Raw genomic sequence first — 57,090 nt, 5'->3', positions numbered from 1 at the left:
CGTTATAGACCTCATTATAGGCAATAGCCGACGGGGCCGCGCCCAGCGCCGAAAAGATTTTCGCCTGAATAGGAGCACCCATCACACGCATCTTGTGGCCGGACAGATCGTCCATATTGGCAATGGCACCATCCGACACAAGGTTCCGCGTGCCACCGCCCGCATAACCGATCACCTTGATGTCGGCCTTCTCGTAAAGCTCGTCTTCAAGTGGGGACAACACATCTGAGGACAGCACCGCGTTCCAGTGTTCGAGATCACGGAACAAAAACGGCATATCCATCAGAGGAATAGACGGAGAAAACACGGCCATATTTGCCGGTGCCATCACCGCATAATCCACCGCAACTCCCTGTTGAAGGAAGGTCACGAAATCGCTTTCATCGCCCAACTCGCCGTTCAGGTGCATCTCGAACTCGATATCACCGTCATAGCTTTCCGAAACCAGCCGCTCGAATTCGCGCAGTGTCTTGGTGTAGGCATGTTCCTCGTCAAACATGCTGGCCCCGCGCAGAGTGACTTCTGCGGATGCTGCTCCGAGCATTCCCACCGTCAAAGTGGCGGCAAGTCCGACAGCCTTGGCTGTGGCGCGTGTAGGTATCTTGAATTTCATGGTTTTCCTCCCTTTGAAAATCTCACAAAGAGCCGCTTGCCGTTCCTCCGCGACATTTACGGCCCCCTCACAGGTCACCCTAATATAAAAGAATACTAGTCTACCAGTTTTAATTTTCCCTTTTTTACATTTGCATACTTGTCGCAATCTGAGACTCGCGCTCACTCCGACAATGCGCCAATCACCGGATCGGGCAATCAAGACGCAGCGAGGGCATCAAACTAACCCTTCTTCGCTATGTCTCAGGGCCGCGATTATGCCGCGCAGCTCGGCCAGACCTTTAAGCCGCCCGATTGCGGGGTAGCCCGGCTGGGTCTGGCGGGTCAGGTCGTCGAGAATATTCTGGCCGTGATCGGGCCGGAACGGGATGGAGCAATCCGCCCGCCCCGCCGCACGGCGCTTGCGTTCCTCGAGCAGCACGGCGGCGACCAAACCCACCATATCCGTGCCACCGCCAAGGTGTTCGGCCTCGTGGAAACTGTTCACCTCTGCCTCGCCTTCGACCCGAACATTGCGCAAATGCAGGAAATGCACACGATCTCCAAGCCGCTCCATCATTCCCGTCAGGTCATTGTCCAACCGCGCACCGAGCGAGCCGGAGCATAGGGTGATCCCATTCGCAGGCAGGTCCACCGCCTCGACAAGGGCGCGATAGTCAGCCTCTGTCGACATGATGCGCGGCAGGCCCAGAAGCGGGAACGGCGGGTCGTCAGGATGACAGCACAGACGCAGTCCGAGGTCTTGAGCGACAGGGACAACCTCGGTCAGGAAGTCTGTCAAATTGCGGCGCAGACGATCGGGCGCGATATTGTCATAGACAGCAAGCCGTGCACGAAATTCGTCAAGGGTCAAGTGTTCGGCGGCACCGGGCAGGCCACTGACAATGTTGCGGGCCAATGCCTCACAATGGGCAGGCGTCATGGCCGCGTGGCGGCGAGCGGCCTCTTCCACAACCTCCTCAGTGAAACTTTCCGCCGCACCGGGGCGTTGCAGAATGTGAATGTCAAAGGCGGCAAAATCATAGAGATCAAACCGCATACAGGTCGCACCATTCGGCAGGCGATGCGCTAGATCGGTGCGCGTCCAGTCGATCAGCGGCATGAAATTGTAGCACACCACCTCGATACCTGCCTCAGCCAGATTTCGCAGGCTTTCTTTGTAGTTTGTTATGTGCTCTTTCCAACCGCCGCTCTGGCGCTTGATGTCTTCGGAAACGGGCAGGCTTTCAACCACCACCCATGCCAAACCCGAAGGCGTGCCATCCTGCATAAGGCCCACTTCGTCCTGACGGCGGGCGATTGCCTCCGGCGTCCAGATCTCTCCGGGCGGGATGTGATGCAGGGCGGAGACGATACCCTCGACACCGGCCTGACGGATATCATCAACCTTGATCGGATCCTCTGGCCCGAACCAGCGCCACGTTTGCCGCATCTATGTCCCCTCCCCTGCTTTCGCGTTGTCAGTCGATGTTTTTCACAGTTTGCAACTTTTCAACTGGTATGCAAGTATTCCAGATTTCAAATTTCCATGCGAAAGGACATGGATTGAGGCCGCTCACTCCGATTTCGTCCATGACAGAGGGGGCTGTCTCCTTGCAGGTTTGCGCGCGCATCCGCGACCAAATCATTCGCGGATCACTCGTGCTCGAACAAAGGTTTTCGAAAACGAAGGTCGCAAGCGCCTTTGACGTATCCCCTCAACCGGTGCGCGGCTCTTTCATCCGGCCCTGACAGGGAACCGGCTTATGACCTTGTGACAACTGGCCTTTGTGCCTGCATTCAGTTAGCCAAAGAGAAATGAACAGGATGGAGAGACACAATGAAAATCGGATTTATCGGCACGGGCACCATCTCCGAAGCGGTGATTACCGGCATGATGAGAGCCGGCCTTGATATTGATGAGATCATTGTCTCTGCACGAAGCCGGAAAACCTCGTCCGATCTTGCGGCGCGTTATGGATGTGTGAGCGTCTGTGAGGACAATCAGGACATCGTTAACCAAAGCGACCTGCTCTTCCTCGCCGTCCTGCCGCAGATTGCAGAAGAAGTCACCACCCCGCTGTCATTCCGCGCCGATCAGGAAGTCTGTAGCCTCATCGCCACGATCCCTGTCGAAAAGATCACCGCTTGGGGTGGCGAAGTGGCCCGCATCACCCGCGCCGTGCCCTTGCCGCCGGTCGTCGAGTTGAACGGCATCACCGTGCTATCCGGCCCGTCCGAGCGCGTGGAAACGATCTTCAACGCGCTGGGCGGTGCCATCGTGACAAAATCCCTGCGCGAGTTCGACGCCTACACGGTTCCCGGATCAAGCATGGGGCTGTATTTCGGCATTCAGGAACTCATCGCGGAATGGATCAAGGATCAAGGCGGCGACCGTCAGGAAGCCCGCCGCTTCATCGCCAGCCTCTTTGCCGCACTCTCGCGCACCGCAGAACAGAGCGAAGACAGCTTTTCCGTCCTGCGCTCGGAACACTCCACCCCCGGCGGTCTCAACGAACAGATGTTCCGCGTCTTTTGCGGCTCTGGCGGGAAAGATGCGCTGAACGACGCCATGAACACCGTAGCCGACCGCATAACCAAAGCACGCAGTTAACTTTTAGCGTTTGGCGGCGGGCCCGATCACTTATGTGCTCGCCGCAGACAAACCTGCGACAGCGTTATGCGTGGTAGGATTTGGTCTAAAGGGGGGGGAAGAAGTGGTGCCGGTGATAGGACTCGAACCTACGACCCCATCATTACGAATGACGTGCTCTACCAGCTGAGCTACACCGGCACTCTTGCCGAAAGCCTCGCTTCCGGCGTGAGCGGGTCTTTAGCACCCTCTGCAAAGAGTGTGTAGCCCTAATTTGCACCCTTTGCATTTTCCTCTTCGTCAAAGGGCGTCACGTCGACCAAAGTCGGAGCATTTTCCGCGTCTTCGACCTCTTCCGCCTCGTCAGTTTCCACCGGTTCCGGCATTGCGCCGACGATCATCGGGAGCATTTCGGTGCCGGATGGCATGGCCACTTCGGAGTGAGTCGGCTTGCGCCAGCTCAGGGTGTCGAACCCGCCGCACTGGTCACAGACAGGGGCCCATTCCGAGTGGATTGTCTGGCAATTGTCGCAGACCCATTGCGGGCCGCGCGGTGCGGTCAGGGCGCGGGTTAGCCAGCCACGCACGACGACATCTTCGGCCCCTTCCCCGCGCTCGATGGCCGCGAGGATGGTGAGGCTTCGTGCAGTCGGATTCATTTCGGCCAAATCGCCCAAGGCGCGGCGTGCGGCAGGGAAGTCCTCGGCGGCGATATAGAGTTCCGCCTGAAGCATTTTGCTTTCCGGATTTTCGGGATGCACCTTGGTCAGGGCCATGAAGCGTTTGATCCGTTGCGCGGGCGTTTCATCCGGCTCGATTCGCGCAAAAGCGGCGGCGAGATCGGGATGCGGTTGCGCTTCCCATGCCTTTTTGATGACGCGTGTCGCCTGACGTTTCTTACCTTCGGCCACATATTCGTCGCAGGCCATAACCGCCGCAGGGATGAGATCGGGAGACTTCTTGTTGGCCTCGATCGCAGCTTCGCGTGCTTCGATAGAAGCGCCCTCTTCGAAGACACCTTTGGCTTGAGACAGGGCCAGAACCGCGTCGCGGCGTTTGTGCACATCGCGCGGAATGGCACCGTGTTTCAGCTTGGCCGAAAGGGTCGAACGCGCGGCGGACCAGTCGCCTTTTTCGGCCTGAAGCCGCAAAAGAATGTCCTGTGTCTCAACATGTTTCGGCTTCAGCGCAAAGGCTTTCTCCGCCAGTTTGAGCGCCGTTGTCGTGTCGCCCTCGTCGAGCTTTTGCTTCATGATACCCTGAACGCCGACGAAACGGGTGCGCTCGTCCGCGACGAGTTGCTTGAAGGCGCGTTCTGCGGTGCGTTTGTCCCCATTCATCACGGCGGCCTGCGCCTTGAGAAGGTTGGTCAACTCCGGCTTCTGGAGATATTTTTCCGCCTTGGCCGCTTTCGACAAGGCCAGACGCCCGTCCCCCGTGGCCAAGGCCATCATGCCGTCGGTGACAGCTTCGATGCCCTTTTTCTCACGGTTGCGGTCGAAATAGCGCGAGATGGCTGTCTCGTCGCCCAGCAGGAATTTGACCAGAGCGACCAGCAGGCCCAAGAGTTTCAGCGCCACATAAATCGCAACGATCAATGCGACCAGCGCCAGCACCGCTTTGAATGGCGTCAGGGTGATTTCATAATTCCCAAAAGCGATCTGTGCGCCGCCTTGGGTTTCCATCAACACCGTGCCGCCATAGGCCAGTGCTGCGACAAGAACGACGAAAACAACAATTTTTACGAGAGACCAAAGCATATTTTTCGCCTTCCTTATCGACCAAGAAATTCATCAAGGGCGATCATCACATCTACCCGTTTCTGCGCCTGTGCGATCCAGTCCTGCATCTCGGCCTTGCCTGCGACCGGCAAGAGATCGAGCGTGGCAATCGCCTCGGCAAAGAGACCGTCGCGCACGGATTGTTCGGCGCGTGACAGAACGGCATCCGCGTCATCCCCCTCTTTCGGCGTGGTAGACCTCAAGCCGATCTGGGTTTGCAAGGCGGTCTGGAACCAGTTCTGTTCACCGGCTTCATACGCGGCCCGCGAAGATGCGACCAAAGCCGCACGCGCCGCGTCCGAATAGCTCTCCTGAAGGGCGGAAACGCTCGGGATTCCTCCTTCGGCGGCAAGTTTCAACGCCTCGGGAATGTCATCCCCGAATTCGGACAGCACACTGTCGAAAGGTTCACCCGCATCAACACGCGTCTGGAGGCGTGATTTCGCAGTCGCAATGCGTGCGGCGGTTTCTTCCGCAACGGCTTGTTCTTTGGATTCTTCCAGCCGTGCGATCTCGCTATCCAGCAAGTCCTGCATTTGCGCCAGTTGGCGTTCATATGCGGCGGTGGCTTCGGGCGACACAATCGCCTCGGCGACAGGGCGGGCCTCGATTTCGGTCATGCGGGCCTCAAAACCCGCGAGTTGTTCTGCAATTTCGTCCAGCTTCGCAATGTCATCGCGTGTGGCAAACTTGGTCTCAAACTCGCTCCGAAGATCGCCCAGAGCGGCGGTTTGCGCGGCGGCACTGCCTTCTGTAACGGACTTGATCTCGGCAAGCTGCCCCTCAAGCGCGGTGATCTGTTGCTCCAGTTCCTGCGTGTTCGCGCCCGGAAACGGCCAACCCTCAGGCTTCAGGAATTGCGCACCTGCATATCCCAGCGCGGCACACACCACACCGCCCAGAACCATCGGGATAAAGCCGCCGCGTTTGACCACTTGTGTCGCAGGCTGTGTTTCGGAGGTTTCCGGCGCGGCAGGTTCTACAGCTTCTTCTGCCGCTTCGGCCTCTGCCTCTTCCGACTCTGGCGCATCACTGTCATCCGCGTCCGTCTCGTCACTCGGGGTTTCATCGTCGGACACCTCTGGCGTCTCGGCGGTTTCTTCTGTCGCTTCGGGTGAAGTCAGGTCAGGCTCCGGTGTCACTGCTTCTTCTTCGGCTGCAACATCCTGGGCCTGCGTGTTTTCCGTTTCAACACTCACAGCGTCCTGAGAAGTTTTCTTGTCACCTGACACGAGACCTACCTTTCGAATCCAAAACCCATTTGCACAATCACAGCAGAAGCCTAGTCCCTGTGACCTTCCCCCTCAAGCGGCTATCTTGCCAGATGCGACGCAATGGCCCGCACCATAGCCTGCCCGTCAGGACGTTCAAGGCAGATGCCGCTAACAGGCGTAATACCCGACCAGCCATCCAGACAGGCTTGCGACAGACCGATCAGCGACACATCCCCCGCGAAGCCCTGCAGCTTTTCCGCCGCAAGTCTGGCGGATCTCGGAGAGTAGAGCGGCAAGAGGAGGTGCGACTGCGCATGAATATCCTGCCGTTCTGCCTCGCTCCATCTCCGTGGCACCTGCTCATAGGTCACGCATGATTTTGTCTCTAATCCAGCCGAACTCAAGCGATCAGAGACATTGCCGCGCGTATGTCGGCCATGAAGATGCAATGCGCGTTTTCCCTTGTGCTGCGCCAAATCAGCGACCAACGCCTCCGCATTGGGATAGACCGCACAGACCCTATGCCCACGCGCCTGAGCCGCCGCACGCGTGGCTTCGCCCACGCAGTAAACCGGCAAACCAAGAAAAGCATCTCCGGCAGGGACCGCGTGACGTGAGGTCAGCAAGAGATAGTCGAACGACATATCCGGCACGTCAAACGGCAGCGCGCAAATTTGCATCACTGGAGCGATCAGGACGTGCAGATCGGGAACACACCGCTCCAGTTCCTGTGAAAGGCGCTGCGCATCATCTTTCGGGCGCGTGATCAGAACGGTTGGGGGCAATAGCGGTCTCGGGATTGTCTGGCTCTTGTTAGAATGATACCTCCCAGACACAGGTTGAACAACGTCTGCTGATGACCGGTCATCGAATAACCGTGGGGAGACACAGGTCGTGAATGAGATTTCGGTCCTTGGTGCCGGTGCTTTTGGGACAGCTCTGGCGATTTCTCTGGCGCAATCCGGACGCAAAGTCACGCTTTGGGCGCGCTCTGCCGAGGCCGCGACCGCGATGCAAAAGCAAGGTGAAAATGCCCTGCGCCTGCCCGGCAAGCCGTTTCCCGAACCGCTCGACGTTACCTCCGATCTGGCGATGGCGACTGCAGCGCCGATCCTGTTGCTTACTGTCCCCATGCAGCAACTCGCGCATTTCGCAGAGGAAAATAAGGCCCGATTCCAGCAGAAAACACTTGTGTCCTGTTGTAAGGGCGTGGACCTGAAAACCGGACGCGGGCCGATTGCCGTGTTGGAAGACACCGTGCCCGATGCAACCGTCGCCATTCTGTCCGGCCCGTCTTTTGCGGTGGATATTGCCGACGGGCTGCCCACAGCCCTCACCCTTGCCACGCGGGACAAAGCCGTTGCGGTCGCGCTTCAGACACGGCTGAGCACCGATAACATTCGCCTCTATACCAGCCTTGATCCCGTGGGGGTGGAGTTTGGCGGTGCGCTCAAGAATGTCATTGCCATCGCCTGCGGCCTCGCCATCGGTGCCGGATTTGGTGAAAGTGCGCGGGCGGCTCTGATGACCCGAGGTTTTGCGGAAATGCAACGTCTGGCCGTCAAACAAGGGGCTGATCCCATGACCCTTGCCGGATTGTCAGGTTTTGGCGATCTTGTACTGACCTGCACCTCTGAAAAATCGCGCAACTATTCGCACGGGCTTAAACTTGGACGCGGGGCGGACATCGATCCCTCCGTGACCGTCGAAGGTGTCGCGACAGCAAAAGCCGTTGCGCATCTGTCCGCGACGCTTGGCGTTGATATGCCGATTACCAACGCTGTGACCCAAATCCTGAACGGAAACCTGTCCATTTCCGAAACTGTGGAGCTTTTGCTCTCTCGACCATTGAAAAGGGAATAACTTATGAAATTCGCGATCATTGCGACCGACAAGCCTGATAGCCTGCAAGTCCGGCTCGACACCCGTCCCGACCATGTCAACTACCTCAAAACCTGCGGAGTTGTGGAGCAGGCCGGCGCGTTGCTGAACGAGGCGGGTGACATGTACGGGTCTTTGGTTATCATCGAGGTGGAAGATAAAGTCGCTGCGCAAGAATGGGCCGCAAATGACCCCTATGCGAAGGCGGGACTTTTTGCGGATGTGCGTATCGAGGCTTGGAATCGGGTGATTGGCGGATGAATTACTGGCTTTTCAAATCAGAAGCTGAAGTGTGGTCCTGGGATCAGCAGGTCGCCAAGGGCGAAGCTGGCGAGGAATGGGACGGCGTACGCAACTATCAGGCACGCAACAACATGCGGGCCATGAAGCTCGGAGACCGCGGGTTCTTCTATCATTCCCGCAAGGAAACCGAGATTGTCGGGATCGTCGAAGTCTGTGCCGAAGCGCATCCGGACAGCAAGGCCAATGATCCCCGCTGGGAATGCGTGGACATCAAGGCCGTGCGCCCTTTCACCAAACCTGTGACCCTTGCCATGTGTAAGGAAGATCACCGCCTCAAGGATATGGTTCTGGTGAACAACAGTCGCCTGTCGGTCCAGCCCGTGACCGAAGAGGAATGGAAGATCGTTTGCGAACTTGGCGAAACCGATCCGTCCTGATTTTAAGGAAATAAAAGGAGGGTCCCGACCCCCCGGGACCCTCCACCACCCCACGTGCTCCCAAGCACCACACGCGTTCGAATATCTGGGTCCGGGCCATCCTAGTCCGTGATCTCACATTAGCGGATTGGGTGATTCCGCACAAATCAGAAGTAATTCGCATTGAAAGTGAATTGGAAACTTCTGCTTAACCCGCGCACATCAACCGGACACACAAAAGCCGCCCCCGATGAGAGAGGCGGCTTTGTCATCACGGGCCGGAATATCAGCTATAAACAGCTTCTTTGCCGAAGTGCTTGACCAGCAGATAGTAGAAAACAGCGCGGTATTTGTTGCGCTCGGATTTACCATAGGTCTCGATTGCGGAATTGATCGCATCCATCAGTTCGGGACCGTCGGCAAGGCCAAGTTTTTTGATGAGGAAGTTGTTTTTAACCGTTTCCAGTTCGCTTTCCTGAGACGATGCCACAGTGGACGCATCGTCATTGTAGATCGCGGGGCCACAGCCGATGGTCACCTTGGTCAAAAGATCCATATCCGGCTCCATGCCGCATTTGGTTTTCAGATCCTCGGCATATTTGGCGATAAGCTCGTCACGTTTTCCCATTTTATTCTCCCAACATTCAAAGGGTTACAAGGCTCAACTCAAAGCCTCGAAAGGCTTGGACAGAGCCTAGTGGGATCACGAGACAATACAAAGGGAAAATTTAACAGAAAATGCCCCCTCACGCGGGATAGGGGGCATTCTCAATCGCATGGATCAATAGCGGTAGTGTTCCGGTTTATACGGCCCATCGACTGTTACACCGATATACTCTGCTTGCTCCTTGGAAAGCTGGGTGAGTTTGACCCCAATCCGTTCAAGGTGAAGCCGCGCCACTTTCTCATCGAGATGTTTGGGCAGGATGTAGACATCATTTTCGTAATTATCGCCGTTGGTCCAAAGCTCCATTTGCGCCAGAACCTGATTGGTGAAGGAGGCGGACATCACGAAAGACGGGTGACCGGTCGCATTGCCAAGGTTCAACAGACGCCCTTGGGACAAGAGGATGATCCGGCTGCCCGAGGGCATTTCGATCATATCAACCTGATCCTTGATATTCGTCCATTTGTGGTTCTTGAGCGCAGCCACCTGAATTTCATTGTCAAAATGGCCGATATTGCCAACGATAGCCATGTCTTTCATCGCGCGCATATGCTCGATGCGGATGACATCCTTGTTGCCGGTCGTGGTGATAAAGATATCGGCGTCGCTTACCACATCTTCGAGAAGCACCACTTCAAACCCGTCCATAGCGGCCTGAAGCGCACAGATCGGATCGGCTTCGGTCACTTTGACACGCGCACCGGCACCGCGAAGCGAGGCGGCGGAGCCTTTGCCGACGTCGCCATAACCGCACACAACCGCAACCTTGCCAGCCATCATCACATCCGTTGCACGGCGGATACCGTCCACAAGAGATTCCTTACAGCCGTATTTGTTGTCGAATTTCGACTTGGTCACGGAATCATTCACGTTGATCGCAGGGAAGGGAAGCTGATCCTTTTTCACCAGATCATAGAGACGGTGCACACCGGTGGTCGTTTCCTCGGACACACCCTTGATCTGGGCGCGCATCTTGGTGAACCAGCCGGGCGTTTCCGACATGCGTTTCTTGATCTGCGCCTTGATGACCTCTTCCTCTTCGGAGGTCGGCACAGCAATAATGTCCTCACCGTCTTCGGCACGCGCGCCGAGCAGGATGTAGAGCGTCGCATCGCCGCCATCGTCAAGGATCAGGTTCGGCCCCTCGGCAAACTGGAAGGATTTGTCGAGATAATCCCAATGTTCTTCAAGGCTTTGACCCTTGATCGCAAATACCGGAATGCCGGCGGCGGCAATCGCGGCGGCGGCGTGATCCTGAGTAGAGAAGATGTTGCAGGACGCCCAGCGCACATCAGCACCCAGTTCCACAAGCGTCTCGATCAGAACAGCTGTCTGAATCGTCATGTGCAGACTGCCAACGATCCGCGAACCTTTAAGCGGTTTGCTCTCGCCGTATTCCTTGCGAAGCGCCATCAGGCCCGGCATTTCAGTTTCCGCAATATCAAGCTCTTTGCGCCCGAACTCCGCGAGAGAGATGTCTTTTACGATATAATCGGTGGCCATGGTCTGGCTCCTGCATAAACATGGTTGAGTTGGCCGCTGATTATCAGCTTGACCTCATCCTTACAACGCAGAGCTATTGATTTCAGGTTAAGGCATTTCGCAAAACACATGCAGCCGCGGAAAATTATGGAAACCTCGTGAAGGCTTGGATACGAAAGCGGCGGAAGAAAAGAGGATAACATGGCTCAACCGCGCGCGTGGCAACGAATGCTTTCAGGTCGGCGACTCGATTTGCTGGACCCGACCCCCATGGACATCGAAATCGAGGACATTGCGCACGGGCTGGCCTTTGTCGCGCGCTGGAATGGTCAGACCCACGGCGACTATGCCTATTCCGTGGCGGAACATTCCATTCTGGTCGAGGAAATCTATCGCCGTCTTTACCCCAAAGAGCCGGTCAAATGGCAGCTCGCGGCCTTGCTGCACGATGCGCCGGAATATGTGATCGGGGACATGATCTCGCCTGTGAAAGCCGCTATTGGTCCTGACTATGGTGAATTGGACGACCGGCTGACCGCTGCCATCCATATCCGTTTCGGACTGCCTGCAAAACTGCCTGCGACGGTCAAGAAAAGGATCAAAAAGGCGGATAAAGTGTCTGCGTGGTTGGAAGCAACGCAAATTGCGGGGTTTTCGGTTGAAGAAAGCAATAAATTCTTCGGCAAAATGGATTCCGCACTGATCGGAGACCTGAAGCTCCGCCTGCGCCCGCCGATGGAAACGCGCATCGCCTTTACCGAACGCCACGCGGCGCTCATGGCGGCGCTTTAAGTCGGGTTTCTTGCGTCTCGAACCAAGCCCAATAGACATAAAAAGACCCGCCGAAGCGGGCCTTTTTACAGTGTTGTCAATCAGAGACTGATGCGGCGGTTCAGCTGAAAATTCAGCTCATAACGCATTTCGCGTCTCTGACGTTGTTCGCGCTCCATCAAAGATGTGGCCGAGCGCGACGGAGCGGAGAACAGGGATTTGAGTTTGGACATGGGAGCGCCTCATACGATTTCTATCTCCCTTCTCGCACCACTTGTCGATTCTACGAAGTTCATATGGCTTTTCCTATGTAAGCTGAGCTAACATGTCCCTATGGATTGGAAAGACATGCCCACGCTCGCCTCGTTGCGCGCCTTTGAAATTGCCGCGCGTCTCGGCAGCTATTCGGCTGCGGCGCGGGCGTTGAACGTCACCCATGCGGCGATCTCGCAACATATCAGAAGCCTTGAAACCCATCTGGACGAGAAACTCTTTACCCGCGCCGCGCGTGGCATGGAGTTGACGCAGGCGGGGCACGCGCTGTCCGGGTCTCTCACGGAGGGTTTCGGCATGATTATCAGCGGTGTGCGGGCGATCACGGACGAGCGCACCCATCGGCCCGTCATCATCTCCACAACACCGACCTTTGCCGAAGTCTGGCTTATGCCGAAACTGGGCGGGTTTTGGACCGAGCATCCGGACATCTACCTGCAAGTTCAGCCCTATATGGGGTTGAGCAACCTGCGGTCCGAAGGGATCGACGTTGCGATCCGTTTCGGGGCCGGAGACTGGCCGGGGCTGGATGTCGTGCCGCTTCTGATGAGTCCCTTCGCGGTCGTGTGCAGCCCCGACTATACGGAGGCCGAGTCACTCGACGAGATGGGGGATTTGAACGAGATCTACTGGATTTTCTCCGAATTCTCGTCAGAGCAATATGCGTGGGGAAATCGCATTGGCATGGATTTCAAACAGCAGGACTTTAGAGAACTGGCGAGTAATGCGCTGACGCTCTCTGCAGTGCGTTCGGGTCTTGGCGTGTCGATCCAGTCGCGGGTGCTGGTCGAAGATGATATCGCGTCAGGACGTATGAAAGTGCTCTACGAGGGCGATCCTGAAGGCATTGGTTATTACATTGTCACCCTGCCCGGTGTGCTCTCACCTCAGGTCAAGACATTGCGCAACTGGCTTTTGCGCAATGCCGAGGATGTGACGACCGTCGAAGAAATCGAAACCGAAATCAGCGAAGAAAGCGACGCGCTTTAAGCTGCCGCGCAACAGACCTTAGCGCGGCGAACGCTTTGCCAGAATACGCTGCAACGTGCGGCGGTGCATGTTCAACCGGCGGGCGGTCTCAGAAACATTGCGGTCACAAAGCTCGTAGACGCGCTGGATATGTTCCCAACGCACCCGATCCGCCGACATCGGGTTTTCCGGCGGCGGCGGCAGTTCCTTGCCCCCGGCCACAAGCGCATTCACGATGTCATTGGCATCAGCCGGTTTTGACAGATAATCCGTCGCGCCGATCTTGACCGCAGCAACGGCGGTTGCGATGGCGCCATAGCCGGTCAGCACGACGATGCGGCTGTCCGGCCGTTTCTCGCGCAGCACTTCGACCACATCAAGGCCGTTCCCATCCTCCAGCCGCAAATCCACCACGGCATAGGCGGGCGGGCGGGCGGTGGCGATGGCTTTACCTGCCGCAACCGAACCGGCGGTCTCGACCTCAAAGCCACGTTTTTCCATAGCCCGTGCAAGACGCCGCAGAAATGGCTCATCATCATCGACGAGGAGAAGCGATTTGTCCTCACCTAAGTCAATCTTTTCATCCACGCTCATCTGAGCCCTCCTGCCAGCGGCATCTATCCTATACGTTTTGTCGGGTTTTAGAGCGCCGTCGGTGACGGGTCAAATTTTACCCTGCGGCGTCAATGAAACATGCCACCCGATCCGCCATCTGTTCCGGTGTGTCGTCACGTTTGAAAAAGTCCACAAACCCGATTTCGGGGAACACAAGATAGGTGAATGTCGAGTGATCGACGAGATAGTATTCGGGATCACCGTCCTGCTTTTTGTAATAGGTCTTGTAAGCGGTAGACGCGGCTTTCACCTGTTCCGGCGTGCCGGTCAGTCCGATCATGTCCTCATGAAACAGACTTGTAAACTCTTTCATCACCTCGGGCGTGTCGCGCTCCGGATCAATGGAGATAAAGGCCGTTTGCGCATCATAGCCGCGCTCTTCCAGAAGCCGCAAAGCATCCGCATTGCGCATGTTGTCGAGCGGGCAAACGTCCGGACAGAAAGTATAGCCGAAATACAGGATGGTCGGTTTTGTGAAAACATCCTGATCCGTGACGGTCACCCCGTCCTCATTCACAAGCTCGAAAGGGCCACCGATGGCGGCCGTTCCACCGCTTACGGCGGCGGCGCGGCATTGTGCAAAGGCATCATCACCTGTGGATTGCGTTGCATACCATGCACCTGCGCCAATCACTGCAACAAGCACAACACCTGCCGAAATGGCTATGGTTTTTACGGACATATCTATTCTCCTGATCGCTTCGCATTGATTGCGTCAAAAGCAGTGACTATCAAGGGGCTTAATGCCGCAGAAGGTCGATTACGCCCATGATAGAGAACAGAGACGACCTTGTGACCGTCGAACGCCGATCCGACTGGGTCAGATTGCGCACATTGGTTGCCCTGCGATGGATTGCCATTTTGGGCCAGATCGCCAGCATCATGGTCGCAATTCTCCTCTTCAAACTGCATCTGGAAATCGGTGCATTCGCGGTCATCATCGGCGCCTCGGTCATTCTCAACATCGTGGCCAGTTTCATTTACCCCGAAAACACACGTTTGAGTGAACGCGGAGCAACCTTGATGTTGCTCTTCGATATCACCCAGTTGACCTGCCTTTTGTATTTTTCGGGCGGCCTGACCAACCCGTTTTCCGTTCTTATCCTAGCACCCGTGTCGATTTCCGCCTCGGCTCTGCGCCCGAAATCCTCGATCCTGACCGGTTCTGTCGCCATCGCCTTCGTCACCATTCTGGCCCTCTATCATGTGCCTTTGCATCTGAACGACGGGGCCGAACTCATCATTCCGGACATTTTCCTCTTCGGAAACTGGGCCGCAATTGTCATCGGGATCATCTTTCTCGGCGTGTTTTCATGGAAGGTCACCTCCGAAATCCACACCATGTCCCAAGCCCTTCTGGCAACACAGATGGCTTTGACGCGCGAGCAGAAACTCACCGACATCGGCGGGGTCGTCGCAGCCGCCGCCCATGAGCTTGGCACACCTCTGGCCACGATCAAGCTGGTGGCCGGAGAGCTGGTCGACGAACTCAAGGATCAGGAGGTTCTTTGCGAAGATGCGCAACTGATCCACGATCAGGCGGACCGCTGTCGGGACATTCTTCATTCGATGGGGCAGGCGGGGAAAGACGATCTGCACATGCGTTTTGCCCCTCTGCAAGCCGTCATTGACGAAGCTGCCGAGCCGCATACCGGACGGGGCAAATCCGTCAGTATCGAGGTCTTGGGGTCCGAAGACGGCTCGGACCAGCCTTATGTTTACCGTAGGCCCGAAATCATCCACGGCTTGCGCAACCTCATCCAGAACGCTGTGGATTTTAGCGAAACGACGGTCTGGATCGATATTTCTTGGAGCGCCCGCCGTATTACATTGCGCATCATTGATGACGGTGCCGGTTTTCCCGCCTCGGTGATCGGTCGGATCGGTGATCCGTTCATGCGCCACCGGCGTTCCGAGCGGGAGGCCGAAAAGAGACCCGGCTACAACGGGATGGGGCTTGGCCTGTTCATTGCGAAAACGCTTTTGGAGCGCACCGGTGCGGAGATCACCTTTGCCAACGGTTCGGACCGCCATGACCAGCATCTCCATGCGGGGCGTCGCTCCGGTGCTATTGTCGAGCTAAGCTGGCAGCGCGACCGAATTAGCGTGGCTGAGGGTGAAGAGAATAAAGCCTTGGGCGAAAACGCACCGTTTGAAAGGTGAAAATGTGGCGATAAAATGTCGCTTCTTGCCACATTAACGTAGCATTAACTAAAAAGCCGGAAAGTCTTCCCATCGCGAACTCGTAGCTTTGATGGGAATCACATGTCATTCGACCTCCTGTTCACTTTTGCGGCCCTGCTTGTCGGGAGCCTCGCCGTTGCTTTTCTTGTCCTATACAGCCTCGCATGGCTTGCCGGTCGCAAAGAAAAGCAAACCACTCTCGCGCTGGAGAGTCAAGATACCGACATCGTCTTCCTGTTTGATGACGAAACCCTCGTCAATGCGACCTCGGCGGCGCAGAGCATTCTGTCGGCGGCTGTGGATGTGGGCTCTGACTGGTCGCGTTTACTCTCTGTTCTGATCACGAAATTCCCGACGCTTCAGAATGATATCTCTGATCTGGCGGAGCGGGGAAAAATCGACATTGAATCCAGAGATGGTAGCTCCGTTTTAAACTGTGAGTGGCGCAATGGTCTGGCGCGTATTTCCCTGTTCGATCAGGAATCCGACCACATCCCGCTCAATCTCGACCGTCACTCGATTGCCGCCATGGAGGATGAGTTGGAGACACTACGCGCGACAACGGAACATGTTCCGTTTCTGGTGTGGCGTGAGCTTGAAGATGGAACGATCAGTTGGGCAAACAGTGCATATATCGCGTTGGCAGATCGTCTCTCGGAGGAAGATACACCAAGCTGGCCACCCGCGTCGCTTTTTGACACACAACTACTGTCAAAGGCCGAACCGAATGAAAACCGGCGTCTCAGCCTGAAAGACGAGAGTGGAAACACGCATTGGTATGATGTCTATCGCTTCAAGCTTGGTGACAGCTTTCTCTATACCGGCAGCAATGTTGATCGCACCGTCAAAGCCGAGGAAACGCTGCGCGAATTTACCCAGACTTTGACAAAAACATTCTCGCACCTGACCATCGGTCTCGCCGTTTTCGACCGCAACCGTCAGCTTGCGCTTTTCAACCCGGCTTTAACCGACCTAACCTCGCTTCCCGCCGAATTCCTGATCACCCGCCCGACGCTGATCTCGTTTCTGGACCGCCTCCGCGACAGCCAGATGATGCCGGAACCCAAAGACTACAAGTCATGGCGGCAAGAAATGGCGGAATTGGAAACGGCAGCCGAAGATGGCACTTATGAAGAGGTTTGGACTCTGCCTGGCGGCATGACCTATCGGATCTCGGGCCGCCCGCATCCCGACGGCGCAATCGCTTTCCTGTTCGAGGATATTTCCGCAGAAATGTCACTCACCCGACGCTTCCGCTCCGAAATCGAAACGGGGCAGGCGGTTCTCGACAGCCTGTCCGAAGCGATTGCCGTCTTTTCCAGCGATGGCACATTGGTGATGGCAAATGCCGCCTACACACAGCTCTGGCGCCTTGATCAATTGGAAGGGCTTGCCGAAACAAGCATTTCGGATGCCACCCGTGTCTGGCACACAAAATGTGCGCCGACCCCGATCTGGAGCGATTTCCGTAAATTTGTCAGCCGCACAGGGGAAAGGGCTGAATGGTATGGCCAGACCCGCTTGTGGGATGGTCGCCGCTTGAACTGTCGTTTCACCCCGCTTCCTTCGGGCCAGACACTTGTCGGGTTCTCTCCGGAGGAACGCTCGAACGCACTAAGACCCGCGTTGAAAACGCAAACCCACGACACGCGATTTATCAAAATGTGACGGCACACAGCTGTGTCTTGCCCTTGTGTCCGGTGCGAAGGGGGCTAAAGTCGGACGGTATCTATCGGACGCAAAAGGCCCAACCCTGTGAACACCAAAACTCCCACGCGAGAGACAACAAGTGAGCGTGCTCAAAAACTTGATGATTTTCTGGCCCAAAGCCCTTGGTCTGGTGCTCTGTCCACAGCTTTGGCAGGAGATGCTTCGAGAAGGCGCTACCATAGGCTCACCGACTACACCGGGCGCACCGCAATCCTGATGGATGCACCGCCGGACGCAGGCGAAGATGTTCGACCTTTCCTGAAAGTCGCCGCATATCTACGTAAATCGGGCCTTTCCGCGCCAGAAATCTACGCGGCGGATGAAACACAGGGCTTTCTGATTCTCGAAGATTTCGGCCTCACGCTTTATGATCAGGTGTGCTTGCAACATCCCGAAAGCGAACCCGAACTGTATGATGCCGCTGTAGATGTTCTGATCGAATTGCATCGCGCAGAACCAATGCAAGGGCTGGACGACTATGTTCCGCTCATGACGGATCTCGCGACATCCAGTTATCGTTGGTATGCCGAACCTATTCTTAACCACGACATGTCATCTGAACGCGACGAATTGAGTTGCGCGCTCCGGCCATTGATCGACAATCTCCTCCCCGGCCGCGTCACGGTCCTGCGTGACTACCACGCGCAGAACCTCTTGTGGTTGCCCGAACGTAATGGAGCCGCCCGCGTCGGTCTGTTGGATTTCCAAGACGCCATGCTTGGACCGGCGGCCTATGACCTGATCTCCCTGACAACAGACGCCCGCCGCGATGTCTCCGAAGACATCGGAACCCGCTGCATGAACCGGTTTTGTGAAGGGCTGTCGCTTGATCCGGCAGAGTTCGCACGCGAAGCCGCCATCTGTTCCGTTCAACGCAATCTGCGTATCTTGATGATTTTCGGAAGAATGTCGCTGCACTTCGCTCGTCCGCATTATGTCGACCTGATCCCGCGCGTCTGGAGATACCTCCAACGCGATCTCGATCACCCCGATCTCCGACAGGTCGCAAAACTTATTCGCAAAAACTTTCCTGAACCCGACACACTTGCACTCAAGGCGCTCAAAGAAAAATGCGGCACAATCCCGACTCTGCAATGATCTTCTGTGCCGGACGCGGCACACGGATGAAAGCACTCACGGAACACCAACCGAAACCAATGATCAAAGTCGCAGGCCGCCCTCTGGTGGATCACGCCCTTGATCAGCTGGACGGTATTCCCCATCGTGTCGCCAATCTCCACTATCTGCCTGATATGCTCCGTGATCACCTTACATCAGCCGGATTGAAGACTGTTTTCGAGCAAACCTTGCTGGAAACCGGTGGAGGGCTGAAGAACGCTTTGCCGTATTTCAAAAGCAATGCAGTTTTCACGATGAATACCGACGCTGTTTGGAAAGGGCCTCGTGCCGCAGATGTTCTTTCCGCCGCATGGGACGCCGACAAAATGGATGCGCTCTTATTGGTTGTCGCAAAGCCCCGCGCACATGCCCACCTCGGCTCTGGTGATTTTGATCTGGAGACAGACGGACGTCTACGCCGAGGAACATCCTACATTTACACCGGGGCGCAAATCCTCAAAACCGCGCCGGTCTCAGAGATCGAAGAGACGCATTTTTCACTCAACCGCGTCTGGGAAAATTTGTTCGAGCGCGGACGTATCTATGGTGTTGAATACAGCGGACATTGGTGCGACGTCGGTCATCCGGAGGGCATCGCAATCGCCGAAGATATGTTGGAGGATCAGTAATGTTCTCGTCAGACGGAAGCCCTACACTCTTCGGCGTTCCCTGCGGCGCCCATTACCCGTCAGCGGTCAAACGCGGACTTTTAAAACGGCTGGCGTCCATGTCACCCGAAATGGTTGCGCGCACGGAAATCTATGTGAACACCTCGCGCATGAAAAAGGAACTCATGGCGTCGTTCGAAGATGGATCGACCCAATTCCTGCCGAAATTCCGTCTTTTGTCTGATCTCGGAATGGATCATGACTTCATGGACCTGCCCGTTCCGATCAGCGGCCTGCGACGCCGATTGGAACTTGCGCAGCTTGTTTCGCATTTTCTGAAGCAAGAACCTCAATTTGCCACGCGATCCTCTGTTTTCGATCTTTCGGACAGTCTGGCGCTGCTGATGGCAGAAATGCAGGACGAAGGTGTCACGCCGCAAGACATTCAAAACCTGAAAGTGCCCGATGCCTCCGGACACTGGCAAAAGTCTCTGCAATTTCTCTCCATCCTCTTCGGTTTGTTTACCGAGGACTCGACATCGGACCTGAGTCTCGAAGCGCGGATGCGTTTGGTTATTGATCGTCTCGAACGCAAATGGGAAAGCGCGCCGCCGGAGCATCCGGTTTTGGTCGTAGGCTCAACAGGGTCGCGCGGCACAACGGCACGTTTCATGACGCTCGTCGCCAAACAGCCGATGGGAGCCGTCATCCTGCCCGGCGTGGATTTCCATATGTCAGCCGATGTCTGGACACAAATTCGTAGCGAAGACCGTATTTCCGTCGAACATCCGCAAGAGCGCATGGCGCGTCTGGCACAAAACATCGGCATAGACCCCACTCAAATCCAGAGGTGGGACACGGAAACCGAGGAAAACATAGCGCGCAATCGGCTTGTATCGCTTGCCCTGCGCCCCGCGCCCATTACCGACCAATGGATGAAAGAGGGGCCCACATTCGAACAGATCAAACCCGCGACTGAGCAACTAACCCTGATTGAGGCACCGGACACGCGGCTGGAATCCAATGCGATTGCCCTCGTTCTCAGACATGCCGTGCATGAAGGAAAAAAGACGGCTCTCGTCACGCCCGACCGTGATCTCGCCAGACGGGTCACCGCACTTTTGAGCCGCTGGAATATCGTGCCCGACGACAGCGCCGGTATTCCGTTGAGCCAAACACCTCCGGGACGGCTTCTACGCCATGTTGTCGGCCTCATTGGCCGCATCCTGTCTTCCGAAGATCTGCTCGTGTTGTTGAAACATCCGCTATGTGCGCGGGGAGGGCATGACAAGACTTCGGGAGAGGATGACCGCGGCTATCATCTTTTGTGGACCCGCGAGCTAGAGGTCCATCTGCGCCGCAAAGGGATTGCCTTTCCATCACAAGACGACCTTGTGCATTGGGCGATTAAATCCGGCGAAAGCAAGGATGACAAAGAGGCTCGCCTGTCATGGGCGCACTGGGTAGCCGATATATCCGAACAGTTCCAACAGACATCGGACGGTTCCCTGAAAACCCATCTGGATCGGCTTGTTGCGCTGAGTTCGAGACTTGTCAAAGGGCCGGATGCCGGTGACGACAGCGAGCTTTGGGCCCAACATACCGGACGTGAAGCCCGACGTGTCGTAGAGGAGCTATACCGCGAGGCGGACTATGGCGGGTCTATGAGTTCCTTGGAGTTTGGCGATTTGTTCCGCGCCATTCTCGGACGCGGGATTGTGCGTGACCCCTCTCCGAAACATCCTCAGGTCATGATCTGGGGCACGCTTGAAGCCCGTGCGCTTGGGGCTGATCTGGTCATTCTGGGCGGTCTGAACGAAGGCATCTGGCCGCAATCGGTCGGGCAAGACCCGTGGTTCAACCGTGATATGAGACGCAAGGCCGGTCTTTTGTCGCCCGAACAGAACATCGGCCTTTCCGCACATGATTTCCAACAGGCCATTGCCGCCCCCGAGGTGGTTCTCGCCCGTGCCAAACGTGATGCCGAGGCGGAAACGGTTGCTTCGCGCTGGCTTATCCGCCTGACCAACCTGATGTCCGGCATGTCGGATGAAGGACGGCAAGGGTTGGAGGCCATGCGACACCGTGGTGCCGAATGGATCACCCTTGCGGAACATCTGGATCGACCCGATTTCACCTTGCCCTCCGCGCATCGCCCCAGCCCGAGACCTCCGGTCGCTGCACGGCCTCGTCAGCTTTCCGTCACGCGCATCGAAAACCTGATCCGCGACCCCTATGAAATCTATGCGAGCCGCGTGTTGCGTTTGAACAAACTGGACCCACTCAGCCGCGAACCGGACGTGCGCGAAAGAGGGACGGCACTCCATGCGATTATGGAGACCTATCTGTCGCAAACCGCCGAGGAAGACTATGAAGCCGCTTTGGCGCGGTTCCTGAATGTGGCCGAAGAGGTTCTGGAACACGAGGTTTCCTGGCCGTCCGCACGTCGGGTCTGGCTTGGTCGTGTGCGGCGGATCGCGGCCAGACTTGTCAAACGGGAGCGGGAAAGGTTTGCCCTCGGCACGCCGGTCGGGATCGAAGCAAAGGGTGCAATGCATCTGCATGAAGTCGACTTTTCCCTGACCTGCAAGGCCGACCGCATTGATCGTAAGGAAGACGACAGTTTCGTCATTTACGATTACAAATCCGGCACGCCTCCGACAGAAAAGCAAACCAAGATCTTCAACGTCCAGCTTCACCTCGAAGCGGCGATGATGGAAGAAGGCGGATTTGAAACGGTTCCGATAGGGAAAGTGTCTGAAGTGGCTTACCTTGGCTTGGACAACAAGCTGACGGAAACGGTGTTGCCGCTTGATCCGGGCGATGTGGCCGAAGTGAAAAAGAAACTGGTGCAGTTGATACGGTCCTATGACGACCCTGCGCTTGGCTATACGGCACGTCGCATGATGAAAACCGTTCGCTATGAGACCAATTTCGAACATCTGTCGAGATACGGGGAATGGTCCGACGCCGACACGCCCGTGCCGGAGGATTTGGAATGACCACGATGAACGAAGCAACCCGTCGTCAGATCATGGCCGCGCGTCCGGATATGTCCACATGGGTGTCCGCCAACGCCGGTTCGGGCAAAACCAAGGTTTTGACGGACCGTGTAGCCCGTCTTTTGCTGGATGGAACGCCCCCGCAGCATATTCTGTGTCTGACCTATACAAAGGCTGCCGCCGCAGAGATGCAGAACCGTTTGTTCAAACGGCTTGGTGATTGGGCCATGCTGCCCGATCCGGAGCTGGTCAAAGAGCTTACAGCCCTCGCGCCGGAAAAATCTCTGGATAGCGAGACATTGCGACACGCCCGCACGCTCTTTGCCCGCGCAATCGAGACGCCCGGTGGATTGAAAATCCAGACCATTCACTCGTTTTGTAGTGCCTTGCTGCGGCGTTTTCCGCTGGAAGCGGGGGTTTCGCCGCAATTCAAGGAAATGGATGATCGCCAGTCCCGCCGGATGGTCTCCGAAATTATCGAAGATATTGCCCTTGGTCCGAAATGTGATGTGATCGACGATGTCGCGCTCTATGTCAGTGATCTCGACCTGACGGATTTGGCCCTCAGCATTGTCAGCAAACGCGACCAGTTTTTCCCGCCCCGCCAAAAGGAAGACATATGGTCATGGTTCAACCTTCCCGCCGGATATGACGAAACCAGACTGTTGAAAGATGTCTTTCTGGGCGACGAAAAAGACATGCTTCTTGCATGCGCCACATTGATGGAAGCCTCCAGCGCCTCTGACCAGAAAACCGCCGCTCTTTTCCGTCACTGGGCTGGATTAGAGCCTGATTTGTCCCTTGTGGAAAATCTGTGTGACAAGCTGTTGGCAAAAGAAACGGCTAAAACCAATCCTCTGCAATCCAAATTCTATGCGCAGCACTCCAGCCTTCCGACGCGCAAACTCATAGATGCCCATCCGGGCGCGTTCGATCATCTCGAAGCCTTCATGAAACGTGTGGAAGCTGCGCGGCCTCATCTCTTCGGGCTCAAAGATGCGCGCAAGACCCTCGCTCTGCACCGCTTTGCTCAGGAACTTCTGCCGCCCTATATGGAGCGCAAAGCCGAGCTAGGCCTGTTGGATTTTGACGACATGATCCGCCGCGCGCGTGATCTTTTGTCGATCTCCAACGTGTCTCAATGGGTACTTTACCGTCTGGATGGCGGGATTGACCACATCCTTGTCGATGAAGCGCAAGATACCAGCCCCGATCAGTGGCGCGTTGTTCAGCTTCTGGCCGGTGAGTTTACCGCGGGCGAGGGGGCACGTGCCGATGTGACCCGCACGATCTTTGTCGTGGGCGATCACAAACAGTCGATCTATTCGTTCCAAGGCGCCGCTCCCGAAGCCTTTGACCAAATGAAAGAGCATTTCGGAGAGCGTTTGAAAGCGGTCGGGCAACCCCTGCAAGACCTGTCCTTGCAATATTCCTTCCGCTCTTCTCCGGCCATTCTGACTGCAACCGACACAGTTTTTGCCGCAATCGGCGGGGAAGGGGTCGGGGGCATTCCCGAACATATCGCCTTTTTCGATGACATCCCCGGTCGCGTTGACCTGTGGTCTCTGGAGACGCCGGAAGACCTGTCAAAAGAGGAAAAAGAAGAGCGGGAGAAAGAGGCAAGCCGCTGGGAAGAGCCGCTTGACGTGATCCATCCCGAAGAGCCCAATCCCCGACTGGCCAAACGGATCGCCAATTTTGTGGCCGAACAGCTTGAGCATGGCTCCCTTCCGGACAAGAACGGAAAGGGGCGGAAGATCGAGGCAGGCGACATTCTGATCCTCGTTCAGCGCCGTTCCCCCTTGTTCCGGCTTATTCTGAAAGAGCTCAAATCCCACCCCGCCAGAATTCCCGTTGCCGGTGCCGACCGCATGACGCTCAATGACGAGATGGCGGTTAAAGACCTGCGGTCCCTTCTGGCGTTTTTGTCACTGCAGGACGACGATCTGGCACTGGCTGAAACCTTGAAATCTCCGCTGTTCAATTGGTCGGAACGCGATCTGTATCAACTCGCCCATGGTCGCACCACCATCACCCTTTGGCGTGCGCTCTATGAACGGCGCAAGGAATGGCCCGAAACTTTCGAGGTTCTCGAAGACCTGCGCCAGACCGCCGATTTTCTGCGTCCTTATGACCTGATCGAGCGTGTGTTGATCCGTCATGACGGGCGGCGCAAATTCATCGCACGCCTTGGCAAAGAGGCGGAAGACGGGCTTGATGCGCTGTTACATCAGGCGCGTAACTATGAGACTACAGAAACCCCCAGCCTGACAGGGTTTATCGCATGGCTGGAATCCCAAACCATTCAGCTCAAGCGTGTTCTGGATGAAAATTCCAACCTTGTGCGTGTGATGACGGCACATGGATCAAAAGGGCTCGAAGCTCCGATCGTGATCCTGCCTGACACTTTGAAAACCCTGCGGGAAACCAAAGATGAATTTGTCTCTCCCGAACCGGATCAAATCGTCTGGAAAGGTGCAGGAGGTCAGCGATCCGACCAGACAAAAGAGACCCTGAACCGGCTCAAAATGGCTGATTTGGAGGAAGACCGGCGCCTGTTATATGTGGCGATGACCCGCGCGGAGAAATGGTTGATTGTCTCCGGTGCGGGGAAGGAAAGTGCGGGCACTTGGTATGATCTTATCAAGACAGGGTTGAACACACTGGAGACCGAGACCCTTGAGCTAGCCGGTGCTCCGGGGCAGCGATACGCATGGGGCGTTTGGCCTGATGCGCTGGAAACCCGCAAAGATGCCGCCTCACAAAATCCTGTTATGCCAGAGTGGTCTCGCACGCCGGCAGGTGTTGTTGCCCAAGACACGAACAGGATCTCCCCCTCGGACCTTGGCGGGGCAAAGGCGCTTTCCGGTGAGGACGCCGCGCTTGATAAAGATGCTGCCATGCGGCGGGGAAGCCAGCTTCACCGTTTGATCGAACTTCTGCCGGATGTCGCTGAAAACCGCCGCGAAGAGGTCGCACGGTTTATTCTGTCAAGCGGGGAGGACGCCGCTCTGGATAGCGAGGTGCCGAGCCTTCTCGAAGAGGCCTTGGGAGTCATCAACCAGACTTACGACTGGGATGTATTCGGCCCGAATTCACTCTCGGAAGTGCCCTATACATCAACTTTAAACGGGCAAACCATTCACGGCATCATTGACCGTTTGATTGTGACGCCGGACAAGGTGCAGATCGTGGATTACAAATCCAACACCGTTATTCCAGAGAGGGTTGAAGATATTCCCGAAGGTCTCCTGCGTCAGCTTGGCGCCTATGCCGCAGCCTGTCAGCGCATCTATCCGGACCGCGATATTGAGGTGGCGCTTCTCTGGACGAAAACCGCAACGCTTTACCCTGTTCCTCTCAATATCGTGATGGCGGCACTGGGTCGCGCCGCCACATCTTGACCCTACACAGTGCACGCCCTACCTTTTCACCAAGTGAAAAACTCAGGAGAAGCCCTATGGCAACCGTCAAAGTCAGCGATGACACATTTAGCACCGAAGTCCTCGAATCCGACATCCCTGTGATTGTCGATTTCTGGGCCGAATGGTGTGGTCCGTGTAAACAGATCGGCCCGTCCCTCGAAGAGCTTTCTGACGAATATGACGGCAAGGTCAAAATCGTCAAAGTGAATGTCGATGAAAACTCGAACTCCGCCGCACAATTCGGTGTGCGCTCCATTCCGGCCTTGTTCATGTTCAAAGGCGGCGAACTTGTTTCCCAAAAAATCGGTGCTGCGCCGAAAGCCGCTCTGGCAAACTGGATCAACGAAGAAGTCTGATTTTCATCAGAAATTCTGAATTAGGGCGCCTCAACGGGCGCCCTTTTTCTTGGCAGAAATTCTGGCGAGGTTGCACCTGTGCCCCATCGCCCTCATATAGATTGCCAAGCGAAAGGATAACCAATGTCGAAAGAAGAGTTTCCCGGATGGCACGGCACAACGATTATCGGCGTGCGCCGTGGTGGCGAAGTTGTCGTGGCCGGTGACGGTCAGGTCAGCCTTGGCCAAACTGTGATCAAGGGCACCGCGCGCAAGGTGCGGCGGCTTTCTCCCGGTGGGCAAGATGTTGTTTGCGGATTTGCCGGATCCACGGCAGATGCCTTTACCCTTCTGGAGCGGCTGGAGACCAAACTCGAAGCCACGCCCGGTCAACTGGCCCGCGCCTGTGTCGAACTGGCAAAAGATTGGCGCACTGACAAATATCTTTCAAAACTCGAAGCTATGTTGATTGTCACAGATGGCGATGCGCTTTTGGTTGTGACCGGTGCAGGCGATGTTCTCGAGCCGGAAAACGACATCGCGGCCATCGGATCGGGCGGGAACTTTGCGCTCGCTGCGGCCCGTGGCCTCATGGAAACCGACAAAGATGCCGAAGCTATCGCGCGCGCGGCTATGAAAATCGCCTCCGACATCTGTGTTTACACCAATGGCAACCTTACGGTTGAGAAGATTAGCAAATGACCGACCTGACCCCCCGCGAAATCGTATCCGAACTGGACCGTTTTATCATTGGCCAGAAGGACGCAAAACGAGCTGTCGCTGTTGCTTTGCGCAACCGCTGGCGGCGTAAACAGTTGCCGGATGATCTGCGCGATGAAGTCTATCCGAAGAACATTCTGATGATCGGACCGACTGGTGTCGGTAAGACGGAAATTTCCCGACGCCTCGCCAAACTCGCCAAAGCACCTTTTATCAAGGTCGAGGCAACGAAATTCACCGAAGTCGGCTATGTTGGTCGCGACGTTGAACAGATTATTCGTGATCTCGCAGATGCCGCGATTTCCCAGACCCGCGAACACATGCGCGAAGATGTCAAAGCCAAGGCCAAAGGTGCCGCCGAAGAGCGTGTTATCGAGGCCATTGCCGGCACAGATGCGCGTGAACAGACCCGCGAGATGTTTCGCAAAAAGCTCCATTCCGGCGAGCTTGATGACACCGTAATTGAGTTGGACGTGCAGGATAGCGCTCCCTCTGTCGGCATGTTCGAAATCCCCGGTCAGCCGCAAATGGGCGGGGCGATGAACCTCGGCGATATTTTCGGCAAGGCTTTTGGCGGGCGGACGGTGAAAAAGAAAATGACCGTTGCGCAGAGCTATGATGTTTTGATCAGTGAAGAAGCTGACAAACTACTGGACGATGAAACCGTCACCCGCGTGGCGCTGGAATCGGTTCAGGAAAACGGGATCGTTTTTCTTGACGAAATTGATAAGGTCTGCGCCCGTCAGGAAGCCCGTGGCGGTGATGTTTCACGTGAAGGAGTCCAGCGCGATCTGTTGCCCCTGATCGAAGGAACAACAGTGTCAACAAAATACGGACCTGTGAAAACCGATCACATCCTCTTCATTGCCTCCGGTGCCTTCCATATTGCGAAACCTTCGGATTTGCTGCCCGAATTGCAGGGCCGTCTGCCGATCCGCGTCGAGTTGCGGGCGTTGGAAGAGGGCGATTTTGTGCGTATTCTCACCGAAACGGACAATGCTCTAACCCTGCAATATACGGCATTGATGGAGACCGAAGAGGTCGAAGTGACCTTCTCGAAAGACGGGATTGCCGCCATTGCCAAACTTGCCGCTGATGTGAACACATCGGTCGAGAATATCGGCGCGCGGCGGCTTTATACGATCATGGAGCGGGTGTTTGAGGAACTGTCTTTTGCGGCTCCTGATACGCCCGGTCAAAAGATCGTCGTTGATGCGGCCTATGTTCATGCCCATGTCGATGAAATGGCCAAGGTTGCGGATGTCAGCCGCTATATGCTCTGATCACTTCTTGCGGCGCAGGTAGACGTAATAGGCACCTGTGCCGCCGTGTTTGAGATGTGCTTCGGAGACTTGAAGCACCGCTTCTCGCAGGGGTGAACTGTGCAGCCAATGGGGCACCTGATGTTTCAGGACGCCCTTGCGCACCGGAATTGGCCCGTCATCCTCCTGATGCTTGCCTTTTCCGGTGATCACCAACACCAGCCTGAAATCCATCGCCCATGAGTTAAGGATAAATCGCGTGAGCGCCGGATGGGCCTGTGCTTGGGTCATGCCATGCAGATCAATCCGCGCTTCCGGCGCGAGTTGCCCTTTGCGCATTTTTCCGAACTTCTTGCGATCCATCCTGAGCGGGGCCTGCGCCAGCTTGTCAGACACAGAGGGTGCAAGGTTATGACCCGTGGGCTGTGCCCGCGCCTTGCGACCTATTTCCAAGTCAAACTCGAAAGGTTCGCGCACAGGCACGCTTGTCGGTTTCGGGAGGTCCGGCTTTTCAGGACGTGCCAAAGGCGCCGGAAAAGAGGAAGGATGCAAAGGCCGTGCCGTTTTTTTCACAGCATTCCACAGATCCTTATCCTCATCACTAAGATGTTTTTTCCGCCTGCTCACCCCTCCGCCCTTTCCTCATAGGCATAGGCAAGCTGGATCGGCAAAAGCACAACCATCCGACCCGGATCACGGATTTTTCCGGCCTGATCGCCCGCGGCATCACCGGTACCAAAGAAGATATCCGCACGTTGAGCCCCTTTGATTGCGGAGCCGGTATCTTGGGCAATCATGAGACGATGAAGCGGGTTTTCGCCCTCTTTCTCGATCCAGACAGGTGCGCCCAAAGGCACAAACTTCGGATCCACGGCGATCGAACGCATGGTCGTGATCGAACGATGCATCGCGCCAATCGGGCCTTTATCCGCAGGCAGTTTCGGCAATTCGCGGAAGAACACATAGGACGGATTGAAGTTCAAAAGCGCTTCACCCTCGACCGGATGGCGGCGCACCCAGTTCTGGATGACCTTGGCGGAGACCTGATGGGCCTCATACACGCCTCGACGGATCAATTCCTTGCCAATAGAACGATAATTGCGCCCATTGTGACCGGCATAACCGATCCGGATAACAGAGCCGTTTTCCAGACGAATACGCCCTGATCCCTGAACCTGAAGGAAAAACAGTTCAACCGGATCATCCACCCACGCAATTTCCAGACCACGCCCCGCAAGAGCGCCTTCGGAAATGTCCTGTCGTGCCAGATAGGGCGCACCGGACACCACATCCGGCGGCATACGATAGACCGGATAGCGATAGCGCCCCGTCTGATGACGGGAGCCGCGCAATTCCGGCTCGAAATAACCTGTGAACAGCGGATCATTGCCATCCTCGATCAGAACCGGACGAAACAGCAGCTCGAAAAAACCGCGCGCATCAGTGGTGCTCTGCGCAAAGGCGCAAATCTGCGGCCATTCCGGTCCGTCAATCAGGGAACAGGTCTCTCGGAAGACGGAAAGAGCCGCAGCGTGATCGTCTGCGGCCCATTCGGGGAGGTCATCAAAGGAAAGAACGCGCACCATCAGATCATCCGAAGATGCCGCCGGCGTCGCCCAAGCCAGCAAGGCTGCAAAGCCTGCACTCGCCAGCTTTCTCCACATCAGGCACCAGTCGCGACAAGCTGCCAGTTCGGATCATCACTGCCCAGATGGCGGGCAAAGGTCCAAATATCTTTCTGGCGGTTGATGGCTTTGGGATCGCCCTCGACGATATCCCCGTCGGCATTGCGCACGACAGAGGTGATTTCACCGACGAAGCGGATTTTGATCTCGGCTTCTTCGGTGGCCCGATCCAGATCGGCGTCGATGATCTGAAGTTCACGCAAACCGATAAACTGGCTCTCGATGGTGAGACCCTTGGCCTGACGTTCTGCGACAACTTCGGAGAAGGCTTCGAACACATCCTCTGAGAGGAACGGCTTGATGCTGTCCAGATCGTCATGCTCGAAGGCCATCAGGATCATCTCATAGGCACCGCGTGCACCGGAGAGAAAGTCGCTGACACTGAAACTCGGATCGATACGTTTGATCGCCGCGAGATTGTCCGCTGTGCGGCTTCCGGCCTCAACATTGTCGATGATGTCATGATCCACACCACCTTCGATGACTTCGAAATCCCGTTTCACTTTCGTGGCCTCTTCGGCACCGGGGAATTCAGCGCGTGGCTTTTCAAACCCTTCGCGCGTTCCGAGAACGCTGCGCAGGCGCAGGATCAGAAAAATGGCAATGCCCGCAAGGACAAGAATTGAAAGAAGGGAATTCCCCATCGGCGATTGATCTCCGTGCAACGTGGCAAAATCTGTCTACCGACCTTATGTAGGTGACGGACCCCGCTAAGTCTACCTGCGGGAGAGAGATAAGAAAGGACTTCTCATGTGGCTTTTCGCCCTTTTCGTCGCCATTCCGATCATCGAGATCGCTCTGTTCATACAGGTGGGAGGTCTGATCGGCCTGTGGCCGACGCTTTTGATCGTCATTGTGACCGCCATTCTGGGCACCGCTTTGGTGCGCCAACAGGGGGCTTTGGCCATGTCACAACTGCGTCAGTCCTTTGCCGAACTCAACGATCCTTCCGAACCTTTGGCACATGGGGCCATGATCCTGTTGTCTGGCGCACTTCTGCTTACACCGGGATTTTTCACGGATACATTGGGGTTTCTTCTTCTGATTCCGGGTTTTCGCGCTCTGGTACTGAAAGAATTGCGTAAAAGAGTTAAGGTTCAAAGCTTTACCATGGGTCAGCAAACCACCCGACAAAGCGCCGATCCGTTTCGCTCCCCCTCACAAAACCCGAATATCATCGACGGTGAGTGGGAAGAGGTGGATGAAAACACGACCAAACAAGGACCATCAGGCTGGACTCGCCATTGAGAGGCTTAGATCAACCTGATACAAAACCGCGAACGTTATATTTTTGAGGACAGACAAGATGGCCGAAAACGGCACCACCGCTCCGAAACCCGAGGCAGCCGCCCAGCCGAACCCCGTCAAAATGCAAATTCTGGGTCAGTTCATCCGCGATATGTCTTTTGAGAATATTCTCGCTCAAAAGTCGCTCAAAGTCGAAGGTCGCCCCGCGATTTCCGTTCAGGTCGCTCTGGACGCAAAAAAACGCGAAGAAGAAAACCAGTTTGAAGTCGCCACAAAGGTGAAAGTCGAATCCAAAACCGAATCCGGTGATGCGACGCTTTTCATTCTGGAACTGGATTATGCCGGTGTTTTCCACATCGAAAACGTGCCGGACGAGCAAATGCATCCGTTCCTGATGATCGAATGCCCGCGGATGCTCTTCCCGTTCCTGCGTCGTGTGGTCAATGATGTGACCCGTGACGGTGGCTTCCCGCCGCTGAACCTCGACAACATCGATTTTGTCCAGCTTTACCGTCAGGACATGGCACGCCGCGCAGAAGCCCAGAAGGCCGCTGCGACACCGAACTAAGGTTCAGTCGAACTTGTTCCAAATCGGGTCGTCGCCCAGCTCTTTGATAAAAGAGGCGTGGGCGGCGGCTTCTTCCTCTGTAATGCGCGGCGGAAGAGGGGTAGGGCGGCGCGTCGGGCGCCAGTTGTCTTCGGCCTCCCGTGCAGCCGCATTTTTCTTTTTCTTCGAAACCGGTGCAAGCACGAGATCGGGCTGACGTCCGCCGATCAGCTCAAGATAGACTTCAGCCAGAATTTCGGAGTCGAGCAAAGCCCCGTGCAGCGTCCGCGACGAGTTATCAATCCCGAAACGACGACACAGCGCATCCAGAGTGGCCGGAGAGCCTGGAAACTTTTTGCGGGCAATCATCAGCGTATCAATCGCCCGTTCATAAGGAATTTCCGGCAGGCCGATCCATTTCAACTCGGCGTTAAGAAATTTCATGTCAAAGCTGGCGTTGTGGATCACGAGCTTTGAATCATTGCCGATAAAATCGAGGAAATCCTGCCCAACCGCTTTGAAAAACGGTTTATCCGAGAGAATGACTTCTCCCTCTTTCGGCGGGCGCGGAGGTTGCAACAGGTCTGGTCCGATCCCGTGCACACCAAAGGCCTCGTCCGGCATGTGGCGATCCGGATGGATATATTGGTGATAGGTGCTGCCCGATGGCATGTGATTGATAAGTTCGATCGCCCCGATTTCAACGAGACGGTCCCCGCTGAACGGATCAAAACCAGTGGTTTCAGTATCGAGCACGATTTCACGCATCGGCGATTTGCCTCCTCAGGGTTGCGACTATGTTTTGCACCTGAGATTTGGCGGCTTCAAGGCTTGTTGTTTCAATCACGAAATCAGCACGGGCACGTTTTTCTGCATCCGGTACCTGTTTGGCCAGAATCGTCTCGAAATGCGCCTCCGTCATCCCCGCGCGGGCCAAAACACGTTTTCTTTGGGTTTCCGCGTCAACCGAGACAACGACCACAGCATCGACGGAGCGCTCTGCCCCTGTTTCGAAAAGCAGGGGAATATCAACAAGGACAATCTCCGCATCCGTGGTTTCTATGAATTTCTTCCGATCCTCGGAAACCAGAGGATGAACAATCTCCTCGATTTTTTTTAATGCTGCGGGCGTTTCGGAAATGATCTCTTTGAGCCGGTCTTTCGATACTTTTCCAGAACGCACAGCATCGGGAAATGCCTCGGCCATTGGCGCAACTGCTGCGCCGCCAAGGTCATAGAGCCGCGCCACGGCTGCATCAGCATCCCAAACGGGGATACCCGCCTCGGAAAACATCTTTGCCGTGGTGCTTTTTCCCATGCCGATAGAGCCGGTAAGACCGATAATGAAGGGCTTTTTCATGCGGAAAGAATGAACTGGCGGGTGGCGTCATCGACTTCGGGCCGTTTACCAAACCACCGCTCGAACCCCGGAGCCGCCTGATAAAGCAACATGCCCAGCCCATCGACCGTCTGGCAGCCCTTTTCCGCCGCGCGTGTGAGAAAGCTGGTTCTCAGGGGCGTGTAAACAAGGTCGGTCACCACAGCGTCAGAACCGAGATGATCCAAAGAGACCTTCAACTCCGGCTGTCCATGCATCCCGAGCGACGTCGTATTCACAACAGTGCGCGCACCTTTGAGCATATCTCCCGCGTGAACCCATTCAACGACAGATATTTTTGCGCCAAACTCGTCCTTGAGCGCATCTGCGCGGGCGCGTGTGCGGTTCGACAGACGGATTTCCGGCACCCCGACCTCCAACAAGGAAGCAATCACCGCACGCGATGCACCTCCCGCACCCAAAACCGCCGCAGGGCCGGCCTCAGGCTTCCAGTCAGCATTACAGCGCAGGTTTTCCACAAATCCGAAACCATCGGTATTATCAGCGTGCAGCTTTCCATCAGACCGGAAAATCAGCGTATTCGCCGCCCCGATCAAAGCCGCACGATCGGTCACAATATCCGCCAGCCCCAGCACGGTTTCCTTATGCGGGATCGTAACATTCGCACCGACAAACCCCATCTTGGGCATCATGCGAAGGACCTCTTCCAAGTCCATCTGTTCAACGTGAAGCGGAACATAATGGCCCGCAATCCCGTACCGGCTCAACCAATAGCCATGAAGAAGCGGCGATTTACTATGCGCAATCGGCGCACCGATCACGCCTGCCAACAAAATCTTGTCACTCATGATGCAATTACCCCCCGTTCGGAAAGATAGGCCAAAAGCGGCAACAAGGGCAAACCCAGTACTGTAAAGTAATCGCCGTCAATCCGCGAAAAAAGCCGCACGCCTTCGGATTCCAACATATAAGAGCCGACACAATGGCGTATCTGCTCCCAATTCCGCGCGAGATAATCCTCAAGATAGGCATCGCTGAACCGGTTCATTTCAAGGCGAACCTCCCCGACATGCCGCCATTTCGGCTCCCCGTTCTCGTAAATTACTGCCGCAGACAGAAGCTTGTGCCGTTCGCCGCGCATCTCTTTGAGCTGCGCCCGCGCCTCATCCACAGTTTTGGGTTTAGAAAGAAGCTGGCCCTTAAAAGACAAGGTCTGATCGCAGCCGATCACCATTGCATCAAGGTTTTTCAAAGACACCTTGCGCGCTTTGCCCTCGGCTAAGGCATCGGCAATGTCCCGAGGCGATGCACCTTCACCAAGAAGAGCATCTTTTACGGATTCTTCATCAATTCGACCGATACTGACATCAAAGGAAACGCCCGCATTGCGCAAAAGCGTCTGCCGGATCTCCGATCCCGACGCCAGAATGAGTTTTTCGGAGGTGTTCATAGATCTGTTGAAAACTCCTGTGTGAACCAGAGGACCAAAGGGCCTGTTTCTCGTCTCATACCGTTGCGGGGGATAAACAGGAAGTTCTGATGGTCTTCCAAGGCATCTTATCACTGGGGGTAAGAGATTTTGCCTGTGAGCGGAAAACCCGTGCCCTCCCGAATTCTGTAAGTTTCATCCTCTACACCAGATACTCAAACATTTGTTCTGTAAATGAAAATATGAATTATCCAGAGATGTGGATAAGAAGTAAGAAGTTTTTAACAACATGCAAAACTCTGTGTAAAACTCATTAATCCAGATTATCCACAGGCCCTACTAAATCATCATCCTTTTCTTTTTCTTTTATTATTTTATTTAGGAGGAAACGAAGGGACACGAAATGAGTGACATTCTCGCGAGTATTTATCCTTGGACCAAATCCATGCATGTCATTTCCGTCATTGCATGGATGGCCGGTATTTTCTATTTGCCCCGCCTCTATGTGCGTCACACTGAAAGCGTCACTGCAGGATCGGAAACCGACCTTCTCTTTCAGGACATGGAAAAAAAACTGCTGAAGATGATTATGAATCCGGCCATGATCTCAAGCTGGATCTTCGGTCTCTGTCTGGTCTTTACGCCGGGCATCGTCGACTGGAGCGCCGGTTGGTCATGGATCAAGGCCGGAAGTGTGCTTGGAATGACGTGGTTTCATATGTGGTGCGCTGCGCGGAGAAAGGATTTTGTCAGCGCAACAAATACGCGCACAGGGCGTCACTACCGCATGATGAACGAGCTTCCGACGCTTTTGATGATTTTCATCGTTGTGATGATTATTGCCAAGCCATTCTGAGAAAGATTGACTTAATCCCGATCTGTTTCTATCAATGCGCAAACCCTAGCCGTCCGGCCAAGGGATTCTCCGGTATGACTTGACTGAAAGACCCGCGTAAAACGCCGGTCCATATGGATTTTTTATGAGCGACAACACTCTGAATCTGGCTGATCTTAAAGCCAAGAGCCCCAAAGACCTTCTGGCAATGGCAGAAGAGCTGGAAATCGAAAACGCCTCGACCATGCGTAAAGGCGAGATGATGTTTTCGATTCTCAAGGAACGCGCCGAGGATGAATGGATCATTTCCGGCGATGGCGTTCTTGAGGTGCTTCAGGACGGATTCGGGTTCCTGCGCTCTCCCGAGGCCAACTATCTTCCGGGCCCTGACGATATTTACGTTTCTCCCGAAGTCATTCGCCAGCATGGTTTGCGCACCGGTGACACGGTTGAGGGGGTGATGCAGGCGCCGGACGAGAACGAGCGCTATTTTGCGATCACCAAAGTCACCTTGATCAACTTTGAGGCGCCTGAAAAGGCCCGCCACAAGATCAACTTTGATAACCTGACGCCGCTTTATCCCGATGAACGGCTGAAAATGGAGATCGAAGATCCCACCATCAAGGATCGTTCTGCGCGGATCATTGACCTCGTATCTCCGATCGGGAAAGGCCAGCGGGCCTTGATCGTTGCTCCGCCGCGGACGGGTAAAACCGTTCTGCTGCAAAACATCGCCAATTCTATCGAGACGAACCATCCGGAGTGCTACCTCATCGTTCTGCTGATCGATGAGCGCCCCGAAGAGGTGACGGACATGCAGCGGAGCGTGAAAGGGGAGGTTGTGTCCTCAACCTTTGATGAACCGGCACAACGCCACGTCGCCGTCTCCGAAATGGTCATTGAGAAGGCCAAGCGTCTGGTTGAGCACAAGCGTGACGTGGTCATCCTGCTCGACTCCATCACCCGCCTTGGCCGCGCCTTCAACACGGTTGTCCCGTCCTCTGGTAAGGTTCTGACCGGTGGTGTGGATGCTAACGCGCTGCAACGCCCCAAGCGCTTCTTTGGTGCCGCACGGAACATCGAGGAAGGCGGCTCCCTGACCATTATCGCCACTGCCCTGATCGACACGGGTTCGCGGATGGACGAGGTCATCTTTGAGGAATTCAAAGGGACGGGTAACTCGGAAATCGTTCTGGATCGCAAGGTCGCTGACAAACGCGTCTTCCCGGCTATGGACATCCTCAAATCCGGCACGCGGAAAGAAGAGCTTCTGGTGGATTCCAAAGACCTTCAGAAAACCTATGTGCTGCGCCGTATTCTGAACCCGATGGGCACCACAGATGCGATCGAGTTCCTGATTTCCAAGTTGAAACAGACCAAATCCAACGCTGAATTCTTCGATTCGATGAACGCTTAATATTAAAGGATATCAATAGGTTACGCCTATGGATACGATATATGCCTTGGCAACGGCCCGCGGTAAGGCGGGCGTCGCAGTGGTCCGGATTTCCGGGCCGCTTGCGTTTTTGGCCGTTGAAAAACTGGCCGGAGATGTGCCGTCTCCGCGCCGGACAGCGTTGCGCGTTTTGAAAAATTCCGAGGGAATCGTTCTCGACGAAGCCTTGGTTATCTGTTTTGAAAAAGGCGCGTCTTTTACCGGAGAAGAAAGCGCGGAGCTTCAGCTTCATGGTTCTGTCGCCATCATCAATGCTGTGCTTCAATCCCTTTCGGAGATAGAGGGGCTACGCCTCGCAGAAGCGGGGGAATTTACCCGTCGCGCTTTGGAAAACGAACGTCTTGATCTGGCGCAGGTCGAAGGTCTTGCTGATCTCATCGAAGCGGAAACAGAGGCGCAACGGCGTCAGGCGCTAAAGGTGTTTTCCGGCGCACTTGGAGATAAGGCGGAACGCTGGCGCTCATCTTTGTTGCGCGCTGCGGCATTGATCGAAGCGACCATCGATTTTGCCGATGAAGAAGTTCCCACAGACGTTTCACCGGAAGTCCTTGATCTGATCTCTCGAACGATGACGGAACTGGAGGCGGAAATCGCCGGCTCGAAAATGGCTGAACGGATTCGCGATGGTTTTGAAGTCGCGATTGTCGGGCCACCGAATGCAGGAAAGTCTACACTCCTCAATGCGCTTGCAGGGCGGGAGGCCGCGATCACGTCCGAATTTGCCGGAACAACCCGCGATATTATCGAGGTCCGGATGGACTTGAAGGGGTTGCCAGTCACGCTCCTTGATACGGCGGGGCTGCGCGAGACATCTGATGTGGTCGAGGCAATCGGCATCGACCGCGCACGCAATCGCGCAGCACAGGCCGACCTGCGTGTGATTCTTCTTCCTTCAGAGGGGGCGGACCCGGAAATGCCGCCGCAAGAGGGTGATCTTGTTCTGGTCGGCAAAGATGATCAGGGAGCGCTGTCCAATTCCGTTTCCGGAAAAACCGGTCACGGAATTGACGCGATGGTTTCCCATATTGCGCTAACGCTCTCCGAACGCGCTTCCGATGCGTCAACAGCAATTCGTGAACGGCACCGTATTGCAATTCAGGACGCACTGGTCTCTATGGAATCAGCGCGAAATGAGGTATTGATTGGCGCAGATCGTGCGGAGCTCGCTGCCGAAGAGTTGCGGCGCGCGGTCTATGCGCTGAATTGCCTTGTCGGGCGGATTGATGTCGAGAACATTCTCGGGGAAATCTTCTCCAGTTTTTGCATCGGTAAATGAATAAACGCGAGGAGTGTTTCACGTGAAACATACCGACTTCGATGTTGTTGTCGTAGGTGGCGGCCATGCTGGTTGTGACGCTGCAGCTGCGTCTGCGAGAGCAGGGGCACAAACAGCGCTTGTCACGCTGAAGAAATCCGGTATCGGGGTTATGTCCTGTAATCCGGCGATTGGAGGTCTTGGAAAAGGCCACCTCGTGCGCGAAATCGATGCGTTGGACGGCGTTATGGGTCGGATCGCGGATAAGGCAGGCATTCAGTTCCGTCTTTTGAACCGTCGCAAGGGACCGGCTGTCCAAGGTCCGCGCGCCCAAGCAGATCGCGCGATCTATCGCACAGAGATGCTGGCTGAACTGGAAACAACAGAAAATCTCACCATCATCGAAGCCGAGGTTTCCGATTTAATTCTAACAGGGGAAACTGTGAGTGGTGTTGTGCTTGGTGATGGGTCTAGAATCAACGCCAAGGCCGTTGTCCTGACGACTGGCACTTTTTTGAACGGCCTTATTCATATTGGCGAAGAAAAACATGCCGGCGGTCGGATGGGGGACAAACCTTCCATCGCGCTAGCTGAACGTCTCTATGGTTTGAACCTGCCGATGGGACGGTTGAAAACAGGCACTCCGCCGCGCCTGAACGGCAAGACGATTGCTTGGGATATTCTGGAAGAACAGGCGGGTGATGAAGACCCCGTTGTGTTTTCCTTTATGAACCGTAAACCATTCGCGCGTCAGGTGTCCTGCGGGATTACGCATACAAATGAGAAAACCCATGACATCATTCGCGAAAATCTATCGCGTTCTGCGATGTATGGCGGACATATTGATGGGGTAGGGCCACGCTATTGCCCATCTATTGAAGACAAGATCGTGCGTTTCGCCGACAAGACGTCGCATCAGATTTTTCTTGAGCCGGAAGGACTGACCGACGATACGGTTTACCCGAACGGAATTTCGACCTCTTTGCCTGTTGATGTGCAGGAAGCCTATGTTCGCTCAATTCGTGGTCTTGAAGATGTAGAAATTCTCCAGCCGGGGTATGCGATTGAATATGACTATGTCGATCCGCGTGCTCTGCGCCTAACGTTGGAACTACGCGATGTTCCGGGACTTTTCCTTGCCGGACAGATCAACGGCACAACGGGTTATGAAGAGGCAGCGGCACAAGGGCTTGTGGCAGGGCTCAATGCTGCGCGTAGATCTATGAGGCAGGACGAGGCTACATTTACCCGTTCCGAGAGTTATATCGGCGTGATGATCGATGATCTCGTTACGCGCGGCGTGAGTGAACCTTACCGAATGTTTACCTCTCGCGCTGAATTCCGCTTATCTCTACGCGCGGATAACGCCGATCAGCGCCTTACCCCCGTGGGAATTGAGCTTGGAGTTGTGAACGAAGCCCGCAAGGTCTCGTTTACTAAAAAAATGGAAGATCTTGAGAAAGGCCGCGAGATTCTCGAAAGCGAATGCTATACGCCGAGAGAACTTAAAGCTGCCGGCGTAGCGGTTAGCTCTGACGGGTCTCGTCGTACAGCCTATCAAGTTCTTGCGTTTCCGAATGTAACCTTCGATGAAATTTCAGCACTTAATCCGAAGGTGGCGCAGATTTCACCTGAGGTTCAAGTGCAACTGGCGCGGGACGCTCTTTATGCAAATTACATCGAACGCCAGAAACGCGATGTTGAGGCGATGAAGCGGGATGAAACGCAGCTGATCCCTGACGACTTTGATTATTCTGCTTTAAGTGGGCTTTCCAATGAGTTACGGAGTAAACTCAGCCACACACGCCCGCAAACCATCGCGCAAGCTGGACGGGTAGAAGGCATGACGCCAGCGGCAGTCACGCTGATTCTGGCGCGTCTGAAGCAAAACCAAAGAGCAAAGGCGTCCTGATGTCTTCGGAAAAATTGGCCGGTCTGAATGTTTCACGTGAAACATTGGACGGTTTGGAAACTTATCGGGTGCTTCTTAAAAAGTGGAATCCGGCGATCAATCTCGTCGCCAAATCGACGATAGATATGGCTTGGGAACGTCATTTTGTGGATTCTGCTCAGGTGTTTCGCTATGCGCCGAAAAAAATTTCCAAGTGGTGCGATCTCGGAAGTGGGGGAGGGTTCCCCGGTCTGGTTTGCGCAACGCTGGCGAAAGAGGAGTCTCCGGATACAGTCTTTACAATGGTTGAGTCCGATCAGCGCAAAGCAACGTTCCTTCGCACCGTTGTTCGGGAACTGGATCTGAATGCCAATGTGATTTCTAAACGGATTGAAGATATTAAACCGCTTCAAGCAGATATTGTTACTGCGAGAGCATTGGCACCACTTCCCAAGCTTTTGGATTATGCAGAACGGCATCTGGTGAAGACCGGCCGCGGTATTTTCCTTAAAGGAACGTCTTTTCGCGATGAGCTGAGTAAATCGCTTGAAACCTGGCGTTTCAACCACGAAGAATATGCGAGCTTAACGGATTCAGAATCCGTCATCCTACTGATTGGAGATATTGAGCGTGTCTGACATTTCCCGTCCAAATGGCCCGAAAATCATTGCCGTGGCGAACCAGAAAGGCGGGGTCGGGAAAACGACCACTGCGATTAACCTCGCTGCCGCTCTTGTTAAGAACGGTTGCCGCGTTCTTGTTGTTGACCTTGATCCTCAGGGTAACGCTTCAACCGGTCTTGGTATCGAAACAGAAAGCCGTGGTTATACAACCTATGACCTTATTCTCGGGGATGCCGACATCCATGAGGTCATTCAGACGACCGAGTTTGAAAATCTTTGGATTTCGCCTGCGACGGTTGATCTGAGTTCGGCAGATATCGAGATGGTTTCTAATGAAAAGCGGAGTTTTCTGTTGCATGATGCCTTGCGTCAGCACGCAATTGATGACTTCAATTTCGATTTTATCCTGATTGACTGCCCGCCGTCTCTGAGTCTTCTGACGGTAAACGCGATGGTTGCGGCTGAATCCGTGCTTGTTCCGCTCCAGAGTGAGTTTTTCGCGTTGGAGGGGTTGTCCCAGTTGATGCTCACGGTGCGCGAAGTGCGGCAAACCGCCAACTCAAAGCTGCGCATAGAAGGCGTTGTGCTCACCATGTATGATCAGAGGAATAATTTGTCGCGGCAGGTTGAGCAGGATGCGCGAGACAATCTTGGAGATCTTGTGTTTAAGACCGTAATTCCGCGCAATGTGCGGATTAGTGAGGCCCCCTCTTTCGCTTTGCCCGTTTTGGATTATGATCCAATGTCCAAGGGCAGTTTGGCCTATCAGGCTCTGGCGAAAGAAGTGATCGCAAAAAAAGGACGATAAAATGGCGAATCCGAGCAAAGCAAAGAATAGAGGTCTTGGACGGGGGCTGTCTGCGTTGATGGCGGATGTTGCTCCTGAGACGACCGGAGAAAATACATCGACGGATGAGCCACGCCGTGCTGATATGATGGTTCCGATCGAACAAATCGTCCCGAATCCGGACCAGCCGCGTCGGACATTTGATCAATCCGCTCTCGATGAACTGGCCGATTCCATTCGTGAAAAGGGTGTGATTCAGCCTTTGATCGTCCGTGAAAGCCCTCGTAAAGCCGGAGAATATGAGATCGTCGCAGGGGAGCGCCGTTGGCGTGCGTCCCAGATTGCGCGTTTGCATGAGCTTCCGGTTCTGATCCGTGAATATTCGGACACGGAAGTTCTTGAAGTCGCGATTATCGAGAACATTCAACGGTCCGACCTGAACGCTATCGAAGAGGCGGCAGGGTATCAGCAGTTGATGGAGCGTTTTGGTCATACGCAGGAAAAACTTTCCGATGCGCTTGGCAAGAGCCGCAGCCATATCGCCAACCTCATGCGTTTGCTCAATCTGCCCGATGATGTGAAAGACCTCGTCGTGACAGGACAACTGTCGGCTGGTCATGCGCGTGCTTTGATTACTGCTGAAAATCCGTCCGAGCTTGCTCAAAAGGTCATTCAGGGCGGGTTGTCTGTCCGTCAGACGGAGAAACTGGCGAAGGCTGAAAAGACCCAAACCCAGCCGAAAACATCCAGAAAAAGCAAATCTGCCGAAAAAGATGCGGACACGCGGGCGCTTGAATCCGATCTCAGCGCCGCCATCCGGATGAAGGTGAGCATCAACCACACAGACGGGACAGAAAAGGGTGTCGTCTCGATCTCTTACGAGTCTCTGGACGAGTTGGATGCTCTGTGTGGTATTCTTTCGCGCGGTGCGTAACCTGTTTCTCGTGAAACAGCTTAGTTATCCGGGATCAATTCCCGGATAATGGCATTTAATACCGGTCTGCCTTTCCCTGTTATGGAAAGGCGGCCATTATCGGCAGTAATAAAGCTGTCTTCTAACAAGTATTTGTTTTTGAAGGAAAATTCATCGCCCAAGAGCGAAGATATCCGATTCAGGTCTATACCTTCCGAGATGCGTAATCCCATCATCAGATACTCCACAGCCTGATCATAGCCGCTCAACACCTCTCGCGGGTTTTCTCCGTGGCCTTTTTCTGTGACGGATTGAAGCCAACTTGTCGGTGCAAGCGGCGTATCTATCGCATATTTCTTGCCATCCAGGGTCAGACGACCATGTGCCCCCGGACCAATGCCAACATAATCCCCATAACGCCAGTAAATCAGGTTATGCCGGCTTTCGGAGCCCTTTTGGGCATGATTAGAGACTTCATAGGCGGGCATACCTGCCTTTTCACATTCGTCCTGTGTGACAAAATACATATCTGCCGCACTGTCATCGGATGGCAGATCACGCAACTGGCCACGGTTGTAACGATCGCCAAAGGCCGTGCCTTGTTCAATAGTGAGCTGATAGAGCGACAGATGATCTATCGCCATGGAAAGCGCTTCGCGAAGCTCGCTGCGCCATGCGTCGATAGTTTGCCCTTGCCGTGCATAGATCAGATCAAAACTCACCCGATCAAAGGTGCTGCGCGCAATATCAAAGGCCTTTTGTGCTTCAGCCACGGAATGCAGCCGCCCAAGACGTTTGAGATCCTCGTTATTGAGCGATTGAATTCCCATAGAGATACGGTTCACACCCGCGTCCCGATAGCCTTGAAACCGACCGGATTCGACAGATGTCGGGTTGGCTTCCAAGGTAATTTCGACATCATTGGACAATGTCCAACAGTTTCTAACCTTGCTCAAAATGGAATTTACAAGCTCCGGATCCATGAGCGACGGGGTGCCGCCCCCGAAAAACACCGTGTTCAGAACACGTCCCGATGTTTCCCGTGAAACGCGTTCGATTTCGGAAAGGTAGGCACGTTCCCAAACCGATTGGTCAATTGTCGCGGCGACATGGGAATTGAAATCACAGTAGGGACATTTCGACTGGCAAAACGGCCAATGAATGTAGAGGCCGAAGCCGCCGTTTTGCCAATCTTCCATCATCAGCCCCGAAACGCCGTGATTTCGATTTCGATTTTCATCTCGGGTTTGATGAGATCAGCGACCACCATCGTCGCGGCAGGGCGAATGTCAGACATGAACTCGCCCAAAGCCGGAACAAGGTCATCCAACAGAGCGGCGTCGATGATCGTATATTGCACGCGCACAGCGTCGGAGAGGGAGAAACCTTCATCCTCCAGAACGGCGGAAATTGTTTTGAAACAATTCCGCGCCTGATCTGCGACGCTTTCCGGCATGGTCATTGTTGCGTAATCGTAACCTGTGGTGCCGGAGACAAAACACCAGTCCCCCTGAACAACTGCACGGGAATAGCCCATGACTTTCTCGAAGTCGGAGCCAGAGGAGACCAGTTTGCGGGTGCTCATTTTGCGAGATCCTTGAAGGGGCCGGACACCAGTTGACGGAAGGCGTCCGTGCGATGGCTTATGGCCTGTTTGCGCGCGGGGTCCATTTCCCCGAATGTCTCTGTTTCGCCATCGGGCAGGAAAATCGGGTCGAACCCGAACCCGTGTTCACCGCGCATAGGCCAGACGATGCGGCCTTCGATGGTGCCTTCGAAAATCTCGTCATGCCCGTCGGGCCATGCCAGACAAAGCGTGGCACAGAACCGGGCGGTGCGGGGTTCCGGTGCGTTCTTTTCTTCGAGTAGGTCCCAGACTTTTTTCATAGCCATCGGGAAATCGCGGCCATTCGGGGTCTCTGCCCAATCGGCAGTATAGACACCGGGGGCACCGTCGAGCGCATCAATCATGATGCCGCTGTCATCGGAAAGGGCGGGCAAACCGCTGGCTTTCGCAGCAAAATGCGCTTTGATCCGTGCGTTTCCGGCGAATGTGTCTTCGGTCTCTTCCGGCTCTTCGAAACCAAGATCACCGGCGGAGACAACTTCGATGCCATAGGGGGCGAGAAGCTCCGCAATTTCGCGCAGCTTGCCCTTGTTGTGGGTGGCGATTACCAGTTTGTCGCTATCGAAAGCCCGCATCATGACACCGCTGCGTTTTGAGCCGAAACCAGCTCGGCAACGCCCTTTTCGGCCAGATCAAGAAGCTCGTTCATTTGAGCGCGGGAGTAGGTTGCTCCTTCGGCGCTCATTTGCGTTTCGATCATTTGACCATTGGCCAGCATGATGAAATTGCCGTCGACACCGGCTTCGGAATCTTCGGGGTAGTCGAGATCAAGCACGGGCTGGCCGCCATAGATGCCACAGGACACAGCCGCGACATTGGAAATCAGCGGATCGGAGGTGATCGCGCCAGACTTCAGCAATTTGTTCACAGCAAGACGCAGCGCAACCCAGCCGCCGGTGATGGAAGCACAACGGGTGCCGCCGTCGGCCTGAATGACATCGCAATCCACGGTGATCTGACGTTCGCCAAGGGCGACGCGGTCCACACCAGCGCGCAGGGAGCGACCGATCAGCCGCTGGATTTCCACCGTGCGCCCGCCTTGCTTGCCTTGTGTGGCCTCACGACGCATCCGTGAGGAGGTCGACCGCGGCAGCATTCCGTATTCGGCGGTGACCCAACCCTGACCGGAATTGCGCATAAATGGCGGCACGCGCTCTTCGATAGTGGCTGTACAAAGCACATGCGTATCGCCACAACGGATCAGACAAGAGCCCTCTGCGTGTTTTGTGATGCCGGTCTCGATTGAAACCGCGCGCATTTCGTCTAAATTTCTACCTGAGGGTCTCATGATATATCCTTCCGCATCTGTTGCGGCAGACATAACGAAGAGCAGCTCGGACGCGCAAGCCTCATTGACCCTCGGTCTCGATGTCTTTTAATGGCGGAGGGTCTCGGAAGACGCAGGTAGAATGACAGATCGTGTAAATCTTATCGCTGAAATGAGTGACCGTTCGCGGGAAGTGTTTCGCCGCGTGGTCGAGGGCTATCTCGATAGCGGCGGGCCCGTCGGGTCGCGCACCCTGACGCGCAGCATGAGTGAAAAGGTCTCCGCCGCCACCGTGCGCAACGTGATGCAGGATCTGGAGTATCTCGGCCTTCTCGACAGCCCACATGTCTCCGCAGGGCGCGTGCCGACGCAGCTCGGGCTCCGGCTCTTTGTCGATGGCCTGCTCGAAGTCGGCACCGTCACAGATGATGTGCGCGAAAAGATGGAAGATACGATCCGCACCGAACAAAGCGATGTCACGGGTATGCTTGATCGTGTCGGCTCGGCCCTGTCCGGCCTGACCCACGGGGCCAGCCTTGTTCTCGCGCCGAAACACGAAGCCCCTGTAAAACATGTGGAATTCGTCAACCTTGCCCCTGACCGCGCGCTGGTGGTGCTGGTCTTTGCTGATGGTCACGTCGAAAACCGGATCTTCAAACCGCCCGTCGGACAAACCCCGTCTTCCCTGCGGGAGGCGACCAATTTTCTCAATGCGCTGGTCGAGGGCAAGACGCTTTCGGAATTGCGTTCTGTCGTCGAGCGCGAAATCAAAACGCGGCGACAGGAACTCGACAGTCTCGCGGCCAACCTGATCGAAAACGGCGCGGCCTTCTGGGAAGGCGAGGGCTCGAACTACGAACGTCTCATCGTGCGGGGACGCTCGAATCTTTTGGAAGAAAGCACGGAAGCCGAGGAACTGGACCGGATCAGAACCCTCTTTGACGACCTCGAAAAGAAGCGCGACATCGCCGAATTTCTCGAACTGACCGAAGATGGCGAGGGCGTTCGCATTTTCATAGGCTCCGAGAACAAACTTTTCTCACTTTCGGGTTCCTCTTTGGTGGTTTCTCCATATATGAACGCTGAACGAAAAATTATCGGTGCCGTGGGCGTCATTGGACCGACTCGTCTGAATTATGGGCGGATCGTGCCGATTGTCGATTATACGGCCCAGCTTGTGGGGCGGATTCTGTCCGGCAAAGCGTGAAAGGTGAAACATGACGGATTCGAAGAAAGATATGTCCGAAGGGTTCGAAGCTAACAATGATGACGAGATGATCGACATCACCTCCGAAGAGGCGCTTGAAACGCCGGAAGATGAGGATGTTTCGGAAGAGATGGAACAGCTTCGTGCAGAGCGCGATGAATTCCGCGACCGCTTTATGCGGGCGGTGGCCGATGCGGAAAACTCGCGCAAACGGGCCGAGCGGGATCGTAAGGAAGCGGAAAACTACGGCGGCTCAAAGCTCGCTCGTGATATGTTGCCCGTTTTCGACAATATGAAACGTGCGATTGATGCGATTGCCGAAGACCAGCGCGAGGCGCAAGCCGCTCTGATCGAAGGCATCGAGCTGACCATGCGTGAATTGCTCAACACCTTCTCCAAACACGGGATCCAGATCATCAATCCCGAAGTTGGTGATACGTTTGACCCGCAAATTCACGAGGCCATGTTCGAAGCGGCAGTGCCAAACACCAAGGCGGGCGACATCATTCAGGTGATGAATGTCGGCTTCATGCTTCATGACCGGCTGTTGCGTCCGGCGCAGGTTGGCGTCTCCTCGACACCGTCCAGTTAAGTTCCGTGACATAAACGACCCGGAATTCAAAAGGCCCCCGCAATTGCAGGGGCCTTTTCTTATGCCAGTTTCGCTTTCAGATCATACAGAACCTGAAGCGCCTCACGCGGCGACAGTTCATCAGGGATGATCTCGTTCAGGGCCTTCTCCACATCGCTTTCCTTCGGCTTCTCCGACGGTGCCGGAGTGGGCACCGCTGCAAAAAGCGGAAGGTCGTCAATGATCGCTTTCGGATTGGCTGCGTGTTCTGCCTGACCTTTTTCGAGCGCCTCAAGCACGGATTTCGCTCGCTCGACCACCGCATCCGGCAGGCCCGCAAGCCGTGCGACCTGCACACCATAGGAGCGGTCCGCTTTGCCCTTGATCACCTCATGCAGGAAAATCACCTCGCCATCCCATTCCTTGACGGCGACGGTGGCGTTCTCCGCACCGGACAGCTTGTCCGAGAGGCTGGTCATTTCATGGTAGTGGGTCGCAAAAAGGGCGCGGCATTTGTTGACGTCATGAAGGTGCTCAAGCGTCGCCCAAGCAATCGACAACCCGTCATAGGTCGCCGTGCCGCGTCCGATTTCATCGAGGATGACCAAGGCGCGATCATCCGCCTGATTGAGAATGGCGGCGGTTTCGACCATTTCGACCATGAATGTCGACCGCCCACGCGCCAGATCGTCGGAGGCGCCAACACGGGAAAACAGTTGTGACACAATCCCGATATGGGCGCTTTCGGCGGGAACATAGGAACCGGCCTGCGCGATGAGGGCGATGAGTGCGTTCTGGCGTAGAAAGGTGGATTTACCGGCCATGTTCGGACCGGTCAAAAGCCAGATCGCCGCGCCGTCATGCCCGTCTGAGAGATCGCAACTGTTGGCCACGAATTTGTCGCCGCCCTGTTTGCGCAAAGCGCGTTCGACAACGGGGTGACGCCCGCCTTTGATAAGAAATTCCCGACCCGAATCCACCTTGGGACGGGTCCATCCTTCGGCCTTTGCCAGATCGGCCAGCGCGGTAATCAGGTCAAGTTCGGCCAGCGCACCGGAGGCATCGTTGATCGCGGGAGCATGTTCCAGAATGGCCATGCGCAGCGTTTCAAAAAGACGTTTTTCGATTTCAAGCGCGCGCCCGCCGGCGTTGTGGATTTTGGTTTCAAGCTCGCTGAGTTCAAGCGTCGTAAACCGCACCTGATTGGCCGTGGTCTGGCGGTGGATAAAGGTGTCGGAGAGGGACAGCATCTTTTCCGCATGTGTTGCGGTCGTCTCGATAAAATAGCCGAGCACATTGTTGTGCTTCACCTTGAGCGACTGCACCCCTGTCATTTCGGCGTATTTCACCTGCAAGGAGGCGATGACCCCGCGCCCTTCGTCGCGCAGGGTGCGACATTCGTCGAGTTCCTCGTCATAGCCAGCGGCAATGAAACCGCCGTCACGGGCAAGCAGGGGAGGTTCCGCCACAAGAGCCGCGTCCAACAGGTCGATCAGTTCGGCCTGTCCGGTCAGAAAACCCATTTTTTGCTGGATTAGGGTCGAAACTGGCGCTGCTTCCAAGAGGCTGTAGATGTTTTCCGCCTGTGACAAACCGTTGCGAATGGCCGCGAGATCACGGGGGCCGCCGCGCTCCAGACCGATCCGAGAGAGGGCGCGTTCCATATCCGGCACCTTGCGCAGGGCGTCTCTGAGGGACTCTGCGGTCTGGGTGTTTTCGATGGCGAAATCTATGGCGTCGAGACGTGCGGTGATGATGTCGACATCGCGTGAGGGGCTGGACAGTCTGCGTTCAAGAAGCCGTCCACCTGCGGCGGTCACGGTGCGGTCCATCGTGGCGATCAGGGAGCCGTCGCGCCCTCCGGACAGCGCGTGCGAAATCTCAAGGTTGCGCCGTGTGGCCGCGTCGATCTGCATCGTGCCGCGCAGGGACTCGCGCACAGGGCGTCGCACCAGCGGCAGTTTGCCTTTTTGCGTGATGTCGAGATAATCGACAATTGCCCCCATCGCGGCGACTTCCGGCAGGCTGAATTGCCCGAAAGCCTCCAGCGACGAGACGTTGAACAGCGTGGTGAGGCGGTTCTGTGCCGAGGTGCTGTCAAAAGACGCGCGGGAGAGTTCGGTCATGCGGTCGTGAAAATCAGGCACAAACTCGGCCCAATTCGCCTCGTGGGCTTCGGAAACGACGATTTCCGAGGGGTTGAGCCGCGCAAGCTCCGGCCCCAGCCCGACAAGCGGGCAGGGCATGACATGAAACGCACCCGTGGAAATATCGATCCACGCCAGTGCCCCTTCCTCGCGGATTTCGGCATAGGCGGCGAGGAAATTGTGACGGCGCGCATCGAGCAGCGTGTCTTCCGTCAACGTGCCCGGCGTCACAAGCCGCACCACATCGCGCTTGACCACAGACTTGGACCCGCGCTTTTTCGCCTCGCTCGGGTCTTCAAGCTGCTCACAAACCGCGACCTTGAACCCTTTGCGGATGAGGTTGAGCAAATAGGTCTCGGCGGCATGAACCGGCACGCCGCACATGGGGATGTCATCACCGGCATGTTTGCCACGCTTGGTCAGCGCAATATCAAGCGCCTCAGCCGCGGCAACAGCATCGTCGAAGAACATCTCGTAGAAATCGCCCATACGATAAAACAAAAGCGCATCGCGATGCCGCGATTTGATTTCGAGATATTGCGCCATCATCGGCGTGGGGGCGGAGGTTTGGGTGGCCAAAGTTCTGTCCCTTGTCTTATTTTCCGCCCAACTTAGCGGCCCGATATGTGGCGTAAAGGCCCATATCGTTTTCTTTTTGTTGAGACCTGCGCGGGGTGTGGGTAAGTAGTCCCAATTGATCGCGAGGAGACCACCCGAATGTCCAAGACCAAACAAACCCGTGAAGAAGCGCTCGCCTTTCACATGGAACCCCGTCCGGGCAAGTTCGATGTGGCGCCCAGCGTTCCGATGACCACACAAAGAGACCTCTCTCTGGCCTATTCCCCGGGTGTGGCCGTGCCTTGCGAGGAAATCGCAAAGTCTCCCGAAACCGCCTATGACTATACCAACAAGGGCAACCTTGTCGCCGTGATCACAAACGGGACCGCCGTTCTCGGCCTCGGCAATCTCGGCGCTCTGGCGTCCAAGCCGGTGATGGAGGGCAAGGCGGTTCTGTTCAAACGCTTTGCCGATGTGAACTCCATCGACATCGAACTGGATACCGAAGACCCCGAAGAGATCATTCAGGCCGTCCGCCTCATGGGGCCGAGCTTTGGCGGGATCAATCTCGAAGACATCAAAGCACCGGAATGTTTCATCATCGAGCAACGGCTCAAGGAAGAAATGGACATTCCGGTCTTTCACGACGACCAACACGGCACGGCGGTGATCTGTGCTGCGGGTCTGATCAATGCGCTTTATATCTCCGGCAAAAAGATCGAGGACTGCAAAATCGTCCTCAACGGTGCCGGTGCCGCCGGGATCGCCTGTCTCGAACTCATCAAATCCATGGGCGCGAAACATGACAACTGCATCATGTGCGATACCAAAGGTGTGATCTATCAGGGCCGCACCGAAGGCATGAACCAATGGAAATCCGCCCACGCCGCCACCACCGACGCCCGCACGCTTGCCGAGGCGATGGTGGATGCTGATGTGTTCCTTGGCGTGTCCGCCAAAGGCTCCGTGACGCAGGACATGGTGAAAAGCATGGCGCCCAACGCCGTGATCTTTGCGATGGCCAACCCCGATCCGGAAATCACCCCCGAAGAGGCCCACGAAGTGCGTGACGATGTGATTGTCGCCACGGGGCGCTCGGACTACCCGAACCAGGTGAACAACGTTCTGGGCTTTCCCTATCTCTTCCGTGGTGCGCTCGACATTCATGCCCGCGCGATCAATGACGAAATGAAAATCGCCTGTGCAGAGGCGCTGGCCGCGCTGGCACGCGAGGATGTGCCGGACGAGGTGGCGCTGGCCTATGGGCGCAAGCTGTCCTTCGGGCGCGATTACATCATTCCGACCCCGTTCGACCCGCGCCTGATCTACACCATCCCGCCCGCTGTGGCACAGGTTGGCATGGACACCGGCGTGGCGCGGCGTCCGATCATCGACATGGAAGGCTATGCGCAGGATCTCAAAGCCCGCATGGACCCCACGGCACAGATTTTGCAAGGGCTCTACGCCCGTGCGCGTCAGGCTCAGGCAACAATGGTGTTTGCCGAGGGCGACGATCCGCGTGTTCTGCGCGCTGCCGTGGCCTATCATCGCGGCGGGTTTGGTCGCGCCTTGGTTGTTGGCCGCACCGAAGATGTGCAGGCCAAACTTCAGGAAGAAGGGCTGGGCGAAGCGATTTCCGAAATCGAAATCGTCAACGCCGCGAACACAGAGCACCTGCCGGAATATAAGGACTTCCTTTACAAACGGTTGCAGCGTTCCGGTTTCGACCAAAAAGACATCCATCGTCTTGCCGCCCGTGACCGCCATGCCTTTTCCGCTCTGATGCTGGCGCATGGTCATGCTGACGGCCTTGTCACCGGTGCGACCCGCAAATCGGCTCATGTGCTGGACCGGATCAATTCGGTCTTTGACGCCAAGGCCGAAGATGGCGCAGTCGGTGTGACCGCAGTTCTGCTCAAGGGCCGGATCATCTTCATCGCGGATACGTTGGTGCATGAATGGCCGGAGGAAGAAGACCTCGCCGATATTGCCGAGGCTGCCGCCGCTGTTGCGCGTAAGATGGGGATCGAGCCGCGTGTGGCCTTCGCCTCCTTCTCGACATTCGGCTATCCGGTGTCCGAGCGTGCCAACAAGATGCACATGGCGCCGCAAGTGCTCGACAAGCGTGGCGTCGATTTCGAATATGATGGCGAGATGACCGTTGATGTGGCGCTCAATCCCGATGTGATGGCGGCTTATCCCTTCTGTCGCCTGTCGGGGCCGGCCAATATTCTCGTTGTGCCTGCCCGTCACTCTGCCTCTATTTCTGTCAAACTGATGCAGGAAATGGCCGAGGCAACCGTGATTGGTCCGATTTTGACCGGTGTGGATAAGCCGATTCAGATTTGCTCAACTGTTTCCACGGTAAATGACATTCTGAACATGGCTGTTCTTGCGGCGTGCAAGGTGGGTCAAACAACGTAATGTGACACTGTTGGAGGGCGCTTATGGCAATCTTTAATCTCGGTTCGGTAAATATCGACCATTTCTACAAGCTTGCCCATTTTCCCGAACCCGGAGAAACCCTGAGCGCTCTGGATCACACACTCGGCCTCGGCGGCAAAGGGATGAACCAATCCGTTGCCGCAGCGAAAGCGGGGGCCGAGGTGTTTCACATCGGTGCGATTGGCAAGAGCGATGGCTGGGTCCGTGAGCGGATCGAAGGCTATGGTGTGAATTGCAAATATCTGCGCGAGGCGGATGAGGCGACGGGTCACGCGGTGATCTATGTCGATGCCTCTGGCGAGAACACTATCGTGTTGGCTCCGGGTGCGAATGTGCAGCAGGACAGCGAATTTGTTGTGAATGCGATTGATCAGGCGAAATCGACTGACACTTTGCTGTTGCAAAATGAAACCAACCTGCAACCGCCCGCCGCCACCTTTGCCTTGGTCAAAGGGATGCGGGTGATCTATTCCGCCGCGCCGTTTTCCATTGAGGCGGTGAAGAACATCATTCCCGATCTCTCCATGTTGGTGATGAACGCCGTGGAGGCCAGCCAGCTCAGTTCCGAGATGGGTGTGTCTCTGGAGCAGATTCCCGTGCCGCAGATCATGGTCACTTTGGGTAGCAAGGGTGCGATGTGGCGGTCCAACGAGACGGGCGAGGTGATCGAGGTCACATCTCCGAAGGTGACGCCAGTGGACACCACGGCTGCCGGAGACACATACATCGGCTATGTCGCGGCGGGGCTTGATCTTGGAATGCCGATCAAGGCGGCGATGGAATGGGCAACACAGGCGGCGGCGCTGAAAGTGACCCGCGCGGGCACGGCGGATGCGATTCCGTCTGCTGATGAGGTGAAAGCCTTTCGCGGGGCGTGAGGCCGCTGTGATCTCGCATTGAAAAGGGCGCCTCGACGGGCGCCCTTTTGATTTACATGATGCCCGACAGAAGTCTGACAGGTATCCGACGCTTTGCCGACCCTTATTTGAGGCGACGATTCCGTGCGGCCAGAAGTTTCAGGCGCAGCGCGTTGAGCTGGATAAAGCCCTGCGCATCTTTCTGGTCGTAAGCGCCTGCATCGTCCTCGAAGGTGACGTGCGCTTCGGAATAGAGCGAGGCTTCGGAAGACCGTGCAACCGTAAAAGCCGAGCCTTTATAGAGTTTTAGGCGAACATTACCGGAGACATGCTCCTGCGATTTGTCGATTGCGGCCTGAAGCATTTCACGTTCGGGCGAGAACCAGAAACCGTTGTAGATCAGCTCCGCATAACGCGGCATCAGGCTGTCTTTGAGGTGACCGGCGCCGGAATCGAGTGTAATCTGCTCAATCCCCCGATGCGCCTCCAACAAAATAGTCCCCCCCGGAGTTTCATAAACACCACGGGATTTCATGCCGACAAAACGGTTCTCCACAAAGTCGAGACGCCCGATACCGTGCTTGCGACCGTATTCGTTCAACTCGGTCAGAACGGTCGCGGGGCTCATCGCCACCCCGTTGATCGCCACCGCATCGCCTTTTTCAAAGGTGATGTCGATGAATTCCGGCTCGTTCGGCGCATCTTCGGGATGAACCGTGCGCTGGTAGACGTAATCCGGTGCTTCTTGCGCCGGATCTTCAAGCACCTTGCCCTCGGAAGAGGTGTGCAACAGGTTCGCATCAACAGAGAAGGGCGCCTCGCCCCGTTTGTCTTTTGCGATCGGAATCTGGTTTTTCTCAGCAAAATCAAGCAGCTTCGTGCGGGACGACAGGTCCCATTCGCGCCACGGTGCGATCACTTTGATATCGGGGTTGAGCGCGTAGGCGGACAGCTCGAAACGCACCTGATCATTGCCCTTACCGGTCGCGCCATGCGCTACAGCATCGGCTCCGGTTTCTTCGGCAATCTCGACGAGGCGCTTGGAGATCAGCGGGCGCGCAATGGACGTGCCCAGAAGGTAGAGACCTTCATAAACCGCATTGGCGCGGAACATCGGGAAAACGAAATCACGCACAAATTCTTCGCGCACATCTTCGATGTAAATGTTTTCCGGTTTGATGCCGAGCATCTCAGCCTTTTGTCGTGCCGGTTCCAGTTCTTCACCTTGGCCGAGATCGGCGGTAAAGGTCACAACCTCACAGCCGTATTCGGTCTGGAGCCATTTCAGGATGATCGAGGTATCAAGGCCGCCGGAATAGGCGAGAACCACTTTTTTGGGCGCAGACATAAGACTTTCCTTTTTCGGACATCGCAGGCGCGATTATCGGTTTTTTGCCCCGAGAGCAAGGATTGAGCAAGGTTTCATACCAAGAATGCTTTAGCTTGGGGGGAAAAACCACTAAACCTGCGATTAAGATAATCAAAAAGGGTCATCATGACGGGTTTTATCCTCTTTCGAAACGCCGTGTTGCGTGTGCTGCACCATCTCGACGAAGCCTTGGCTGTGTCTGGCCTGATCTGGATCGGTATCCTGATTATACAGATTTTGAGCTTCGGCGCGGTGGATATGGAGGGCCTTGAGGCGGGCGACCCTGCGGCTGTGTCTGGCAATGGGTTGATGCTGCTCTTTATCGCCAATCTGGCGATGGTGATCGGGTCTTGCTGGATCGCGGTTGAGTGGCACCGTTACGCGCTTGAGGGCAAACGCCCGACATCCGCTTTCCCGTCTTGGAACGGCAAGAGGATCCTTAGCTATTTCTTCCTTTCCATTCTGATAGGTATCGGCATCGGAATGGCTGTTGGGCTTTTTGCTGGCGTGTTGTTTTCCCTGTTTGGAACAATGCTGTCCCAGTCGATTGGCGGGCTGTTTCTTATCGTTGTGATCGGCTTGCCTGCGGTGTTTCTGTTCCTGAGGATTTCCCCTGTTTTGCCTGCGGTTGCCTTGGGGGACAAACTTTCTTTTGGAGACGCTTGGAACGCGACGAAACCCCATTCAGCCTCCATTTTTCAGGCCGCGATCCTGTCGATTGCGGCTTTGATCGTGGTCCAGTTCGTTGCGCCGGTGTTCGGTAGCGGAATTGTCGGTCTCCTATATGAACTCGCTGTCGGCTGGCTGTTGCTGATGGTTAATGTCAGCCTTCTGTCGTCGATCTATGAGCTTTCCTTGAAGGGGCAGTTGCATGACTGATCCAAAAGAATTTGCGCAAAACGCGCGCGCGGCTGAAACTTTGGTGCGCCGCCTTTTCGAGCCCACCCCGTGTTTGCGCAATGATCACCTGTCTCAGGCGTTCGATTGTGACGTTTGGTTAAAGCGCGAAGACTTGACGCCGGTTCGGTCCTACAAATTGCGTGGGGCGTGGAATGCGATGATCAAGGCGCGCGAAAAGAACCCGAACATCAGCCTGTTCGTTTGTGCCTCTGCGGGCAACCACGCTCAGGGTGTGGCTTTTGCCTGTCGTCAGTTCGGGGTGCGGGGGGTGATCTTCATGCCCGTTACGACACCGCAGCAGAAGATCGACAAGACAAAAGTCTTTGGCGGCGAGATGGTCGAAATTCGTCTGGTTGGGGATTATTTCGACAAAACGCTTGAGACCGCGCAAACATATTGCGCGGAAGAGGGCGGCCATTTTCTCGCGCCTTTTGACGATTCCGATGTGATTGAGGGACAAGCGACTGTTGCGGTGGAGTTCATGTCGCAAATGACGCCTGACATCGTTGTGCTGCCGGTCGGTGGCGGAGGGCTTTCTTCGGGTGTTCTGTCCTACCTTAAAACAGAAGCTCCCGATGCCGAGATCTATTTTGTAGAGCCGATGGGGGGACGGTCGCTCAAGGCGGCTGTTCAGGAGGGGCATCCGGTGACCCTGACGGACATTGATAGTTTTGTGGATGGCGCAGCCGTGGCGCGTATCGGTGCGCTCCCCTTTGATGTTCTCAAGGACATTTCTCCCGACAACATTCTGGCCTGTCCGGAAGATCGCATTTGCTCCACCATGATTGATATGTTGAATGTTGAGGGCATCGTTCTGGAACCAGCCGGTGCTTTGTCGATTGATGCGCTTCAAGATATTCGTGATGAAATTCGCGGAAAACGGATTTTGTGTGTGACTTCTGGCGGCAATTTCGATTTCGAGCGCTTGCCGGAGGTCAAAGAACGGGCGCAGCGCTTCCGAAACCTGAAGAAATATTTCATCCTACGTATGCCTCAGCGCCCGGGGGCGTTGCGGGAGTTCCTTGATATGTTGGGGCCGACTGACGATGTTGCGCGGTTTGAGTATCTGAAAAAATCGGCACGCAATTTTGGTTCTGTTTTAATCGGGATTGAAACGGATAACCCAGATAATTTTTCCCAACTGTTTGAAAAAATGGATGCGGCAGGTTTGGTTTATCGTGACATTACAAATGATCAGGCGCTTGCCGAATTTGTGCTTTAATCTTTGCTCATAGCACTACGTTTTTTAGAAACTCTTCGCGGGAATGTGTGTAAGTTTCAAAAAGCTTCAGTAGATCAATTTGAGCGACATCACCTCGGCGTGCTGCGATTTCCCCTTCATAGCAAAGGGATGAAAATGCAGTGAAGCCGAGGTTCATGGAGCTTCCCTTAAGAAAGTGTAAATCCTGCTGCAAGCTATTCGGATTTGGAGCATTTCGTATTCTTGCAACCGTTTCGTCAACTTCCTCTAGAAATATGCTGGCGACTTCGGTGAAATCTTTTTCACCAACCTCAGCCCGCAATTCTTCAATGCGTTTCCAATCAATCATTGGCTTTCCAACTCTCGAAAGCGTGCAGCTGTTTTGAACCTAGGCGCCGGAAAACTACGATGCTTGGCGCATATTTCGCGAGGCGGAGATTTCGCACCTGCAGGATTGAGTGTCCTCACGGAAAGCCATAACAATGGATTTTTGCTTGAGATTGTGCCTGAAATTCAACGGCTTTAATCGTGCAACCAAATAACCTGTCGCTTCCAGACAATCGATCCGGGCAAATAGGTTAGAGCGCTTTTTTATGCGATGTAGCAACCTACCTAAGCGAGTGTGTTTTAGCCAAGTAACCATGTTGTCCCTACATGTTGATTGATCATCGAGACTCATCTCAGAAATTAATTAAAATGACGTAAAATCAGTGGCAGTAAAATGTACTTTTTTGCGCACTATAAGTAAGCGTTCGCTGGCCCTCACCTTTTGTTCGATTGTCTAACCTGCGATGCCGTGTCCGATGGAGATCGGTGCAGGAGTTTCGCGATGGCGACTACGGTGGAGTTTCTCAGGAGCTACGGGGTGGACATACGGACCAATGGTCAGCGACGCTGGCCGGATGAGGTCAAGGCGCGGATCGTAGCTGAGAGTTTAAAGCCCGGGGCGACGGTGAACGGGGTTGCTGCGCGGTATGGGCTTCGGGCAAACCATCTGTCGGAATGGCGCCGTCGGGCGCGTGACGGCAGGTTGGTTTTACCCGCAGATGAAGAGGATGGCTTTTGTTTTGCG

55 protein-coding genes and 1 tRNA gene (1 of these 56 only partly in view) are annotated in these 57,090 nt (G+C 55.4%); 31 read left to right on the top strand and 25 right to left on the bottom strand.

Going from position 1 to position 57,090, the window contains the following annotated elements; all coding sequences use genetic code 11:
* Both BM152_RS10915 and uxuA read right to left on the bottom strand, forming a co-directional pair.
* Positions 1-613, bottom strand: the 5' portion of a protein-coding gene (locus BM152_RS10915; protein WP_082715303.1) for a TRAP transporter substrate-binding protein. It extends 389 nt beyond the left edge of the window; only the first 613 of its 1,002 coding nucleotides appear in the window; it begins with the start codon at positions 611-613; its stop codon lies off the left edge, out of view.
* A 216-nt stretch (positions 614-829) separates the two neighbouring features.
* Entirely contained in the window at positions 830-2,044 is a 1,215-nt protein-coding gene (uxuA, locus tag BM152_RS10910) for a mannonate dehydratase (RefSeq protein WP_066601033.1), read from the bottom strand.
* A 387-nt stretch (positions 2,045-2,431) separates the two neighbouring features.
* Here uxuA and BM152_RS10905 point away from each other — a divergent pair, with 387 nt between their 5' ends.
* Positions 2,432-3,205 carry a pyrroline-5-carboxylate reductase gene (locus BM152_RS10905; protein WP_066601031.1) on the top strand — a complete coding sequence of 258 codons (774 nt, stop codon included), beginning with the start codon at positions 2,432-2,434 and terminating at the stop codon, positions 3,203-3,205.
* Positions 3,206-3,309: 104 nt separating this feature from the next.
* Here BM152_RS10905 and BM152_RS10900 read toward each other — a convergent pair.
* From BM152_RS10900 to BM152_RS10885, 4 genes are all read right to left on the bottom strand, one after another.
* Positions 3,310-3,385, bottom strand: a tRNA-Thr gene (locus tag BM152_RS10900).
* Between the two features lie 68 nt (positions 3,386-3,453).
* Positions 3,454-4,944 (bottom strand): heme biosynthesis protein HemY, encoded by a 1,491-nt coding sequence (locus tag BM152_RS10895; RefSeq protein WP_066601029.1) that lies wholly within the window; start codon positions 4,942-4,944, stop codon positions 3,454-3,456.
* Between the two features lie 14 nt (positions 4,945-4,958).
* Entirely contained in the window at positions 4,959-6,164 is a 1,206-nt protein-coding gene (locus BM152_RS10890) for a COG4223 family protein (protein ID WP_139222494.1), read from the bottom strand.
* A gap of 113 nt (positions 6,165-6,277) precedes the next feature.
* On the bottom strand, positions 6,278-6,964 hold the full coding sequence (locus BM152_RS10885; protein ID WP_066601025.1) for a uroporphyrinogen-III synthase: 687 nt from the start codon (positions 6,962-6,964) through the stop codon (positions 6,278-6,280).
* Between the two features lie 109 nt (positions 6,965-7,073).
* Between BM152_RS10885 and BM152_RS10880 the strand changes: the two genes are divergently transcribed.
* The 3 genes from BM152_RS10880 to BM152_RS10870 are packed head-to-tail and all read left to right on the top strand — an operon-like array spanning position 7,074 to position 8,740.
* Positions 7,074-8,042, top strand: a complete 969-nt coding sequence (locus BM152_RS10880; RefSeq protein ID WP_066601024.1) for an NAD(P)H-dependent glycerol-3-phosphate dehydrogenase — start codon at positions 7,074-7,076, stop codon at positions 8,040-8,042.
* A gap of 3 nt (positions 8,043-8,045) precedes the next feature.
* Complete coding sequence (locus BM152_RS10875; protein WP_066601023.1) at positions 8,046-8,321, top strand: YciI family protein; 276 nt, start codon at positions 8,046-8,048, stop codon at positions 8,319-8,321.
* A complete protein-coding gene (locus BM152_RS10870; RefSeq protein WP_066601021.1) occupies positions 8,318-8,740 on the top strand; it encodes an EVE domain-containing protein in 423 nt (140 codons plus the stop codon). The genes BM152_RS10875 and BM152_RS10870 overlap by 4 nt, the downstream gene beginning before the upstream one ends.
* 265 nt (positions 8,741-9,005) lie before the next feature.
* Here the strand turns inward: BM152_RS10870 and BM152_RS10865 are convergent, their stop codons facing one another.
* Entirely contained in the window at positions 9,006-9,347 is a 342-nt protein-coding gene (locus tag BM152_RS10865; RefSeq protein WP_066601019.1) for a DUF2853 family protein, read from the bottom strand.
* Positions 9,348-9,500: 153 nt separating this feature from the next.
* Positions 9,501-10,889, bottom strand: a complete 1,389-nt coding sequence (gene ahcY, locus BM152_RS10860) for an adenosylhomocysteinase (protein ID WP_066601017.1) — start codon at positions 10,887-10,889, stop codon at positions 9,501-9,503.
* A 180-nt stretch (positions 10,890-11,069) separates the two neighbouring features.
* Here ahcY and BM152_RS10855 point away from each other — a divergent pair, with 180 nt between their 5' ends.
* Positions 11,070-11,660 carry an HD domain-containing protein gene (locus tag BM152_RS10855; protein WP_066601016.1) on the top strand — a complete coding sequence of 197 codons (591 nt, stop codon included), beginning with the start codon at positions 11,070-11,072 and terminating at the stop codon, positions 11,658-11,660.
* A gap of 80 nt (positions 11,661-11,740) precedes the next feature.
* On the opposite strand, the gene BM152_RS19635 is transcribed toward BM152_RS10855, so the two are convergent.
* Entirely contained in the window at positions 11,741-11,872 is a 132-nt protein-coding gene (locus BM152_RS19635; protein WP_269446551.1) for a hypothetical protein, read from the bottom strand.
* A gap of 115 nt (positions 11,873-11,987) precedes the next feature.
* Between BM152_RS19635 and BM152_RS10850 the strand changes: the two genes are divergently transcribed.
* Positions 11,988-12,902, top strand: a complete 915-nt coding sequence (locus BM152_RS10850) for a LysR family transcriptional regulator (protein ID WP_066601014.1) — start codon at positions 11,988-11,990, stop codon at positions 12,900-12,902.
* A gap of 18 nt (positions 12,903-12,920) precedes the next feature.
* Here BM152_RS10850 and BM152_RS10845 read toward each other — a convergent pair whose 3' ends face one another.
* The gene (locus tag BM152_RS10845; protein WP_066601012.1) at positions 12,921-13,475 is read right to left on the bottom strand and encodes an ActR/PrrA/RegA family redox response regulator transcription factor; all 555 of its coding nucleotides are present in this window, start codon (positions 13,473-13,475) and stop codon (positions 12,921-12,923) included.
* Positions 13,476-13,551: 76 nt separating this feature from the next.
* The gene (locus BM152_RS10840) at positions 13,552-14,178 is read right to left on the bottom strand and encodes an SCO family protein (protein WP_066601009.1); all 627 of its coding nucleotides are present in this window, start codon (positions 14,176-14,178) and stop codon (positions 13,552-13,554) included.
* Positions 14,179-14,264: 86 nt separating this feature from the next.
* On the opposite strand from BM152_RS10840, the gene regB reads away from it, so the two are divergent.
* From regB to hslU, 9 genes are all read left to right on the top strand, one after another.
* Complete coding sequence (gene regB / locus BM152_RS10835) at positions 14,265-15,659, top strand: sensor histidine kinase RegB (RefSeq protein ID WP_066601008.1); 1,395 nt, start codon at positions 14,265-14,267, stop codon at positions 15,657-15,659.
* 102 nt (positions 15,660-15,761) lie between these two features.
* Entirely contained in the window at positions 15,762-17,348 is a 1,587-nt protein-coding gene (locus BM152_RS10830; protein WP_066601006.1) for a PAS-domain containing protein, read from the top strand.
* Positions 17,349-17,435: 87 nt separating this feature from the next.
* Positions 17,436-18,488 (top strand): aminoglycoside phosphotransferase family protein, encoded by a 1,053-nt coding sequence (locus BM152_RS10825; RefSeq protein WP_066601003.1) that lies wholly within the window; start codon positions 17,436-17,438, stop codon positions 18,486-18,488.
* Positions 18,461-19,138 (top strand): nucleotidyltransferase family protein, encoded by a 678-nt coding sequence (locus BM152_RS10820; RefSeq protein ID WP_066601001.1) that lies wholly within the window; start codon positions 18,461-18,463, stop codon positions 19,136-19,138. Before BM152_RS10825 ends, BM152_RS10820 begins: the two co-directional genes overlap by 28 nt.
* Complete coding sequence (addB, locus tag BM152_RS10815; RefSeq protein WP_074914206.1) at positions 19,138-22,119, top strand: double-strand break repair protein AddB; 2,982 nt, start codon at positions 19,138-19,140, stop codon at positions 22,117-22,119. Before BM152_RS10820 ends, addB begins: the two co-directional genes overlap by 1 nt.
* Positions 22,116-25,523 (top strand): double-strand break repair helicase AddA, encoded by a 3,408-nt coding sequence (gene addA / locus BM152_RS10810; protein WP_066600995.1) that lies wholly within the window; start codon positions 22,116-22,118, stop codon positions 25,521-25,523. The genes addB and addA overlap by 4 nt, the downstream gene beginning before the upstream one ends.
* 56 nt (positions 25,524-25,579) lie before the next feature.
* The gene (gene trxA, locus BM152_RS10805) at positions 25,580-25,900 is read left to right on the top strand and encodes a thioredoxin (RefSeq protein WP_066600994.1); all 321 of its coding nucleotides are present in this window, start codon (positions 25,580-25,582) and stop codon (positions 25,898-25,900) included.
* 123 nt (positions 25,901-26,023) lie between these two features.
* On the top strand, positions 26,024-26,581 hold the full coding sequence (hslV, locus tag BM152_RS10800) for an ATP-dependent protease subunit HslV (protein ID WP_066600992.1): 558 nt from the start codon (positions 26,024-26,026) through the stop codon (positions 26,579-26,581).
* The gene (gene hslU, locus BM152_RS10795) at positions 26,578-27,882 is read left to right on the top strand and encodes an ATP-dependent protease ATPase subunit HslU (protein ID WP_066600990.1); all 1,305 of its coding nucleotides are present in this window, start codon (positions 26,578-26,580) and stop codon (positions 27,880-27,882) included. The genes hslV and hslU overlap by 4 nt, the downstream gene beginning before the upstream one ends.
* Here hslU and BM152_RS10790 read toward each other — a convergent pair whose 3' ends face one another.
* The 3 genes from BM152_RS10790 to BM152_RS10780 are packed head-to-tail and all read right to left on the bottom strand — an operon-like array spanning position 27,883 to position 30,190.
* Complete coding sequence (locus tag BM152_RS10790) at positions 27,883-28,434, bottom strand: Smr/MutS family protein (RefSeq protein ID WP_231730484.1); 552 nt, start codon at positions 28,432-28,434, stop codon at positions 27,883-27,885.
* Positions 28,435-28,484: 50 nt separating this feature from the next.
* Entirely contained in the window at positions 28,485-29,525 is a 1,041-nt protein-coding gene (gene mltA, locus BM152_RS10785; protein ID WP_066600987.1) for a murein transglycosylase A, read from the bottom strand.
* A complete protein-coding gene (locus tag BM152_RS10780; RefSeq protein ID WP_066600984.1) occupies positions 29,525-30,190 on the bottom strand; it encodes a Tim44/TimA family putative adaptor protein in 666 nt (221 codons plus the stop codon). Before BM152_RS10780 ends, mltA begins: the two co-directional genes overlap by 1 nt.
* A gap of 106 nt (positions 30,191-30,296) precedes the next feature.
* Between BM152_RS10780 and BM152_RS10775 the strand changes: the two genes are divergently transcribed.
* Entirely contained in the window at positions 30,297-30,794 is a 498-nt protein-coding gene (locus BM152_RS10775) for an FxsA family protein (RefSeq protein ID WP_066600982.1), read from the top strand.
* Positions 30,795-30,852: 58 nt separating this feature from the next.
* A complete protein-coding gene (secB, locus tag BM152_RS10770) occupies positions 30,853-31,362 on the top strand; it encodes a protein-export chaperone SecB (protein ID WP_066600980.1) in 510 nt (169 codons plus the stop codon).
* 3 nt (positions 31,363-31,365) lie between these two features.
* Here the strand turns inward: secB and dnaQ are convergent, their stop codons facing one another.
* Genes dnaQ through BM152_RS10750 form a run of 4 tightly spaced genes read right to left on the bottom strand, consistent with a single transcriptional unit; the run spans position 31,366 to position 34,130 of the window.
* Positions 31,366-32,109: a DNA polymerase III subunit epsilon gene (gene dnaQ / locus BM152_RS10765; protein WP_066600979.1), complete on the bottom strand. Its 744-nt coding sequence runs from the start codon at positions 32,107-32,109 to the stop codon at positions 31,366-31,368.
* Positions 32,102-32,701, bottom strand: a complete 600-nt coding sequence (coaE, locus tag BM152_RS10760; RefSeq protein WP_066600977.1) for a dephospho-CoA kinase — start codon at positions 32,699-32,701, stop codon at positions 32,102-32,104. Before coaE ends, dnaQ begins: the two co-directional genes overlap by 8 nt.
* Positions 32,698-33,528 carry a shikimate dehydrogenase gene (locus tag BM152_RS10755; protein ID WP_066600975.1) on the bottom strand — a complete coding sequence of 277 codons (831 nt, stop codon included), beginning with the start codon at positions 33,526-33,528 and terminating at the stop codon, positions 32,698-32,700. The genes coaE and BM152_RS10755 overlap by 4 nt, the downstream gene beginning before the upstream one ends.
* Complete coding sequence (locus BM152_RS10750; RefSeq protein ID WP_066600974.1) at positions 33,525-34,130, bottom strand: Maf family protein; 606 nt, start codon at positions 34,128-34,130, stop codon at positions 33,525-33,527. The genes BM152_RS10755 and BM152_RS10750 overlap by 4 nt, the downstream gene beginning before the upstream one ends.
* 382 nt (positions 34,131-34,512) lie before the next feature.
* On the opposite strand from BM152_RS10750, the gene hemJ reads away from it, so the two are divergent.
* The 7 genes from hemJ to BM152_RS10715 all read left to right on the top strand — a co-directional run bounded on the left by hemJ (position 34,513) and on the right by BM152_RS10715 (position 41,890).
* Entirely contained in the window at positions 34,513-34,965 is a 453-nt protein-coding gene (hemJ, locus tag BM152_RS10745) for a protoporphyrinogen oxidase HemJ (protein ID WP_066600967.1), read from the top strand.
* A 124-nt stretch (positions 34,966-35,089) separates the two neighbouring features.
* Positions 35,090-36,361 carry a transcription termination factor Rho gene (gene rho, locus BM152_RS10740; protein ID WP_066600965.1) on the top strand — a complete coding sequence of 424 codons (1,272 nt, stop codon included), beginning with the start codon at positions 35,090-35,092 and terminating at the stop codon, positions 36,359-36,361.
* A gap of 28 nt (positions 36,362-36,389) precedes the next feature.
* The gene (mnmE, locus tag BM152_RS10735; RefSeq protein WP_066600963.1) at positions 36,390-37,676 is read left to right on the top strand and encodes a tRNA uridine-5-carboxymethylaminomethyl(34) synthesis GTPase MnmE; all 1,287 of its coding nucleotides are present in this window, start codon (positions 36,390-36,392) and stop codon (positions 37,674-37,676) included.
* Positions 37,677-37,698: 22 nt separating this feature from the next.
* Complete coding sequence (gene mnmG / locus BM152_RS10730; RefSeq protein ID WP_066600959.1) at positions 37,699-39,567, top strand: tRNA uridine-5-carboxymethylaminomethyl(34) synthesis enzyme MnmG; 1,869 nt, start codon at positions 37,699-37,701, stop codon at positions 39,565-39,567.
* Complete coding sequence (rsmG, locus tag BM152_RS10725) at positions 39,567-40,184, top strand: 16S rRNA (guanine(527)-N(7))-methyltransferase RsmG (protein WP_066600957.1); 618 nt, start codon at positions 39,567-39,569, stop codon at positions 40,182-40,184. Before mnmG ends, rsmG begins: the two co-directional genes overlap by 1 nt.
* Positions 40,177-40,977, top strand: coding sequence for a ParA family protein (locus BM152_RS10720; protein WP_066600955.1), 801 nt, complete (start codon positions 40,177-40,179; stop codon positions 40,975-40,977). The genes rsmG and BM152_RS10720 overlap by 8 nt, the downstream gene beginning before the upstream one ends.
* A 1-nt stretch (position 40,978) precedes the next feature.
* Positions 40,979-41,890, top strand: coding sequence for a ParB/RepB/Spo0J family partition protein (locus BM152_RS10715; protein ID WP_066600953.1), 912 nt, complete (start codon positions 40,979-40,981; stop codon positions 41,888-41,890).
* Positions 41,891-41,910: 20 nt separating this feature from the next.
* On the opposite strand, the gene hemW is transcribed toward BM152_RS10715, so the two are convergent.
* The 4 genes from hemW to rph are packed head-to-tail and all read right to left on the bottom strand — an operon-like array spanning position 41,911 to position 44,784.
* Positions 41,911-43,068 (bottom strand): radical SAM family heme chaperone HemW, encoded by a 1,158-nt coding sequence (gene hemW, locus BM152_RS10710; protein WP_066600951.1) that lies wholly within the window; start codon positions 43,066-43,068, stop codon positions 41,911-41,913.
* 2 nt (positions 43,069-43,070) lie between these two features.
* Positions 43,071-43,454 carry a RidA family protein gene (locus BM152_RS10705; protein WP_066600950.1) on the bottom strand — a complete coding sequence of 128 codons (384 nt, stop codon included), beginning with the start codon at positions 43,452-43,454 and terminating at the stop codon, positions 43,071-43,073.
* Positions 43,451-44,071, bottom strand: a complete 621-nt coding sequence (rdgB, locus tag BM152_RS10700; RefSeq protein WP_170845870.1) for an RdgB/HAM1 family non-canonical purine NTP pyrophosphatase — start codon at positions 44,069-44,071, stop codon at positions 43,451-43,453. The genes BM152_RS10705 and rdgB overlap by 4 nt, the downstream gene beginning before the upstream one ends.
* Positions 44,071-44,784 carry a ribonuclease PH gene (rph, locus tag BM152_RS10695; RefSeq protein ID WP_066600948.1) on the bottom strand — a complete coding sequence of 238 codons (714 nt, stop codon included), beginning with the start codon at positions 44,782-44,784 and terminating at the stop codon, positions 44,071-44,073. Before rph ends, rdgB begins: the two co-directional genes overlap by 1 nt.
* A gap of 121 nt (positions 44,785-44,905) precedes the next feature.
* On the opposite strand from rph, the gene hrcA reads away from it, so the two are divergent.
* Both hrcA and BM152_RS10685 read left to right on the top strand, forming a co-directional pair.
* Complete coding sequence (hrcA, locus tag BM152_RS10690) at positions 44,906-45,970, top strand: heat-inducible transcriptional repressor HrcA (protein WP_066600945.1); 1,065 nt, start codon at positions 44,906-44,908, stop codon at positions 45,968-45,970.
* 10 nt (positions 45,971-45,980) lie between these two features.
* A complete protein-coding gene (locus BM152_RS10685; protein ID WP_082715302.1) occupies positions 45,981-46,562 on the top strand; it encodes a nucleotide exchange factor GrpE in 582 nt (193 codons plus the stop codon).
* A gap of 59 nt (positions 46,563-46,621) precedes the next feature.
* On the opposite strand, the gene mutS is transcribed toward BM152_RS10685, so the two are convergent.
* Complete coding sequence (gene mutS / locus BM152_RS10680; protein ID WP_066601234.1) at positions 46,622-49,237, bottom strand: DNA mismatch repair protein MutS; 2,616 nt, start codon at positions 49,235-49,237, stop codon at positions 46,622-46,624.
* 168 nt (positions 49,238-49,405) lie between these two features.
* Between mutS and BM152_RS10675 the strand changes: the two genes are divergently transcribed.
* Both BM152_RS10675 and BM152_RS10670 read left to right on the top strand, forming a co-directional pair.
* Entirely contained in the window at positions 49,406-51,670 is a 2,265-nt protein-coding gene (locus tag BM152_RS10675; RefSeq protein ID WP_066600944.1) for an NADP-dependent malic enzyme, read from the top strand.
* 23 nt (positions 51,671-51,693) lie between these two features.
* Positions 51,694-52,569 (top strand): ribokinase, encoded by an 876-nt coding sequence (locus tag BM152_RS10670; protein ID WP_066600942.1) that lies wholly within the window; start codon positions 51,694-51,696, stop codon positions 52,567-52,569.
* 103 nt (positions 52,570-52,672) lie between these two features.
* Here the strand turns inward: BM152_RS10670 and BM152_RS10665 are convergent, their stop codons facing one another.
* On the bottom strand, positions 52,673-53,896 hold the full coding sequence (locus tag BM152_RS10665; protein WP_066600941.1) for an argininosuccinate synthase: 1,224 nt from the start codon (positions 53,894-53,896) through the stop codon (positions 52,673-52,675).
* A 147-nt stretch (positions 53,897-54,043) separates the two neighbouring features.
* On the opposite strand from BM152_RS10665, the gene BM152_RS10660 reads away from it, so the two are divergent.
* Together BM152_RS10660 and ilvA are read left to right on the top strand one after the other, a co-directional pair.
* The gene (locus BM152_RS10660) at positions 54,044-54,796 is read left to right on the top strand and encodes a hypothetical protein (RefSeq protein ID WP_066600940.1); all 753 of its coding nucleotides are present in this window, start codon (positions 54,044-54,046) and stop codon (positions 54,794-54,796) included.
* Positions 54,789-56,039 (top strand): threonine ammonia-lyase IlvA, encoded by a 1,251-nt coding sequence (gene ilvA, locus BM152_RS10655; protein WP_066600936.1) that lies wholly within the window; start codon positions 54,789-54,791, stop codon positions 56,037-56,039. The genes BM152_RS10660 and ilvA overlap by 8 nt, the downstream gene beginning before the upstream one ends.
* 7 nt (positions 56,040-56,046) lie before the next feature.
* On the opposite strand, the gene BM152_RS10650 is transcribed toward ilvA, so the two are convergent.
* Positions 56,047-56,367 carry an Hpt domain-containing protein gene (locus BM152_RS10650; RefSeq protein WP_066600934.1) on the bottom strand — a complete coding sequence of 107 codons (321 nt, stop codon included), beginning with the start codon at positions 56,365-56,367 and terminating at the stop codon, positions 56,047-56,049.
* Positions 56,368-56,847: 480 nt separating this feature from the next.
* On the opposite strand from BM152_RS10650, the gene BM152_RS10645 reads away from it, so the two are divergent.
* The coding region (locus tag BM152_RS10645) for a transposase (protein WP_139222493.1) at positions 56,848-57,090 on the top strand (243 nt) is incomplete at its 3' end.

Source organism: Celeribacter halophilus, assembly GCF_900114135.1.
Taxonomy (GTDB): domain Bacteria; phylum Pseudomonadota; class Alphaproteobacteria; order Rhodobacterales; family Rhodobacteraceae; genus Celeribacter; species Celeribacter halophilus.
The sequence above is the reverse complement of the archived record's forward strand: the minus strand, read 5'-3'. Positions and strand labels throughout refer to the sequence as shown.

Excerpts from the sequence above, each read along its gene's own strand:
- BM152_RS10820 (WP_066601001.1), top strand. The coding sequence starts at position 18,461 with ATGCGGCACAATCCCGACTCTGCAATGATCTTCTGTGCCGGACGCGGC.
- BM152_RS10855 (WP_066601016.1), top strand. The coding sequence starts at position 11,070 with ATGGCTCAACCGCGCGCGTGGCAACGAATGCTTTCAGGTCGGCGACTC.
- BM152_RS10845 (WP_066601012.1), bottom strand. The coding sequence starts at position 13,475 with ATGAGCGTGGATGAAAAGATTGACTTAGGTGAGGACAAATCGCTTCTC.
- rsmG (WP_066600957.1), top strand. The coding sequence starts at position 39,567 with ATGTCTTCGGAAAAATTGGCCGGTCTGAATGTTTCACGTGAAACATTG.
- BM152_RS10750 (WP_066600974.1), bottom strand. The coding sequence starts at position 34,130 with ATGAACACCTCCGAAAAACTCATTCTGGCGTCGGGATCGGAGATCCGG.
- secB (WP_066600980.1), top strand. The coding sequence starts at position 30,853 with ATGGCCGAAAACGGCACCACCGCTCCGAAACCCGAGGCAGCCGCCCAG.
- BM152_RS10660 (WP_066600940.1), top strand. The coding sequence starts at position 54,044 with ATGACGGGTTTTATCCTCTTTCGAAACGCCGTGTTGCGTGTGCTGCAC.
- addA (WP_066600995.1), top strand. The coding sequence starts at position 22,116 with ATGACCACGATGAACGAAGCAACCCGTCGTCAGATCATGGCCGCGCGT.
- BM152_RS10850 (WP_066601014.1), top strand. The coding sequence starts at position 11,988 with ATGCCCACGCTCGCCTCGTTGCGCGCCTTTGAAATTGCCGCGCGTCTC.
- BM152_RS10895 (WP_066601029.1), bottom strand. The coding sequence starts at position 4,944 with ATGCTTTGGTCTCTCGTAAAAATTGTTGTTTTCGTCGTTCTTGTCGCA.
- BM152_RS10780 (WP_066600984.1), bottom strand. The coding sequence starts at position 30,190 with ATGGGGAATTCCCTTCTTTCAATTCTTGTCCTTGCGGGCATTGCCATT.
- regB (WP_066601008.1), top strand. The coding sequence starts at position 14,265 with ATGATAGAGAACAGAGACGACCTTGTGACCGTCGAACGCCGATCCGAC.
- BM152_RS10830 (WP_066601006.1), top strand. The coding sequence starts at position 15,762 with ATGTCATTCGACCTCCTGTTCACTTTTGCGGCCCTGCTTGTCGGGAGC.
- BM152_RS10905 (WP_066601031.1), top strand. The coding sequence starts at position 2,432 with ATGAAAATCGGATTTATCGGCACGGGCACCATCTCCGAAGCGGTGATT.
- BM152_RS10715 (WP_066600953.1), top strand. The coding sequence starts at position 40,979 with ATGGCGAATCCGAGCAAAGCAAAGAATAGAGGTCTTGGACGGGGGCTG.
- hemJ (WP_066600967.1), top strand. The coding sequence starts at position 34,513 with ATGAGTGACATTCTCGCGAGTATTTATCCTTGGACCAAATCCATGCAT.
- BM152_RS10865 (WP_066601019.1), bottom strand. The coding sequence starts at position 9,347 with ATGGGAAAACGTGACGAGCTTATCGCCAAATATGCCGAGGATCTGAAA.
- BM152_RS10840 (WP_066601009.1), bottom strand. The coding sequence starts at position 14,178 with ATGTCCGTAAAAACCATAGCCATTTCGGCAGGTGTTGTGCTTGTTGCA.
- rho (WP_066600965.1), top strand. The coding sequence starts at position 35,090 with ATGAGCGACAACACTCTGAATCTGGCTGATCTTAAAGCCAAGAGCCCC.
- mltA (WP_066600987.1), bottom strand. The coding sequence starts at position 29,525 with ATGTGGAGAAAGCTGGCGAGTGCAGGCTTTGCAGCCTTGCTGGCTTGG.
- ilvA (WP_066600936.1), top strand. The coding sequence starts at position 54,789 with ATGACTGATCCAAAAGAATTTGCGCAAAACGCGCGCGCGGCTGAAACT.
- BM152_RS10870 (WP_066601021.1), top strand. The coding sequence starts at position 8,318 with ATGAATTACTGGCTTTTCAAATCAGAAGCTGAAGTGTGGTCCTGGGAT.
- rdgB (WP_170845870.1), bottom strand. The coding sequence starts at position 44,071 with ATGCGGGCTTTCGATAGCGACAAACTGGTAATCGCCACCCACAACAAG.
- BM152_RS19635 (WP_269446551.1), bottom strand. The coding sequence starts at position 11,872 with ATGTCCAAACTCAAATCCCTGTTCTCCGCTCCGTCGCGCTCGGCCACA.
- hrcA (WP_066600945.1), top strand. The coding sequence starts at position 44,906 with ATGACAGATCGTGTAAATCTTATCGCTGAAATGAGTGACCGTTCGCGG.
- hslU (WP_066600990.1), top strand. The coding sequence starts at position 26,578 with ATGACCGACCTGACCCCCCGCGAAATCGTATCCGAACTGGACCGTTTT.
- rph (WP_066600948.1), bottom strand. The coding sequence starts at position 44,784 with ATGAGACCCTCAGGTAGAAATTTAGACGAAATGCGCGCGGTTTCAATC.
- mnmE (WP_066600963.1), top strand. The coding sequence starts at position 36,390 with ATGGATACGATATATGCCTTGGCAACGGCCCGCGGTAAGGCGGGCGTC.
- BM152_RS10670 (WP_066600942.1), top strand. The coding sequence starts at position 51,694 with ATGGCAATCTTTAATCTCGGTTCGGTAAATATCGACCATTTCTACAAG.
- addB (WP_074914206.1), top strand. The coding sequence starts at position 19,138 with ATGTTCTCGTCAGACGGAAGCCCTACACTCTTCGGCGTTCCCTGCGGC.
- BM152_RS10775 (WP_066600982.1), top strand. The coding sequence starts at position 30,297 with ATGTGGCTTTTCGCCCTTTTCGTCGCCATTCCGATCATCGAGATCGCT.
- BM152_RS10755 (WP_066600975.1), bottom strand. The coding sequence starts at position 33,528 with ATGAGTGACAAGATTTTGTTGGCAGGCGTGATCGGTGCGCCGATTGCG.
- BM152_RS10675 (WP_066600944.1), top strand. The coding sequence starts at position 49,406 with ATGTCCAAGACCAAACAAACCCGTGAAGAAGCGCTCGCCTTTCACATG.
- BM152_RS10705 (WP_066600950.1), bottom strand. The coding sequence starts at position 43,454 with ATGAGCACCCGCAAACTGGTCTCCTCTGGCTCCGACTTCGAGAAAGTC.
- BM152_RS10665 (WP_066600941.1), bottom strand. The coding sequence starts at position 53,896 with ATGTCTGCGCCCAAAAAAGTGGTTCTCGCCTATTCCGGCGGCCTTGAT.
- BM152_RS10650 (WP_066600934.1), bottom strand. The coding sequence starts at position 56,367 with ATGATTGATTGGAAACGCATTGAAGAATTGCGGGCTGAGGTTGGTGAA.
- BM152_RS10685 (WP_082715302.1), top strand. The coding sequence starts at position 45,981 with ATGACGGATTCGAAGAAAGATATGTCCGAAGGGTTCGAAGCTAACAAT.
- ahcY (WP_066601017.1), bottom strand. The coding sequence starts at position 10,889 with ATGGCCACCGATTATATCGTAAAAGACATCTCTCTCGCGGAGTTCGGG.
- trxA (WP_066600994.1), top strand. The coding sequence starts at position 25,580 with ATGGCAACCGTCAAAGTCAGCGATGACACATTTAGCACCGAAGTCCTC.
- hslV (WP_066600992.1), top strand. The coding sequence starts at position 26,024 with ATGTCGAAAGAAGAGTTTCCCGGATGGCACGGCACAACGATTATCGGC.
- coaE (WP_066600977.1), bottom strand. The coding sequence starts at position 32,701 with ATGAAAAAGCCCTTCATTATCGGTCTTACCGGCTCTATCGGCATGGGA.
- mutS (WP_066601234.1), bottom strand. The coding sequence starts at position 49,237 with ATGATGGCGCAATATCTCGAAATCAAATCGCGGCATCGCGATGCGCTT.
- uxuA (WP_066601033.1), bottom strand. The coding sequence starts at position 2,044 with ATGCGGCAAACGTGGCGCTGGTTCGGGCCAGAGGATCCGATCAAGGTT.
- dnaQ (WP_066600979.1), bottom strand. The coding sequence starts at position 32,109 with ATGCGTGAAATCGTGCTCGATACTGAAACCACTGGTTTTGATCCGTTC.
- BM152_RS10875 (WP_066601023.1), top strand. The coding sequence starts at position 8,046 with ATGAAATTCGCGATCATTGCGACCGACAAGCCTGATAGCCTGCAAGTC.
- hemW (WP_066600951.1), bottom strand. The coding sequence starts at position 43,068 with ATGGAAGATTGGCAAAACGGCGGCTTCGGCCTCTACATTCATTGGCCG.